This window comes from Actinomadura roseirufa (assembly GCF_900659635.1).
GTDB classification, from domain to species: Bacteria; Actinomycetota; Actinomycetes; order Streptosporangiales; family Streptosporangiaceae; genus Spirillospora; species Spirillospora roseirufa.
Genome location: NZ_CAACVB010000043.1, coordinates 1 through 42040, shown reverse-complemented (window position 1 = coordinate 42040; position 42040 = coordinate 1). Strand labels below are relative to the sequence as shown.

36 protein-coding genes and 3 tRNA genes are annotated in these 42040 nt (G+C 72.6%); 14 read left to right on the top strand and 25 right to left on the bottom strand.

Annotated features, from left to right (window positions below; genetic code table 11):
• The 7 genes from E1291_RS12535 to E1291_RS12505 all read right to left on the bottom strand — a co-directional run.
• A partial coding sequence (locus E1291_RS12535) for an acylphosphatase (protein ID WP_306434459.1) occupies window positions 1-813 on the bottom strand: 813 nt, incomplete at its 3' end.
• 54 nt (window positions 814-867) lie between these two features.
• Window positions 868-2874 carry a hypothetical protein gene (locus E1291_RS12530; protein WP_131737940.1) on the bottom strand — a complete coding sequence of 669 codons (2007 nt, stop codon included), beginning with the start codon at window positions 2872-2874 and terminating at the stop codon, window positions 868-870.
• Window positions 2875-2884: 10 nt separating this feature from the next.
• Complete coding sequence (locus tag E1291_RS12525; RefSeq protein WP_131737939.1) at window positions 2885-3517, bottom strand: SRPBCC family protein; 633 nt, start codon at window positions 3515-3517, stop codon at window positions 2885-2887.
• Entirely contained in the window at window positions 3514-3870 is a 357-nt protein-coding gene (locus tag E1291_RS12520; RefSeq protein ID WP_131737938.1) for an ArsR/SmtB family transcription factor, read from the bottom strand. The genes E1291_RS12525 and E1291_RS12520 overlap by 4 nt, the downstream gene beginning before the upstream one ends.
• Window positions 3871-3919: 49 nt before the next feature.
• The gene (locus E1291_RS12515) at window positions 3920-4525 is read right to left on the bottom strand and encodes a CE1759 family FMN reductase (protein WP_131737937.1); all 606 of its coding nucleotides are present in this window, start codon (window positions 4523-4525) and stop codon (window positions 3920-3922) included.
• On the bottom strand, window positions 4522-5628 hold the full coding sequence (locus E1291_RS12510) for an LLM class flavin-dependent oxidoreductase (RefSeq protein WP_131737936.1): 1107 nt from the start codon (window positions 5626-5628) through the stop codon (window positions 4522-4524). Before E1291_RS12510 ends, E1291_RS12515 begins: the two co-directional genes overlap by 4 nt.
• 102 nt (window positions 5629-5730) lie before the next feature.
• Window positions 5731-6654: a MerR family transcriptional regulator gene (locus E1291_RS12505; protein ID WP_207400701.1), complete on the bottom strand. Its 924-nt coding sequence runs from the start codon at window positions 6652-6654 to the stop codon at window positions 5731-5733.
• A 62-nt stretch (window positions 6655-6716) separates the two neighbouring features.
• Here E1291_RS12505 and E1291_RS12500 point away from each other — a divergent pair, with 62 nt between their 5' ends.
• The 3 genes from E1291_RS12500 (at window position 6717) to E1291_RS12490 (ending at window position 8890) form a co-directional block, all read left to right on the top strand.
• Window positions 6717-7556 carry a maleylpyruvate isomerase family mycothiol-dependent enzyme gene (locus E1291_RS12500; RefSeq protein ID WP_131737934.1) on the top strand — a complete coding sequence of 280 codons (840 nt, stop codon included), beginning with the start codon at window positions 6717-6719 and terminating at the stop codon, window positions 7554-7556.
• A 90-nt stretch (window positions 7557-7646) separates the two neighbouring features.
• A complete protein-coding gene (locus E1291_RS12495) occupies window positions 7647-8372 on the top strand; it encodes a Tat pathway signal sequence domain protein (RefSeq protein ID WP_131737933.1) in 726 nt (241 codons plus the stop codon).
• A complete protein-coding gene (locus E1291_RS12490; protein ID WP_131737932.1) occupies window positions 8366-8890 on the top strand; it encodes a DinB family protein in 525 nt (174 codons plus the stop codon). Before E1291_RS12495 ends, E1291_RS12490 begins: the two co-directional genes overlap by 7 nt.
• Window positions 8891-8939: 49 nt before the next feature.
• On the opposite strand, the gene E1291_RS12485 is transcribed toward E1291_RS12490, so the two are convergent.
• Window positions 8940-10721, bottom strand: coding sequence for an SMI1/KNR4 family protein (locus tag E1291_RS12485; protein ID WP_131737931.1), 1782 nt, complete (start codon window positions 10719-10721; stop codon window positions 8940-8942).
• A gap of 179 nt (window positions 10722-10900) precedes the next feature.
• Between E1291_RS12485 and E1291_RS12480 the strand changes: the two genes are divergently transcribed.
• Window positions 10901-11809 (top strand): DMT family protein, encoded by a 909-nt coding sequence (locus tag E1291_RS12480; RefSeq protein WP_131737930.1) that lies wholly within the window; start codon window positions 10901-10903, stop codon window positions 11807-11809.
• Here E1291_RS12480 and E1291_RS12475 read toward each other — a convergent pair.
• The gene (locus E1291_RS12475) at window positions 11806-13011 is read right to left on the bottom strand and encodes a TDT family transporter (protein WP_131737929.1); all 1206 of its coding nucleotides are present in this window, start codon (window positions 13009-13011) and stop codon (window positions 11806-11808) included. The genes E1291_RS12480 and E1291_RS12475 overlap by 4 nt on opposite strands.
• 94 nt (window positions 13012-13105) lie before the next feature.
• Here E1291_RS12475 and E1291_RS12470 point away from each other — a divergent pair, with 94 nt between their 5' ends.
• The 6 genes from E1291_RS12470 to E1291_RS12445 all read left to right on the top strand — a co-directional run bounded on the left by E1291_RS12470 (window position 13106) and on the right by E1291_RS12445 (window position 16397).
• On the top strand, window positions 13106-14020 hold the full coding sequence (locus E1291_RS12470; protein WP_131737928.1) for a LysR family transcriptional regulator: 915 nt from the start codon (window positions 13106-13108) through the stop codon (window positions 14018-14020).
• Between the two features lie 56 nt (window positions 14021-14076).
• Window positions 14077-14883, top strand: coding sequence for a universal stress protein (locus E1291_RS12465; RefSeq protein ID WP_131737927.1), 807 nt, complete (start codon window positions 14077-14079; stop codon window positions 14881-14883).
• Between the two features lie 143 nt (window positions 14884-15026).
• Window positions 15027-16088: a CHAP domain-containing protein gene (locus E1291_RS12460; protein WP_131737926.1), complete on the top strand. Its 1062-nt coding sequence runs from the start codon at window positions 15027-15029 to the stop codon at window positions 16086-16088.
• Between the two features lie 40 nt (window positions 16089-16128).
• Window positions 16129-16201: transfer RNA gene (locus E1291_RS12455), tRNA-Gly, on the top strand.
• A 24-nt stretch (window positions 16202-16225) separates the two neighbouring features.
• Window positions 16226-16296: transfer RNA gene (locus E1291_RS12450), tRNA-Cys, on the top strand.
• A 26-nt stretch (window positions 16297-16322) separates the two neighbouring features.
• A tRNA-Val gene (locus tag E1291_RS12445) sits at window positions 16323-16397 on the top strand.
• Between the two features lie 193 nt (window positions 16398-16590).
• On the opposite strand, the gene E1291_RS12440 is transcribed toward E1291_RS12445, so the two are convergent.
• From E1291_RS12440 to E1291_RS12375, 13 genes are all read right to left on the bottom strand, one after another.
• Window positions 16591-17754: a methyltransferase domain-containing protein gene (locus E1291_RS12440; protein ID WP_165495090.1), complete on the bottom strand. Its 1164-nt coding sequence runs from the start codon at window positions 17752-17754 to the stop codon at window positions 16591-16593.
• The gene (locus E1291_RS12435; RefSeq protein WP_131737924.1) at window positions 17751-18635 is read right to left on the bottom strand and encodes an alpha/beta hydrolase family protein; all 885 of its coding nucleotides are present in this window, start codon (window positions 18633-18635) and stop codon (window positions 17751-17753) included. Before E1291_RS12435 ends, E1291_RS12440 begins: the two co-directional genes overlap by 4 nt.
• A gap of 6 nt (window positions 18636-18641) precedes the next feature.
• Window positions 18642-20360, bottom strand: coding sequence for an acyl-CoA dehydrogenase family protein (locus E1291_RS12430; protein ID WP_165495089.1), 1719 nt, complete (start codon window positions 20358-20360; stop codon window positions 18642-18644).
• Window positions 20354-22012: an acyl-CoA dehydrogenase family protein gene (locus E1291_RS12425; protein WP_131737922.1), complete on the bottom strand. Its 1659-nt coding sequence runs from the start codon at window positions 22010-22012 to the stop codon at window positions 20354-20356. Before E1291_RS12425 ends, E1291_RS12430 begins: the two co-directional genes overlap by 7 nt.
• Window positions 22013-22023: 11 nt before the next feature.
• Window positions 22024-23742 (bottom strand): AMP-binding protein, encoded by a 1719-nt coding sequence (locus E1291_RS12420; protein ID WP_131737921.1) that lies wholly within the window; start codon window positions 23740-23742, stop codon window positions 22024-22026.
• The gene (locus E1291_RS12415) at window positions 23739-24008 is read right to left on the bottom strand and encodes an acyl carrier protein (RefSeq protein WP_131737920.1); all 270 of its coding nucleotides are present in this window, start codon (window positions 24006-24008) and stop codon (window positions 23739-23741) included. The genes E1291_RS12420 and E1291_RS12415 overlap by 4 nt, the downstream gene beginning before the upstream one ends.
• Window positions 24009-24153: 145 nt before the next feature.
• Entirely contained in the window at window positions 24154-25683 is a 1530-nt protein-coding gene (locus tag E1291_RS12410; protein ID WP_165495088.1) for an MFS transporter, read from the bottom strand.
• Between the two features lie 1390 nt (window positions 25684-27073).
• The gene (locus E1291_RS12405; RefSeq protein WP_131737918.1) at window positions 27074-28447 is read right to left on the bottom strand and encodes an ATP-grasp domain-containing protein; all 1374 of its coding nucleotides are present in this window, start codon (window positions 28445-28447) and stop codon (window positions 27074-27076) included.
• Window positions 28444-29625: a N(5)-(carboxyethyl)ornithine synthase gene (locus E1291_RS12400; protein WP_131737917.1), complete on the bottom strand. Its 1182-nt coding sequence runs from the start codon at window positions 29623-29625 to the stop codon at window positions 28444-28446. Before E1291_RS12400 ends, E1291_RS12405 begins: the two co-directional genes overlap by 4 nt.
• Window positions 29601-31067 (bottom strand): condensation domain-containing protein, encoded by a 1467-nt coding sequence (locus E1291_RS12395; RefSeq protein WP_165495087.1) that lies wholly within the window; start codon window positions 31065-31067, stop codon window positions 29601-29603. Before E1291_RS12395 ends, E1291_RS12400 begins: the two co-directional genes overlap by 25 nt.
• 8 nt (window positions 31068-31075) lie before the next feature.
• The gene (locus tag E1291_RS12390) at window positions 31076-32950 is read right to left on the bottom strand and encodes a non-ribosomal peptide synthetase (protein WP_165495086.1); all 1875 of its coding nucleotides are present in this window, start codon (window positions 32948-32950) and stop codon (window positions 31076-31078) included.
• 5 nt (window positions 32951-32955) lie between these two features.
• On the bottom strand, window positions 32956-34290 hold the full coding sequence (locus E1291_RS12385) for a condensation domain-containing protein (protein ID WP_165495085.1): 1335 nt from the start codon (window positions 34288-34290) through the stop codon (window positions 32956-32958).
• A gap of 160 nt (window positions 34291-34450) precedes the next feature.
• Window positions 34451-35374: an RNA polymerase sigma-70 factor gene (locus E1291_RS12375; RefSeq protein ID WP_131737912.1), complete on the bottom strand. Its 924-nt coding sequence runs from the start codon at window positions 35372-35374 to the stop codon at window positions 34451-34453.
• A 160-nt stretch (window positions 35375-35534) separates the two neighbouring features.
• Here E1291_RS12375 and E1291_RS12370 point away from each other — a divergent pair, with 160 nt between their 5' ends.
• The 3 genes from E1291_RS12370 to E1291_RS12360 all read left to right on the top strand — a co-directional run bounded on the left by E1291_RS12370 (window position 35535) and on the right by E1291_RS12360 (window position 38223).
• A complete protein-coding gene (locus E1291_RS12370; protein WP_242614111.1) occupies window positions 35535-36842 on the top strand; it encodes a magnesium transporter MgtE N-terminal domain-containing protein in 1308 nt (435 codons plus the stop codon).
• On the top strand, window positions 36839-37327 hold the full coding sequence (locus E1291_RS12365; RefSeq protein ID WP_131737911.1) for a DUF1003 domain-containing protein: 489 nt from the start codon (window positions 36839-36841) through the stop codon (window positions 37325-37327). The genes E1291_RS12370 and E1291_RS12365 overlap by 4 nt, the downstream gene beginning before the upstream one ends.
• Before the next feature lie 242 nt (window positions 37328-37569).
• A complete protein-coding gene (locus E1291_RS12360) occupies window positions 37570-38223 on the top strand; it encodes a beta/gamma crystallin domain-containing protein (RefSeq protein WP_131737910.1) in 654 nt (217 codons plus the stop codon).
• Window positions 38224-38315: 92 nt separating this feature from the next.
• Here the strand turns inward: E1291_RS12360 and E1291_RS12355 are convergent, their stop codons facing one another.
• Window positions 38316-38912, bottom strand: coding sequence for a MarR family winged helix-turn-helix transcriptional regulator (locus tag E1291_RS12355; RefSeq protein WP_242614110.1), 597 nt, complete (start codon window positions 38910-38912; stop codon window positions 38316-38318).
• Between the two features lie 87 nt (window positions 38913-38999).
• Between E1291_RS12355 and E1291_RS12350 the strand changes: the two genes are divergently transcribed.
• The gene (locus E1291_RS12350; RefSeq protein WP_131737909.1) at window positions 39000-40139 is read left to right on the top strand and encodes an Mrp/NBP35 family ATP-binding protein; all 1140 of its coding nucleotides are present in this window, start codon (window positions 39000-39002) and stop codon (window positions 40137-40139) included.
• A 236-nt stretch (window positions 40140-40375) separates the two neighbouring features.
• On the opposite strand, the gene E1291_RS12345 is transcribed toward E1291_RS12350, so the two are convergent.
• Window positions 40376-40723 carry a sec-independent translocase gene (locus E1291_RS12345; RefSeq protein WP_131737908.1) on the bottom strand — a complete coding sequence of 116 codons (348 nt, stop codon included), beginning with the start codon at window positions 40721-40723 and terminating at the stop codon, window positions 40376-40378.
• Window positions 40724-40834: 111 nt separating this feature from the next.
• Window positions 40835-42040: S1C family serine protease (locus E1291_RS12340; protein WP_131737907.1), on the bottom strand; the 1206-nt coding region annotated here is incomplete at its 5' end.

Below are 42040 nucleotides of genomic sequence, written 5' to 3'. Positions count from 1 at the left end.
GTCCGCGGCGCGCGCGGCGAGGTGGTAGCCGCCGAGGCCCTTGACCGCGACGATCGCGCCGTCGGCGAGCATCGCCCGCGCCGCCGGCAGGGGGTCGCCGGCGGCCGGGCGCAGCGCGAGCGACGGCCCGCAGGCGGGGCAGCACACGGGCTGGGCGTGGAACCTGCGGTCGGAGGGGTCGGCGTACTCGGCGGCGCATCGCTCGCACATCGCGAACCCCGCCATCGTGGTGTTGGGCCGGTCGTAGGGGACGCCGGTGACGATGGTGAAGCGCGGCCCGCAGGCGGTGCAGTTGATGAAGGCGTACCCGTAACGCCGGTCGGACGGGTCCCGCAGCTCGCGCAGGCAGTCGTCGCAGGTCGCCGAGTCCGCGGACACGAGTGCGCGCCGAGGTCCCGCCACGGCGCCCTCGCCGCTCGCGCCGCCGCCGTTCGAGCCGTCCCCGTTCGGGCCTCCACCGTTCCGGTGGCCTCCGGCCCCGCCGCCGCCTGCGAGAGCGTCCGCGACGCTGCTCACGATGGCGAATCCGCCGCGTCCTCCGGCGGGACCCTCGGCGGCCAGCTCGCGGGTGGTGACCCGCTCGACGACGGCGAGCCGGGGCGGGTGCGCGCGCAGCCCGTCCAGGAACCGCCCGACCCTGTCGGGGGCGCCCTCGACCTCGATGAACACGCCGCCCGCGTCGTTGCCGACCAGCCCGGACAGCCCGAGGCCGGTCGCGAGGCCGTGCACGAACGGCCGGAAACCGACCCCCTGCACGACGCCCTCGACCCGGACGCCGACCCGGACGTCCATGATCCCATTCTCCCCGGTCACGGCGCCGAGGCCAGGACCGCCGCCCGGGGCGTGTCCCGGCCATGGCAGCGGCTCCTACGCGCCGCCGAGCAGTCGTTCCGCCAGATCGCGAAGCTCCTGGTCGTCGGTGAACGCCCGCCATCCGTTGCCGGTGCGGTGCCGGACGTCGGAATCGAGGAGCTCCCGCAGCACCCAGGGGCGGTTGGACGACGCGGACCCGATCCGGGTCAGGTGGCGCAGTGCCGCCCAGCCGACCGGGCGGCAGGTTCCTCGGGCCAGTTCGTGGACCTCCGGCCAGAGCTGTTGGGATGCGACGTCGCCGTCCCCACTGAGGCGGTAGTAGGCGTAAGCGGCCTTGACCCGCGTCCAGGGGGATTGGGAATCCATCAGCGTTCGCATGCGCGGGGCATGGTGGGCGGCGAGCGGCCCGAGGTCGGCGACGAGTTCGAGCGGTCCGGAGGTGTCGCCGCGCTCGAAGGCCCCGTCCAGGGCGGCGAGGAGCGCAGCGTGGTCGCCGGTGACCTTCCAGACGGCCCACCGCCGGACGAGGTTCGGTCGCCGCGACGTCCCCTCGGCCAAGGGTCCGGCGGGTCGTAGCAACGCGGGCACCGCGTCCCCGGCGGCGGGGCCGATCGCGGCGATCGCCCGCGCGGCGTGTCCGGCGAGCGCGGTGCCGAGCAGGTGAACGAGTTCGGGGACGGCGGGCGCCGCGGCGGGCCCCCACTCCTCCAGCGCCTCCACCAGGCCCCGGGAGTCGTCCGGGTCGGCGAGCCGTGCGCGGACGGCCGGGAGCAGCACGTCCGCGTGCGCGGCGAGAGGGGCGAGCACGTGGCGCAACGGCGGCGGCGCCGGCGTGAACGGAGCGGATCTGCCGGACGAGATGTCGATCAGGTCGATCCTGCCTCCGAGCCGCTCGACGAGGCGGGGCAGGCAGCGGGGGTCACCCCGCCGGGCGAGCCCCCAGGCGGCGATGTCGGAGATCCGCGCGTCGTCCTCGTGGAAGAGTCTCGCGCGATCGTCCAGCCGGGCCGCCAGCAGGTCGGCCCGCGAACGCCCGGACACGGGATCGTCGAGAGGCCCCTCTTCCAGGGCGGCGAGCAGATGGGTCGCGCGGGCGCGGGCCGCGGGAGACGGGTCGTCCGACAGTTCGGCCAGGCCGGGCAGCAGCCGCTCCGCCGGTGAGCGCCATCGGCTGAGCAGGTCCGCGGCGATCCGCGCCGCTCCGACCCTCCGGTCGGGGTCGCGGTCGCCCAGGAACGCGGCGGCCAGCCCGGTGCGCGCCACCACGTCCTCCCGGAGGCGGCCGGCGATCCAGCCGAGCAGGTGGGACGCACCGGCGCCGTGGAACTCGACGAGATCGGCGCTCACGCCGCCCACCCAGGGGGCGTCCTCCCACGCCGCGATGTCGCCGCGCACCGCGTCGACGAGCATTCCGAGGTCGGGCCGCTGGGCGCCGACGGCCTGCGCCAGCGCCAGGTCGGCGGCCATCCTGATCTGCGCGTGCTCGTCCTCGCGCAGGTCGCGCAGCCAGGCGAGCGCCTCCGGCAGCACCGCCGCCGTGCAGCCTCGCGCGAGATCACCGGCGGCGAGGACGATCCCGAGCCGCACGGCGCGGTCGTCCTCGCCGGCCCAGCGCCCGCGCAGCGCGGTGACGACGGCGTCCCCGTCCGCCACAGCCGCCGCCAGCGTGATCGTCAACTCCCGGCGGACGTGGACGGCGGGGTCGCGCAGCAGGCCGGTGAGGCGCGGCAGGGCGGCGGCCCAGGCGTCCGGCCAGCCCGCGTCGATCCGCGGCAGCCGGTTCGCCTCGCCCGCGAGCAGCATGATGATCTCCAGAACGCCCGGACGGTCGGCGACGTCCGGCGCCTCCGCCAGCCCGACCAGGTAAGGCAGGGCGGCCGTCGCGGCGGAGCACACGACTCCGCCCTGGTGGTAGAGCACGTTCTGCAGCGGCACCACGGCCCCGGCGGGCTCGTCCTCGGCGGCGACGGCCCGCAGCAGCCCGGGGACGTCCTCGGCGGAACCGTAGAGGTGCCGGAGGGCGGACCAGTCGATCTCGTCCAGACCGGGGAAGGAGATCACGGAACGGAGATCATTCCACGGTTCCGGTGTAGGCGGCGATCGTCCGGGCGGCGCAGGAGGCCGCCACGTCCTCCGCGACGCCGGCGGCAGCGTGGGCGGCGCGCCAGCGCTCGCCGCTGAGCGCGATGAACGCCCGGCCCTCGTCCGACGCGGGCCATTCCGGCCCGATCCGCGGCCTGCCGAGCCGTCCCGCCGGAAGGTACTGGGACAAGGCGAGCATGCCCAGTTCCCAGCCGATGCCGACCGCGCCGGGACCGAACTCGTCCCAGTGATCATCGGCGTGCGCGACGTGCTCCAGCGCGAAGCGGGTCCGGCCGCCGGGCTCGGCGGTCAGGCGCAGCTCGATCCAGCTCACCTGGCCGGCGAACTCCCAGGTCGCGTCCAGCGCGCGGGGCGGGTCGCAGCGCTGGATCGTGCCGCCCGCGTTGCCCTCGAGCTGGTAGCGGCCCCCGGGCCGCAGGTCCCCGGAGATCGGCAGGAACCAGCGCGGGATCCGCTCGGGGTCGGTACAGGCGTCCCACACGTCCTCAACGGGGGCGTCATACGTCCTGGCGATGGTGACCGTCCGGGCGGCGCCCGCCTCGAGGACCCGCTCGCCGACCCGGCGGCGCACGGCGTTGATCTCCCCGGTCACTTCGGTCATGGTCCGCTCCCTGGTTCGCGCTGATCACGGCGTCGTGCGCGCCGCCCCCGGGCCAGTTCGGTGGCGAGAGCGTCCAGGCGCGGCTCCCAGAACCGGCGGAACGGGGCGAGCCAGGCGTCGACCTCGCGCAGCGGCGCGAGGTCGACCGAGTACAGCCGGCGCGTCCCCTCGGCCCGGACCGCCGCGAACCCGGCGTCCCGGAGAACCCGCAGGTGCTGCGACACGGCCGGCTGCGAGATCCCGAACTCCTCCTGGACGACGGCCGACAGGGCTCCGGAGGACCGCTCGCCGTCGGCGAGCAGTTCCAGGATCCGGCGCCGGACGGGGTCGCCCAGGACATCGAAGGCGTGCACGGCGGTAAGCTACAGGCTCGGCTTATATAAGTCGAGTCTGAAATAGTGGTCAGCGCCCGGCGGCCAGGAGGTTCTCGAAGGGAACCGGGTTCTCGAACCCGTCCTCGCGCGCGGCGGCCGGGCGGCCCTCGACCATCGCCGCCAGCTCCCCGCCCGCGCGGGCGATCCGGTCGGCGAGGTCGCCGTCGGCGCTCCCCCAGTCCTCCGACGCCGCGTAGACGGCGGTCGGGACGGCGGCGGCGCGCAGGTAGGCCATCAGCGGCCGCATCGCGTAGTCGACCGCGAGCGAGTGCCGGGCGGTGCCCCCGGTCGCGCCGAGCAGCACCGGCGCGCCCTCCAGCGCGCCGCGCTCCAGGACGTCGAAGAAGGTCTTGAACAGGCCGCTGTAGGAGGCGTTGAAGACGGGGGTCACGGCGATGATCCCGTCCGCGCCGGTGACGGTCTCCACGGCGGCGCGGAACGCGCCGGAGGGGAAGCCGGTCAGCGCCGCGTCGACCATCGCGTGCGCGTGGTCGCGCAGTTCGACCGTCTCGACGGTGACGGCGGAGCCCCGCGCGCGCAGGGCGTCCGCCGCGGCCGCCGCGAGCCGGTCGGCGAGCAGGCGGGTGGACGAGGGCCGCCCGAGCCCCGCCGACACCACGGCGATCGCGCTCATCGGGCCACCTCCTCACCGGCCGCCGCGGCCGCCTTGGCGGCGACGAGGGCGGCGTGGTCGGGCGCGCTGTCGGGGACGTGGGCCGGGCGGAGCGCGGCGAACTCGCGGCGCAGCACCGGGACGACCTCCTCGCCCAGCATGTCGATCTGCTCCAGGACGGTCTTCAGCGGCAGTCCCGCGTGGTCGACCAGGAACAGCTGGCGCTGGTAGTCGCCGAAGCTGTCGCGGAAGGTCAGCGTCTTCTCGATCACCTGCTCGGGGCTGCCGACGGTCAGGGGCGTCTCGGCGGTGAACTCCTCCAGCGACGGGCCGTGCCCGTACACGGGCGCGTTGTCGAAGTAGGGGCGGAACTCGCGGACGGCGTCCTGCGAGTTCTTCCGCATGAACACCTGCCCGCCGAGGCCGACGATCGCCTGGTCGGCGGATCCGTGGCCGTAGTGCTCGTAGCGGCGCCGGTACAGGCCGATGAGCCGCTGGAAGTGCTCAGCCGGCCAGAAGATGTTGTTGGCGAAGAACCCGTCGCCGTAGTAGGCGGCCTGCTCGGCGATCTCGGGGCTGCGGATGGAGCCGTGCCAGACGAACGGGGGCACGCCGTCCAGCGGCCGCGGGGTCGAGGTGAACGACTGGAGCGGCGTGCGGTACTTGCCCTCCCATTCGACGATGTCCTCGCGCCAGAGCCGGTGCAGCAGGTGGTAGTTCTCGATCGCGAGCGGGATGCCGTCGCGGATGTCCTTGCCGAACCAGGGGTAGACCGGCCCGGTGTTGCCGCGGCCCATCATGAGGTCGACGCGCCCGCCGGCCAGGTGCTGGAGCATCGCGAAGTCCTCGGCGATCTTCACCGGGTCGTTGGTGGTGATCAGCGTGGTCGCGGTGGACAGCACGAGCCGCTCGGTGCGCGCCGCGACGTACCCGAGCATGGTCGTCGGGGAGGACGGCACGAACGGCGGGTTGTGGTGCTCACCGGTCGCGAAGACGTCCAGCCCGGCCTGCTCGGCGTGCTCCGCGATCGTGACCATGGCCCGGATCCGCTCCGCCTCGGACGGGGTGCGGCCGTCGGTCGGGTCCGTGGTGACGTCGCCGACCGAGAAGATCCCGAACTGCATGCCGGCCTCCCAAATAGTAGAAGTTTCAATTACCTTACCCGCAACCACGGGGGACGGGGGTCTATTCCGTCCTCCCCGGCCGCGGCGCCGGCATGCCCCGGGTCAGCCGGCCGAGCGTCCCAGCGCGTCGACCAGCCAGATGTGCGCGGCGCCGCCCGTGACCCGTTCGCCGGTGACCACGCCGAACAGGTCCCAGTAGCGGCGCAGGCGCGGGTCGCCGTCGGCGACGACGCGGGGCAGCAGCGCGCGCCGGAAGCCCGGGGTGTCGCGCCTGCCCCGGACCACGGCGTGGGCCTCGACGAAACGGTCGAGAGGTTCCCCGGGGCCCGGCTCCTCCCCCGCGAGCACCCGAGGCAGGGCCATCACGATGGCCTCGCCGAGCCCGGTCAGCAGGGTCTTCTCCTCGCGGACCTCCTCGACGTTCGCGCGCCCGCGCGCCAGCAGGCGCCGGGTCAGCGTCCGGTCGCCCACCAGGGCGACCATCTCGGCGTAGGCGAGGACCTGCTCGGGGGTCGGGTCGGCGGGCGGCTCCGGGACGCCCATGCTCACGAACGTCAGCGCGAGGTCGGCCGGTGCCGGGACGAGGACGAGCCGCCGCCAGAACGCCGCGAGCGCGTCCCGCGCCGCGGCGCCGTCCTCGGCCACGGCGAGCAGCTCCAGCCGCGCGGCCCGCTCCGCCGGGCCCGCGTCCTCGACCGCCCGCAGCGAGGCGCGCCGCCAGGAGAGCGCGGCCAGCTCGACGTCGAGCGCCGCCCGCTGGGCGGCGACCGCCTCCCCGAGCGACCGGTCGCCGGTGAGGACGGCGGCGATCGCGGGCAGCCCGAGGCCGAGGCCGCGCAGCCGCCGGACGAGCCGGAGCCGGTCGACGGCCGACCGGTCGAACCGCCGGTGGCCGCCCGCGCTGCGCCCCGGCTCGAGGATCCCCTCGTCGCAGTAGAAGCGGATCGTCCGCACCGGGACGCCGGTCAGGCCCGCGAGATCACCGATCCCGAGCGCCGCGTCCGGTGTGCCGTCGGTCACGTCCACTTGAACCTCCACCCGGCTGGAGCTCCTACGGTACGGGCACATCGGACGAGAGGACGAGCGAGATGAGCACTCCGGAACCGGCGCGCCTCGCCGAGGGGCTGCGCGAGCACACCGCCGGGATGGCCGCCGCCGTGGCCGGCCGCGACCCGGCCGGCCCGGTCCCGACCTGCCCGCAGTGGCGGCTGCGGGACCTGGTCGTGCACGTCGGGGAGGCGCACCGCTGGGCGGCGGACATGGTGCGGACCGGCACCGCGCGGGAGACGCCCGACGCCGCAGCCGCTGAGCCGGGCGCGCCGGACGAGTGGCCCGCCTGGCTGGAGGCGGGCGCGCGTGAGCTGACCGACGCGGTCGGCGCCGAGGGCCCGGAGAAGCTCGTGAACATGGTGTTCCTGGGCCCGCGGCCCGCGGCGTTCTGGCTGCGGCGGATGCTGCACGACACGTCCGTCCACCACGCGGACGCGGCGCTCGCGGCGGGGCTCCCCTTCGAGATCGCGGCGGACCTCGCGGCGGACGGGATCGGCGAATGGCTGGAGCTGATGACGGCGCCGGCCGCGCTGAAGATCAAGCCCGAGCTGGCCGAGCTGCGCGGCGGCGGCGAGACGCTGGCGCTGCGGCCCGAGGAGCGGACGGTGCCGGGCTGGCTGATCACGATGACCCCCGAGGGGCCGAGGGCGAGCCGCGCGACGGACTCGACAACGGATGACAGCGCCACGGGCGGCACTGACAGAGGCAGCGCTGACACGGGCGGCACTGACACGGGCGGGGCGTCCGCGGTCGTGCGCGCTCCGGTCCGCGAACTGCTGCTGGTGCTCTCCCGGCGCCTCTCTCCCGAGAAGGCGGGCGCGAAGGTCACCGGCGAGCGGGCCGTCCTGGACCACTGGCTCACCCACACCGCCTTCTGACGCACCGCCTTCTGACGTCCCGGCCGCGGGATCCGCCGCCGGAGCGGGGGCCCGGCGGGGTTTGGCGGCGGGTCGCGGAAGAATGGCCGGATGGCGGTGCGGGGGGCGGGTGAGGCGGGAGTCGTGTGGAGCGCCGATCCCCGGCGGGACGGGCTGGACGCGTTCGCCGGTGTCGAGGACGACCGCGCGGGCTCGCACCCGGGGGTACGGCACATCCGCGCGCTCGGGTCGGTGTACCGCTTCGACGTCCATTATCCCGGAGACGTCGACACCTACCCGGACCGGCAGCGCCAGGAGGTGCGCGGGATGCGGGCGGGCGGCCGGGAGCTGCGCGCGGCCGAGGGCGAGACGTGGCGTTTCGGCTGGTCCTGGTACCTGACGCGGGCACTGCGGGCGACGACGAGCTTCACCCACGTCCACCAGTTCTTCGCGCCGGGGCCGGGCGGCGGGCCGGTGCTGACGACGTCCCTGCGGCGGCGCGGCGGGCGGGACGCGCTGGAGCTGAACGCGCTGCACGCGGGGGTCGTCGTCGGCGCCACCGACCTCGCGCCGCTGCGGAGCCGGTGGATCGGCGTGGAGCTGGAGGTCCGCTTCGCCGCCGCGCCGCTCGGCCGGGTCCGCTGGCGGGTGGCGGCCGAGGACGGCACGGCGGCGGTGGAGGTCGCGCGGGACGGTCTCGGACTGTGGTGCGGGACCGCCGGAATCCTTCCAAAATGGGGGATCTATCGGTCTCTACGGGACTCGACCCGGCTCTGTGACGCCCATCTGCTCGTCAGGGACCTGCGCGCGACCGGGATAGGGTCGCGATCATGGTGACACCCGTGAAGCCCCCGCCCGAACCACCGATCTCGCTCACCGACCCGCGCGCGCTGCTGACCGGCTACCTGGACTTCTACCGCGAGGCGCTGCTGCGCAAGCTGGACGGGCTGCCCGACGAGCGGCTGCGCGAAAGCGTCCTGCCGTCCGGATGGACGCCGCTGGAGCTGTTCAAGCACCTGACCCATGTCGAGATCCGCTGGCTGCGCTGGGGCTTCGCGGCGGAGCCGGTGGACGAGCCGTGGGGCGACCGCGGGCCGCTGGACCGCTGGTACGTCGCCCCGGACGAGACGTTCGCGGAACTGAAGGCCGCCTTCCTGGACGTCTGCGCGCGGTCCCGGCGGATCGTCGCGGAGGCCGGCCTGGACGACCGGGCCGCCACCGGCGGCCGGTTCGGCGACCAGGACGAGGCGCCGACGCTGGTCTGGATCCTGTTCCACCTCCTTCAGGAGTACGCACGGCACCTCGGCCACCTGGACGTCGTGCGCGAGCTGGCGGACGGCGCCACCGGCGAATAGTCGGCGAGCAGTTTCCGACCAGTCGCCGAGCCGTCGGTGGGGCGCACCTCTATCCGCCGGACAGGCGCTCGATGATCTTGTTGAGGCGGTAGCGGACCGTCTCGTCGTCCTCGGCCGCGAGGAGGGCCTCAAGGTCGGCACGGCACGCGCCGGAGCACACGTCCCGCAGGCTCCGCGCCGCCGCCCCCCGCAGGCCCAGGTCGGCGTGGCGCAGGGTGTCGTGGAGGATCGCGTGCACGGGGCCGCCGGGGTCAGGCTCGATGTCGCGGGTGAGCGCCAGCGCGCGGCGGCGCGTCGTCCGGGCCGGGGACGTCAGCAGCGTCGCCCACGCCTCCTCGGCGGGCGGCCGCCCGGCGAGGACGAGCGCCTCCAGCGCCGCCCTCGCCGTCTCCGGATCGGGATCGCGGACGGCGGGCCGCACGGCGAAGTCCCAGTAGCGCGCGGGGATCCTGTTGTCGCGGTACGAGCCGCGGCCGAGCCGCACCAAGGTCTGGTGCCTGATCAGGAAGTCCGGGTCGTCCAGCAGCGCCGGGACTAGCGAGATCAGCGCGGACCGCCCGCCGTAACGCAGCAGCCGCCGCGCGGCCTCCCGCCGCACGGTCACGGCGGGATCGGTGAGCGCGGCGGCGGCGAGCATCGCCCGGCCCCAGGGGATCTCGGCGGCGTCCAGGGCGACCACGGCGCGGGCGCGGACGTCCTCCCCGGGGTCGCGCAGCAGCGCCCGAGCGGCCGTCGTCAGCGGGCCCCGCCGGTGTTCCGGCGCCCGGTACATCACGGACGGGAACCCGCCGAGCCCCGCGAGGCGGGCGCGCGGGTCGGGATCGAGGAGCAGCGCGCGCAGCACCGCCTCGGCATGCCCGTCCCGGCCGGTCAGGACGGGCGCCACCGCAGCGCGGATCACGGGGTCGGGATCGTCCAGGAGGGGCCGGAGCGCCGCGCGCACGGCCTCCTCCCCCACGGCCCCCGACCACCGGACGGCCATGATCGCCTCGCGTCTGACCTCCGGGTCGGGGGCCTCCAGCAGCGGCAGCGCGAACGGGCCGGCGTCGCGGCGGACGTGGTGCAGGGCCCAGGCCGCGGCGGCGCGGGCACGGGGCGAGGAGGCGCCCGTCGCGGCCTCCACCAGCGTTTCGCACATCTCCGGCGTCGCCTCGGGCCAGTCCCAGCGGCCGACGCGCGCGGCGAGCATGCGGGCCGCCCAGACGGCCTCCTCGGGGTCGGGGTGGTCCCGGACGGTCGCCGCCGACCAGCCGGGTCTGCCGAAGTCGGACGCGCGGCTGGACGCGCCCACGGCCCGGTCGTCCAGCCACTCCTCGTACCAGGCGAGGAAGTCGCGCGCCGGATGGAAGACGGGCGGGAAGTACTCGCGGCGGTCATCGACCATGACCACACGACCGCGCGCCGGGCCGGACACCACCAGCAGCGACACCGGTTCGGCGGTCTCGTGGTAGGCCCACTCGACACTTTTGTGGCGGGCGAGCGGGATCGTCCCCCGGTAGTAGTTCCAGTACGACCAGCCAGACATTTCTATGGTGAACGCACCCGTGAGATCGTCCGGGCCATAGGGGAAGGCACCTGTGAGCTGCCGGTCGCGCAGGTACGGGTCTAGGGCCTCCAACCCCTTGTAGGGCCCCGGTCCGCCGTTCCCGACCGTCGTCAGGAAGAGGCGGTACCCCTCCGGCAGCCGGATCCCGTTGTCCTCCTCGAAGGCCGCGACCAGCGCTTCGGGCAGGACCGGGCCGGTGGCCTCCACCAGGGACTTCTCCCGCAGCGCGGCCAGCTTCGCCGCCATCCGCGTCAGCCGTGCCGCGTCCGTCCCGCACTCGCTCATACACGTCGGACGCGACGGCGCCGGTACCGGTTTCGGGCCAACCGGAAAGCGCCGCCCGGGGTAGGAAGGCTCCGCGGCGGCAACTATCCGGACATGTCGAGCGTCTGACCCGGTATCGGACTTTGCCGGATCTTGACTCACCGGCGGGCGGCGAAACGGCGGCAGGGGACGGGGGCGCGGTGTTCATCGGGCTGGTGACGGCGGTGGCGGCCTCCGCCTGCTACGGGACGGGGTCGGTGCTGCAGGCGCTCGGGGCGCGGCGCTCCGCCGAGCGGGAGGCGGCCCGGTCCACGACCACCGGATACGGCGGCCCCAGCCTGTCGTCCACGGCCAAGGCCGTCGTGACGTGGGAGTTCATCGTCGGCACGGTCCTCGACGCGGTGGGCTTCGCGCTCGGCGCGCTGGCGGCCAGGCTGCTGCCGCTCTTCCTGTCCCAGACGGTCATCAGCGCGAACCTGGTGGTCACGGCCGTGCTCGGCATCTGGGTGCTCGGGGTGCGGCTCGTGCGGCCCGAGTGGGTGTCGGTGGGCGTGGTGTGCGTGGCGCTGGTCATGCTCGCGGGCGCCGCGGGGCACGAGGGCGACGGCCGCGTCGCGATGGCCGCGCACTGGGGCCTGCTCGCGGTGTCGGTGGTGCTGGTCGGGGCGGGGCTGCTGGCCGTCCGGATGCTCGGGCCGCGCGCGGCGATCCCGGCGGGGCTGCTGTCGGGGCTCGGGTTCGGCGCGGTCGGCGTCGGCGTCCGCATGCTGAACGGCGTCACCCCGTTCGGCCTCGGCGACCTGCTCGGCGACCCCGCCCTCTACGCGATCGCCCTCGCGGGCATCGGCGGCATGTACTTCCACACGGTCGCGCTGCAGATCGGCTCGATCAACGGCGCGACGGCGGCGCTGGTCGTCGGCGAGACGGTCGTCCCCGGCGCCCTCGGGGTGCTGTGGCTCGGCGACGCCTCCCGGCCCGGCTACGCGTGGCTGGCGGCCGGCGGGTTCGTCCTGGCCGTGGCGGGGGCCGTGGCGGTCGCCTGGTACGGCAACCTGACACCCCCCGAGGCCGAGCGGACCGGCGAGGAACTCGCGGCGTCCCGCAGCTAGGCGCCGCGGCGGGACGCGGATCCGCGAACACGCCGGGACGGCGCGGTGGCGGGGACGGGAGCCGGAGCGGGCACCCCGGGCGGCGCCGGCGGCAGGAACAGCCTGCCGCTCACCGCCCCGCGCAGGGTGTGGAACCCCGCGACCGCCCAGGCCGTGACCAGCAGCAGGTAGAGCAGCACCGCCACGCCGGTCAGCGCGTAGAGCCCGGTGACCCGCTCGAGGCCGGACGCGCCGGTCACGCACGTGCCGACCGGGAAGGTGAACCCCCACCACGTCATCGCGAAGCCCATCCCGCCGCGCAGCGCCCGCATGTTCGCCGTCGCCGCGACCGCCAGCCACAGCAGCGCGAACCCCATGATCGGCGCGCCGTACAGCACCGCGAACGCCCGCATCGCGGTGGCGTACTCCGGCGCCGCCTCCCGCGCCACCGCGGCGAGCCGCACGACCGCGGTCGTCGACTGGCCGAGCGGTCCGAGGACGAGGAACAGCGTCGGGGTGAGCGCGGCCGGCGACGGCGCGCCGCCGGCCAGCCTGCTCCAGATCCCCGGCAGCAGCACCAGCGTGGCGAGCAGGCTCACGCCGAACATGGCGTAGCAGCCGTACAGCAGTGTCTCCCTCGGCTGTCCGGGCGGCAGGTGCGGGACGAGGGCCGGGCCGAACGCCGCGGCGACCATCGGCGCGACGACCGGCAGCAGCCAGGTCGGGTCCGCAGCGTGCGGCTCCAGCCGGTACCGGGTGATCATGAGGCAGGGGACGCCGAACGCGACGAGCAGCGCGTAGAGCGTTCCAGCGGACCAGAGGACGGCGTCGAGCGTGACCGCCGCCCGCGTGCCGAGCACCTCCGGGCCCAGCTCGAGCGTCCCGTACCCGACCGAGAGCATCGCCATCGGCGGGCAGCCGTAGAAGACGGCCGTGGCGGGATTCTCCAGGAGTTGCGCGCTCCACACGTCCCGGTGCCGGGAGACGTGGACGGCGCGGGCCGCCATCAGCGCGCTCAGCATCCCGAGCGAGAGCGCCCACACGGCGAGCGCGAACGAGTGCAGCCCCGGGACGCTCAGCGGGAGCGCGTCGGCGCCGTTCGCCACGATCGCGGTGCCCATGACGGCCGCGTACCACTGGGGCCCGAGGTGGCGGAACAGGTCCGCCGGACGTTCGAGGGCGCCCAGGACGGTGCCTCGGCCGGGGACGGAGAGGAGACCCATGCCGCCCAGTGTCCGTCCCGCCCGGAGCCTCCGGAAGCGCCCATCTGGCTATGGACCCATAAGACGGCCTTATGACCGACATAGGATGGGCGACATGTCCGTCTCCAGACGCGTGCCCGAGCTCGGCGCCCTTGAACTGCTGCTCGCGATCGTCCGGCTGGGCAGCGTCGGGCGCGCCGCCGCCGAGCTCGGGGTCACCCAGCCGGCCGCGAGCGCGCGCGTCCGCTCCATGGAGCGGCTGGCCGGGGTCGCGCTGCTCGAACGGTCCCCGCGCGGCTCCCGGCCCACCGAGGCCGGGGCGCTGGTCGCCGAGTGGGCCCGCCAGGTGCTCGACGCCGCCGAGGCCCTCGACGCGGGCCTGGCCGCGCTGCGCGAGCGGCGCGACGGGCGGCTGCGCGTCGTGGCGAGCCTGACCGTCGCCGAGTACCTGATGCCGGGCTGGCTGGTCGCCCTGAAGGGCGTCCACCCGGACGTGGCGGTGACGCTTCGCACCGCCAACTCCACGGCCGTCGCCGAGCAGGTCCGCGACGGGGAGGCCGACCTCGGGTTCGTGGAGGGCGTCCGGACCCCGGCGGGCCTCCACGGGACGGTCGTCGCCGCCGACCGGCTGGTCGTCGTCGTGTCGCCCGCGCACCCGTGGGCGCGGCGGCGCTCGGGGGTGACCGCCGGCGAGCTGGCCGGGACCCCGCTCGTCCTCCGCGAGGAGGGATCGGGCACCCGCGAGGTCCTCGACCGCGCGCTGGCCGCCCACGGCGGGACGGCGGCGCCGCTCCTGCAACTGGCCTCCACCACCGCCCTCAAGGCCGCCGCCGTGTCCGGCGCCGGCCCCGTCGTCGTCAGCGACCTCGCCGTCACCGACGAGCTGGCCGGCGGGCGGCTCATCGCCGTCCCCGTCCCGGAGCTGGACCTGTCCCGCCCGCTGCGCGCCGTGTGGCCCGCCGGCCACCGTCCCGCCGGCCCCGCCCGCGAGCTGCTCGGGCTCACCCGCCAGGGCCGCCCCCTCGACTGACCCCGCGCCCCCCGCCGGACGCGTCCGGCCGCCGGTTCCGGGGAATGCTCCGGGGCATGATCGGAGAACACGTCCTGGCCGGATACGCCCCCGGCGCGGGCGGCCGGGAGGCCCTGGAGCTGGCCCGCGCCATCGCCGGGCTCACCGGGGGACGGCTGAGCGTGGCCACCGTGCACCCGCCGGACATGCCGGCCGCCGAGGGCGAGGCGCGCACGCTGCTCGAGCAGGCCGCCGCGTTCCTGGACGGCCGGCCCGCCGACCTGATCGTCCAGGAGGGGCGCAGCGTCGGCCGCGGGCTCACCCTGCTGGCCAGCCGGATCGGCGCCGACCTCATCGTCGTCGGCTCGCCCGACGGCGGCGCCCGCGGCCGTATCTCCGTCGGCGCCGCCGGCGACCACCTGCTGCACTCGGCGACCGAGGCCGTGATGCTCGCCCCCGCCGGGTACGTCCCGCCGGGCGACCTCGACCGGATCACCGTCATGTACGTCCGCCGCCCGCAGTGCGACGAGGCGGTGATCCGCGCCGCGCAGGCGGCCGAGCGGCTCGACGTGCCGCTGCGGCTGGTCACCCTCGCCGTCGGGGACGTCGCCGCCGAACGGCTCCGCGACGACCTCGCGCTGGCCCTCCGGCTGGCCCAGGACTCCGCCGACCTCGTCCCCGAGGAGGTCACCGCCGAGCTCGCCGAGGGCGACGACGTCGCCGGCGCGCTCACCGACGTGGACTGGGCCGACGGCGAGCTCCTCGTCTGCGCGTCCAGCGAGGACGCCGCCGCGCACCGGGTGTTCCTCGGCGAGGTCGCGCTGAAGGTCCTGCGGGCCGTGCCGTGCCCGGTCGCCGTCCTCCCCCGGGGCTACTTCTCATAGCCAGTTTTGACCGCTTTTCCGGTCCGGCTTGCCGCCTCCTCTTTACCTCGGCTAAATTCCGTCGAGATTGGAACGTGACCTAGTGGTTCCGGTCGACCGGTCGGGCGCCCCCTGCCCGAACGAGCCAGGCGGCAGGGAGTTTGATGGACCCCATCGGCAAGAAGCTGCTCGACGTGGCCAAGGCCCAGCTCGGCTACACCGAGAAGGGCGATGGCTACACCAAGTTCGGCGACTGGTACGCCACGAACATCGACGGCGACCACGACGACTACTTCAAGACGGCCCCCTGGTGCGACATGTTCCTGGCCTGGGCCGCCCAGAAGGCGGGCGTCACCGAGCAGGCCGGGCAGTTCGCCTCCACGATCGAGCACGCGAAGTGGTTCCGCGAGCACGACGCCTGGGGGACCACCCCCGAGCCGGGGGCCCTCGTCTTCTACGACTGGAGCGGCTCCGGCGACCCCGACCAGATCGACCACGTCGGCCTCGTCGAGTCGGTCGACGGCAAGACCCTGCACACCATCGAGGGCAACGCCGACGGCGACAAGCTGACCCGCAAGACCCGCGACCTGGACGCCGTGGTCGGCTTCGGCTACCCCGGCAAGATCAAGACGGCCGAGGTGAAGTACGCCCCCCGGCACGCCTCCCCCGCCCCCACCGTCGACAAGGTCGGCGCGCCCGCCACGACCGCGGCCGCGCCCGCCACCGGGCACGCCCGCGAGCAGGAGCACGCCGCCCCCGAGCACGTGCCCGCCCAGGAGGCCGTCCTCGGCGGCATCCTCGCGTTCGTCCTGTGCGGCACCGTCGCCCTCGCCGCCGGCCGCGCCGCGGCCGCCAAGGCCCCCACCGCGCCGCCCATCCGCGTCCGCAAGCGCGGCAAGCACCACCGTCCCGCCACCCCGGCGGCCCTGCCCGCGGACGTCACCCCCGCCGACCTCGACGCCGCCGACGCCGGGACCACGATCATGCCCGCGGTCTCCCTCGCCGCCGCCCACGCCGCCGAGGACCGCGAGTTCTGGGGACGCATCGCGCACCTGGAGGAGGACAGCGAGCTCGCCTTCTGGAACTCCCTGCACGCCGAGTCCACCGACGGCGAGCCCACCGGCTCCAAGGCGGCGGACTCCGAGCCGGCGGGCTCCGAACTGGAGGGCTCCGAGACCACCGGCTCCGATGCCGCGACCTACGCGAGCACTCAGGGTTTCCGCTAGAGTTATTGATGTGCCCCCGGGGCGGACCCCGGGAGGACACGCGGACGTGGCTCAGTTGGTAGAGCATCACCTTGCCAAGGTGAGGGTCGCGGGTTCGAATCCCGTCGTCCGCTCTGAGAGGCTCAGTGCCTCGCTCTGGTGGAGTGGCCGAGAGGCGAGGCAACGGCCTGCAAAGCCGTGAACACGGGTTCGAATCCCGTCTCCACCTCACGGTTCACGCGCCGGAACGCGCAAGGGCGATTAGCTCAGTGGGAGAGCGCTACCTTGACACGGTAGAGGCCACTGGTTCAATCCCAGTATCGCCCACCACCAGCACCCAAGTCAGGCTAGCGATGCCGACTCCCACTGCCGTCCATGGGCATGGCCACCCGGAAGCACGCTGCTTTCGCCCTCCAGGGCACCCACCACGATGGGGCCCTCCTCCGGTCAGAGGCACCGCTCCTGCTCGAACGCGCGACACAGCCCGATGCCGCCGAAAGGCCGCATCGGGCTGTCGATCACATCACTCCGGGCGGCTCGCCACGATGCCCCCGTAAGGCCACTTCTCCCGGTGCTGCGCATCGGGGAAGACCCGGAGACTCGGGAACCCGGCGTCGTGCAGGGACGCGGTCCACTCCTCCAGAGACAAATAGCCGACGTTGGTCCTCCGCGGCGGGTCGAGCTCGGCCCGGTGGTAGCTGTGCAAGGTGGTCTGTAGCAACTCGCAGGGGAAGAACAGCCCCGGCCGGTGCCTGCTCCCTACGGTGAACACGAGCCAGCCTCCCGGCTTGAGTATCCGGTGGCAGCTGGTGAGCACCTGGTGGAGATTCTCAACGTCGTGCAGCACGCTCTCAAAGATCACAAGGTCCGCCGCCGCGTCCTGCAGGTACGGAACGTCGTCGTAGTCGTCCAGCTGGTCGAGGTCGATCCGGTCGAAGCACGTCGAGCCCAGCATCTCGGGGGCCTTCTCTTGCAGCATCTCCCTGGCCCGTTGCATCAGCGGCCGGCTGATGTCGGTGAAGCCGTAGAGCTCGATGTTGCGGGTGCGTTCCCGGAAGCCGTCGATCTGAACGGCCTCGCGGAGAGTGGCGCCCAGTCCGGCCCCGCCTTCGAACACCACGGTCGGCACACCGGCGCGCAGCCGCTGGTCCAGAGTGCGCGCGACGAGGCTGTTGCACGCCTTCTTCGGCGGGGCGTCGACCATCAGGTACTGCCAGATGCGCCAGGTCTCTTCGGCTCCCAGCCTTTCCTCCAGCAGGACCAGGCCGTCCTTGCCTTCCAGGATGCCGCCCGCGATGCTCTCGATGCTCTTGAGCGCACGCAGCGTCGGGCTCTGGGCGGCGGTACCGAAGTAGTCCTCTTCCCGTGCCGACGCACGCTGGACCAGCTCGTCCGTCGGGCGGTAGAGATTCCCCTCACGGTGCAGCTCGCCGCGGTCGTCAAGGTATTCGATCAGGCGCTTGCGAAAGAAGAACGGCTGACGCGCCGTGACCCCCTCAGGCGCCGCCAACTGCGGGTCATGAACGGCTTCGCCGTCCGCGAAGACGTGCTTCATCGCGATGCGCGCCAGGACAAGAGCGGCCTCGTGCCGGATCTGCTCGATATGAGCGGTGTACTCCGGCGAGTACACATCTGACATGTCGATCGCGTCCAGGCCGAAATTCTGCAGAACGTTGCTCTCAGTCACGCTTCTCGACTTCCTTCTTGGTATTCCTTGGCCAGCCATTGGGTCAGGGAGTCCACCACGGCCTGCGGCCGGACGACCCAACGGAAATGGTGCGTCTCCTTGAATCCGAAGCGCTCCGGGGGGATCTCCACGCGCTCGACGGCGGCCGATCCGAGTTTGGCGATCAGATGCTGGGCGCAGCCCTCCGGAACGTAGGAGTCCCGCGGGAACGTGACGAAGAGGGCCGGTGTCGTGGACTGGGCGAGGGCCGCCTCGTAGTCCGTCGAGCCGCGCGCGACACGGTAACGACCCGTCATGGCCTCGTATCCCCAGTCGATCACGATTCCGCGGGCCTCCGTCCCGGCGAACGGGAACCACTTCGGCAGATGACCCCAGAGCGCGGTCGTCGCGAAGATGAGCTGCAGCCCGAGGAACCGGCTGATGGAGCGCGCTCCCGGCATCGGGCGATACCAGGCCGAACCGCTGGCCACGGCAATGGTGTGGCTGACCCGGTCGGAGGTCGCGGCGAAGAGCAGCCCCATCTGCCCGCCCAGGCTGTGCCCGAGCACGATGACCTTTTCCCGGTCGAACATCGCGCAGATCGAGTCCACGATGTGCGGAAGCTCCAGCTCCAGGATTTCGGCGTAGCCGAACGAGACGCGCCGGGAGGCTCTGACCGAGCTCTCGCCTCCACCGCGCAGGTCGGCCAGGACCGCGTGGAAGCCGGACTCCGCCAGCACGTCGGCGAGCACCTCGTAGTAGCTGGACCGGACGCCCATGGCCGGCAGGCACAGCACCACCGGGGCCGACGGGTCGTCCGCCCGTACGATCGTCAGCTCAGTCGCGCTTCCGTCGGCGAAGGACAGTGCCAGCTGGTCCGCCGGAGCGGCGTCATCATTCACTACGGCTCACCTCCGGGTGATGTCTGCGAAGAACTGGTGCTCGTCGTGGACCTGCTCAAGGTGCCTGAGCGCCGCGTGGTGGGAAGCGTCGAGATCGTCCCGTGGCCTCCCCAGCCGTTCGGTGATCCGCACCAGGCACAGCCGGAGCCAGGTTCCGCCGGTGAGGAACTCGCCGGCGGAGGGGTGACCGCGCCAGGCGAGCCATTTCCACGCGCAGGCGCCGGCGGCATGCAGAAGGCTGTAGCGGGCCGCCAGGTCGTAAGCCGCGCCACTGCGGGGCCAGCCGGGACGTCCCCTCTCTTCGGCGACCTCCGCGTCCAGCCGCGCCGTCTCGGCCTCGCACCATCGCAGCAGCTCGCCGAGCGCCTCGTCGCACTCCGTCCCGCCTTCGGCGCCGACGACCCGGCGCGCCGCCGAGACGCCGCGCAGGATGCCATCGGCGTCGGTGGCCAGCTCGAACTCGATCTCCGTCAGCCAGGCGGCGGGCGGGGGCTCCGGGGTGAAGATCTCCAGGAGTTCGGCGTCCCGGTCGGCGCCGTCGCGCGCGGACGCCAGCCCCGGCAGCTGCTCGGCGATGATGTTGAGGTTCACGGGCGCGGAACCATCGAACAGCCCCGTGACCGCGCAGTCCCGGCGCATCTTCTCGAAGATGCCGTGCCAGTGTTCCTCCGCCAGGTACGAGCGGGCGCCGAGCACGACCGCGAGGGAGTCCATGCTCTCGGCGGCCAGCTGCGGCACCAGGTACTTGGCGCAGGCGGACGTCAGGGGGAGCTGGTCGGGTGCGGCCTGCACCGCGCGGCAGGCGCCCAGGCCGAGGGCCTCCCCGATGAGCAGATCCGCGTAGGCGTCGGCCAGGCGGACCGCGACCGCGTCCAGCGCCAGGATCGGCCGGCCGTAGAGCGTGCGCTCCCGGGCGAAGGCCAGCACCGCGTGCAGGCAGGTGTCGAGCGCGCCCAGCGCGAAACCGCCGACCAGCACCCTTGTGATCTGCAACGTCTCCATCAGGATGGCGAGCCCTTGGCCTGGCCGGCCGATGATGTCGGCGTCGGCGGCCGGGAGTCCGGTGAAGGTGATGCCGCCGAACGCGGAGCCCCGCAGCCCGTGGGTGCGGATCTTCGGCAACGGCGTCCACCGTCCGTCGTCGGCGGAGGGCCGGCTCAGGGAGAACAGGGTGAGAGCGCGGATGCCGTCGCCGGTCCGGGCCGCGACGGTCGCGCCGTGGGCGTGCCCGGCATTGTTGATCAGCCATTTGGTGCCGTCGACCAGCCAGCCGTCCGGGGTCTCACGGGCGGTGACCTCGCCGGCGGTGATGTCGGCTCCATGCTCGCGCTCGCTCAACGCGAAGGCGAGGAACCCGTGCTCCCGTATCCGCGCGGCGGCCGCCCGCCGTTGCCGGGCGCTGCCGCGCAGCCAGACCGGCAGGCTCGCCAGCACGGTCGCGCCGATGGCCACGGCCGCGGTCAGATCCCGGCGAGAAAGGACGCGGGCGAGTTCGAAACAGTCCTCGATCGCGCGGAACTCTCCCCCTTCCTGTTCGGGGAGAAGGTATTCCGCGAGGCCCCATTCGAAGACGGCGTCGCACAGTTCCCGCGGGAACCGTTCCGCGCGGTCGGCCTCCACACTGTGCCGAAAACCGGCGATGTTGTCCTTGTCCAGCGGATCGCCTAGCGCCCGCTCAAGGGAAGCGGACACGGCGGCGGCCGCCGGCCGGGCCGAAGCTACCATGCGGGAGTTTCCTTTGCTGCGACGCGTGGTGACGGGAACGACGGCTGGTGAGAGAACTGCCTCGTCAACTCGCCGAAAAGGGCCGCGGACACGGGCTGTGGCATGCGGACGTGGGGTCGCAGCAGAGCGAGGAGTCCGGCGGCGGCCCATTCCGGCGGGACGCGTGCCGAGTCGGCGAGCCAGGACTTCGCCCAGCAGACCGCCGCGAAGACCCGCGCGTACCGTTCTCCCAGCCGCTGTCCCGCCTGCGAGCGCGGATCGACCGACCGCTGCGCCCCCTCGAACAGATCCGCACCCGCCTCCCGCAATGCGCCGGCCGCGTCCCGCAAGGCATCGCCACGGCGTGATCTCTCGTCCAGCGCGTCACAGACCGCCAAGAGATCCGTGGTGACGGGGTCGTCGTCCGCCACCGCGTCGAAGACGCCGGGAGCGATGGCATTGCCGACGGTGGCGTGGCCTGGGCGGAACACGTCGTCCGCCCGGCGGGGATCGACGTCTCGCTCGGCCAGACAGGAGACCTGGGCCGCGAGTGCGCTGAGGACCACGGGTTCACTGCCGTCGAAAAGGCCGAACAGACGGACGTCCCGGAGCAGCTTTTCGAAAATGCCGGACCAGTGGCCCTCCCTGAGGAAGTAGCGGGCGCCGAGCACCCGGGCCAGCCGCCCCATCGCCTTCTCCGCCATATGAGGGACGAGGTACTTGGCGACCGCGGACGAGACCGGTGACAACTCCGGGAGGAAGTGCAGAATCCTGACGCAGGACCGTGACACCGCCTCGGCCACCATCGCATCGAGGAACACGGCGGCCAGTTCGTCCTGCACGTACGGGATCTCTTCGACGGCCTTCCCGTAGAGGTGACGCCGGCGGACGAAGTCGGCGGTGCAGCGCAGCCCGGTGTCCAAGGCACCCAGGCTCAGCCCTGGGATCAGAGTCCGGGTGACCAGGAGGGACTGGGCTGTGATCTCCAGCCCGCGCCCGGGACGGCCGATGCGCGCCGAAGCCGGAACAAGGGCGTTCCTGAAGGTGATGCCGGCGATGTCGGCCCCGCGCACCCCGTGCGTGTGAATCCTTGGAAGCAGCTCGTACGTCGCCGGGTCAAGGGTGTCGAGGTCGACCAGGAGCAGCGAGAGCGAGCGAAGCCCCTCCCGCTCCGGTTCGCGGAGCAGGAGGCACAGGTACTGGGCAGGCCGGACATTGTTGATGAGCCATTTCGTGCCGTTGAGCCGGTAGCCCTCGGATTCGAGGGAGCCGGTCACCTCACTGGCGAGCAGGTCCGCCCCATGGTCCGGTTCGGTGAGGCCCAGGGCCACGCGCCGCCCGCCGAGCACCGAGTCGGCGACCGCCTTCCGCTGCTCCGCGTCACCGGCGAGCCAGACGGGCATGGCCGCCGCCAGCGCCGAATTCGCGATGACGGCGACCGCCGGATCGCGCCGGGCCACGACCCGGCCAAGGGACATCAGTTCTTCCAGGGATGACAGCCGCCCGCCCACGGACTCGGGGACTTGGTAACGCTGGTAGCCCCAGTCCCGCAAAGCGCGCAGAGACAGCTCGGGAACCTGCTCGTCCTGGTCGTCGGCAACGGCCTGGGCGAAGGTGAGCGGGCCCGAAGGCCGTAGCGGGTCCCCCAGCGCCAAGTCCAACTCGGCGGCCACGGTGGACACGGTCAGAGCAGAGATGGCTCGCTCCTTTGCGTCACCGTTTCATGCGCCCCCACATGAACGAGGACCCGATTCAGGGTTCCCTCAAGCAGCCGCTGACGCATCAGCAGCCGCTTGTACTTGCCACTGGTGGTCCGGAGCAGGGCGTTACGGCGCAGCAGCACCACATCGGCAAGGGCGCCACCGAGCGTCTCCGCCGCGGCGGCGCGCAGCGCCGACACCAGTTCGTCGTGGGGTGCGGCGGCGGACTCGGCCTCCGCGAGGACCCCGATCCGCTCCGCTCGGCCGGTCTCCGGGTCGGCGGGCAGCACGACGGCGACGGCATTGCCCTTGTGAACGCCCGGCACATCGCGAACGGCGTCCTCGACGTCCTGCGGATAGTAGTTCTGCCCGCCGAGGATCATCATCTCCTTCTTGCGGCCCGTCACATAGAGTTCGGAGTCGGCCAGGTACCCGAGGTCACCGGTGGCGCACCAGCCGTCGTGGTTCGCCGCCGGCTCCGACCGCCGGTAGTAACCGCGCATCACGGTCTCGCCCCGGATCTCGATCTCCCCGACGGCGCGCTCGGGAAGCAGCCGACCGTCCTCCGAGCTGATCCTGATCTCCATACCCGGCACCGGGACACCGCAGCTGACCACTCCACGAGCCTGTTGTGCGGCGGGATCGACGGTCTTGGCGAGCCAGGAGTTGTTCAGGACGTCGCGGTCCACCCAGTCGACACGCGCCGGGCTTCCCAGTGCCGTGAAGCTGACGGCGAGAGTCGCCTCCGCCAAGCCATAGCTCGGAGTCATCACGCCGACTCCGAGACCGCTCACCGAGAAATGTTCCTCGAACCTGAGCACCAACTCCGGGGCTATGGGTTCGGCTCCATTAATCATCACCCGCACAGCTGACAGGTCGAATTCCTCGGCCTCGTCCCGGGGAACGGCCTCCATCAGGTACTCGTAGAAGAAACTTGGCCCGGCCATGACCGTGACACCGGCCGCACAAATGCTCTGCAACCACTCCTCGGGATGTTTGACGAAATCCTGAGGACGCGAGAGGCGCGCATCCACTCCTGATGCGATCGCACTCAGAGTCGAGAACAGCCCCATGTCGTGAGACAGCGGCAACCAATGGCCGAGGACATCGCCTGGTCGGACATCGACGCCGCGCTGGATGTTCCGGATTCCTTCCAGAATATTGCGGTGGTCGAGTGCCACGCCGCGGGGCTCCGACGTGCTGCCTGACGTGTACTGGATGAGCGCCAGGTCCGACACGCTCACCGGCGGTCTTGGAATCCGCTTCCCCTTCTCCAGCAGAGTGGCCAGGTCCAGAGGAGTGATGTCCGGCAGACGGTCCCCGAACTGCTCCGCGAAGTCGCCATCGGTGAGGGCGAAGCGAACACCACAGTCCGCGATCACGTGCTCGAGCCGCTCCAGGTAGGAGCGGCTGACGCTCAGCGGCACCGAGAGGGGTACCACCACCGCGCCCGCCGCGGCCAGCCCGCAGATGGCCCGCACCATGTCCAGGTTGGAGCCGATCAGGACGGCGACCGGCTCCCCGGGGGCGACTCCCGAATCGATCAGGCCGCCGGCGATCCGCCGCCCGTCCTCGGCGAGTTGCGCATAGGTAAGGACATCTTCGGCGAAAACTGATCGTATCGCCCCGGCAGGATGGTGTTCGGCGACGAACTCGAACATGTCGCCGAGCGTGTGGACCTCGCTCGCCAGAACGATGCTCAAGACGCCTTCTCCTCGCCCTGCAGCATGAACACCTCGTTGACGAGGTCGCCGACCCTGCCCTTGCGGAAGAGCTGCTCGTTGTTGAGTTCGATGTCGAACCGGCGCTCCAGCTTCCCGGCAATGCGTAGCAGTTTGATGGACTCGACATGAGCCAGGTCCGTCAGCGCGGAGTCCACGGTGATCTTCTCCGCCGGGACCTTGAGGATGGCTGAAATGATCTCCTGAACGGCGTTGAAAATCTCATCATGCGAATGCGACTCGGACATGACTGGTCCTCCCCTGAGGTTTCGAGCGATGACGATAAAGAATACGTTCGACAACAGAATATGAGTTCTAGGTCAGGGCAGCGACGTCAGACCCACTCAGTTGAAAGATCCGATGGGTGCCCCGAAACGACCTGGTGTGCAGGCTTCAGGAATTGGGAGCGATATCGGCGGTTTCCGTAGCGCTCCCCCCTTCTGTTTCCCGCACCGCCGCGACGGCGACGACCGGCTTCCGAAGAAGGACGAGGGTGAGCACACCGCCGAGCAGAGCTCCGGCGGCGGCGACCGTCATGGCGAGGTGCATGCCTTCCGCATAGACGGATCCGACGGCGTTCAGCACGGCCTGCCGCAGCGAGGGCGGTAACTGGGACACCTTCGAGAGTTCGCCCTTCTCAACCGCGTCCGCCACCTCGGCGCGCAGCGTCGATGGCATGGGGACCGCAGAAAGGGCGTCGGGCACCCCGCTACGGAGCCGTTGCAGGAGCAGGGCACCGGACAAGGCCACCCCGAAGACAGCGCCGACCTGCCGGAAGGTGTTCAGGATCCCCGCCGCCATGCCGCTCTGCTCGGTGGAGACGACTCCGAGCATGGCGACGGTCGCCGGGGCGCCGGTCAACGCGACCCCGACGCCGAGCAATGCCAGTCCCCACCAGTACGCCCCGAACCCCGTACCGACCTCCAGTCGCGTCAGGCTGAGCAGACCGCCCGCACAGAACACGGAGCCGACGACGATCGGCCAACGAGGACCGACCCGGGCGGCCAGCACGCTGGCCACGAAGGAGGCGATCATGATCGGGATGGTGAGCGCGAGGAAACGGAGACCTGTCTGGACGGTGCTCAGCCCATTGACATTCTGCAGATAAAGGGTCAACAGAAAGATCGCGGCGAACAGACCGAACAGGCCCAAGAAGTTCACCGTCCCGGCCACCATCACGACCGGGTTCCGGAACAGGCTGGGTGGAAGCAGCGGCGCCGTCGTGAACCGCTCCCAGGCCACGAAACCCGCCAGGAGGAGCACAGAACACGCGAACGCACCAATGATGAGAGCGGAAGTCCAGCCCGCGGCGCTGCCCTGAATCAGGCCGAAGGCCAGCGCCGCGATGCCGGCGATGAAGAGAGACTGCCCGACCGGGTCGAGCCGCCCGGCATCGGGCGCTCGAGACTCAGTGAGAATCAGGAAAAGCGCCACCGTGGCGACGACACCGATCGGAATATTGACCCAGAAGATACTGCGCCAGCCCGACCAGTCCACCAACAGGCCGCCCAGCACCGGCCCCACCGAAAGAGCCAGTCCGCCCATACCCGACCAGATGCCGATCGCCTTGGCTCGGGCAGCGGGATCCTTGTAGGTGACCGAGATGAGCGAGAGCGACACCGGAATCATGACCGCACCCGCCGTGCCCTGCAGCGCACGCGCGATCAGCAGCATCTCCACAGAGGTCGAGAGTGCGCAGAGCATCGAGGTCAGCGTAAAGGTGATCAGCCCGCACAAGAAGAGTTTCTTACGCCCCAGGCGATCCCCGACCGTGCCCGAGGTCAGCAGCAGACAAGCAAAGGTCAACGTGTAGGTATCAATGATCCATTGCAGCTCGGACACCGAGGTGGACAAGTCCTCCTGCATATCCGGCAGCGCCACGTTCACAATCGTGGCGTCCAGATACACCATGAACAGACCCAAGCAAAGAAAGGTCAGCGATATCCGTTCGGAGCCACCCGTCCGAGGACGCACAGCCATCGATCCCCCAAATACCTAAAGACCAGCAAAGCGGTATGCGAAAGGAAAAAACCATCGCATCAACGGAATGACGAGCACCGAACTCGCGGACGAGTCCCACGAGAATACCGACGATCAATCTCCCCCATGATCATCGGAAATGAACAGTGGATGAGCGCCACCCGACACTGGCGTGCGCCTGATCAATCAGGCACCAAGTCCCGCACATAACAACATTAACTCTTTCCCTTGACACATCGTTCCCGACCACAGTGTGACGTAAATCACTCTGACGTTCCGGACATGTCTTAGTGATCAACACTACATGGACAGAATTCGAATCGACCCACAGTTATTGACCGTATTCGTTGACCGAGCGTCACTGACCGAATCCATTCGCGCCTGTGCACGACCGGCTACGCTCTCCCCTTTTTCGACATGCGGAACCATCGCCGCGACCCTCACGTCCGAGCCAGGGGTTTCTGGACGCCGGTCTGCCGTTCCGCTCTACCGTGCCGCCGATGATTCGCCGCGTTCGACCCCGGACGACGTTGCCGGGGGCATCCGGCGGCACCGCGGGCGATCGGGTCGTCCGGCGGCTCCGCTCCCCCCGTAAGCGGGCTCTGCCGGCCGCGCGCTCACCGCAGCTGACCGAGTACGTCCATTGAAACGAGCATCGGAATCCGCGTCCTCAGCGAGTTCCAGCAGATCAGCACGGCCTAGGGTGTCCCAGCCAGGAGCACGCTCCACACGGAGGTTGCTCCAGCCGTCCTTCTGGGGGCCATGTGTCGATCGCCGCCCACCGTGTCCCGCGACCCCCGCCGCACGTGCGCGTCCGGCAGCGCCCCGATGGGATGCCCCCGAGAGAGACCGACGCACACTTGTGGCACCCCTAACGCATCCCGTACCAGATCTCACGGAAGAGCGCCAGCATGGGCATCCGCCCCCGTCCAGCCGGACGCCTCCCATGGGAGACGCCCACCATGGCCCGCACCCGCCGCCAAGCCGGCCACACCCAGGAGAGCCTCGCCGCTCATCTCGGTGTCGAGCGCTCCACGATGGCCCGCTGGGGCGAGCCCAAGCCGCTCTCGTCTTCACCAGATTCGCGAACTGGATGGCACTATGGCCTCGATACAAAGAGGCATGCCAACACACCATAGAATCCTGCACGGATCCAGGGTCGCGGGACCGGCTGACAACGGAACTGAACTCCTTCGCCGAACTCAGACAGATCGGAAATGAATAGACCGGCACTCGAATACACGAGCGCGTGACGGGTGCATGAGATGCCTCGCGGCGGAAGGCGAGGTGTGGTGAGCGGGACGGGATTGTTCGTTGACGCCTTCTGATTCGGTCAGTCGCGGTCGGACCAGTAGACGGGGGACGGGATCGCGCCGGACGGGCCGTTGATCATCAGTTTGCGTTCTCCGTGCAGGCCGTGCCTGCGCAGGGCGCCCGCGAACTCGCCGTCGAGCACGAACGCGCCGTAGACGGCGGGGGCGTCCATCACGGTGTACCTCCCCTCGGCGTCGAGGTAGGCGACCCGCTCGTGGTCGGGCCGCACCAGCTCCTGGAGCAGCCAGGGGACGCCGTCGTCCGCCAGTGCCTCGTCGATCTCGGCCGCCCACTCCGCGGGCCCGGTCTCCCGGCCGATCAGAACGCCCTTCCCGCGCCCGCCGAGCGCCGGTTTCAGCACGAGGTCCTCCCGCTTCTCCAGCGCCCAGCGGGGCAGGTCCACGCTGTCGCCGCGCCACACCGTTCGACGCTCCTCCAGGACGCGCGTCCAGGGGATCGCCCGGCCGAGCCGCGCGGCGAGACCCGGCGGCAGCCCGTCGGTGAAGCGCTCGTCGGACAGGGCGGCCAGGGTCGCCTTCGTGCCGAGGTACTCCCCCCACGGGCTGGTCAGGAACGTCACGCCCCGCCGCCGGGTCGCCGCGACGATCCTGAAGTACTCGGCGACCTCGTCCGGCCGGCCGACGTCGGGCAGGAAGATCCGCAGGACGAGGCCCACCCTGCGGCCGTGGGCGACGATGCCGTCCGCCGTCTCCTCCAGGTCCTCGGCGTGGACCAGGTCGGCGGTGAGCCCCAGCCGGCCGAGTTCGCGCGCGAGGGCCGTGTAGTACCAGAGGCCGGAGTCGGGATGGTCCGGCTGCTCGCTCTCCCACGCGTAGAACGAGATCGCGATCAGGTCGTCCTCGCGGGTCAGGTAGCGGCGCAGGAGGTCGGCGTAGCGGCCCATGACGAACCTGGGGCGCTCGGCCGCCGCGAAGCACGGCAGCAGCCGCGGGTCCCGGTGCGTCCGCAGGAGCAGGTCGTTCACGGCGAACAGGCCCGCGGTGGACCCGGCGTTGACGTCGACGATCTTCGGTGCGCCCCGGTCGACGATGACGTCGGGCCTGGCGATCAGCGCCCACTGCTGTTCGGGCGCCGCCTCCCACAGCGGGACGAGGTGCTCGGGGAGCCGGAGCGCCTCGGCCATCCGGGGGACCGAGCGGCCCAGCCCGGCGACGAACGCGTCCACGCCCTCGGCGAAGGCCCGCCAGGTCCCGGCCATCGCCCGGCGGGCCGCCCCGGTCATGCGCGCCTGCGACAGCGCGAAGGCGTACGGGAGCGGGAATCGGTCGAGCTCCGCCGTCGCCAGCGCGAGTTCGCCGGCGCCGATCGGCTGTTCTGGAAGGGCGGTCGTCATCGGGCGCTCGTCTCCCTCGATCATGGGCCTGCCGGTCATGGGCGCGCCGCTCCGGCTCCGGTGAGCGGGGCGGCGGATCCGCGCGGGTGCGGGTAGTGCGGCGAGCGGTCCTGGAAGGCCAGGATGGCCGGGTTCTGGACGACGCCGTCGCGGACGTCGACGGCGGGGCCGATGACCGGGTCGGCGTCCCATGCCGACGGCCCGGCGAGGACCGTGCCGAGGTGCGGCAGCAGCGCCCGGCTGATCTCCCGGGTGGCGGAGTCCCACAGGTAGGACGCGCTGTGGTCGACGCCGTAGTAGCGGACGCCGTCGCCGACCGTGAACATCGGCTCGGTGAACGTGGTCGGCGCCGCCCAGTCGAACCCCATCCCGGTGTCGAGCGAGACGTCGACGACGAGCGTGCCGGGCGCGAAGGCGGGCAGGTCGCGCGCGGTGGCGAACATCAGCGGCGCGCCGGTGTCCTGCAGGACGCAGTTGACGACGATGTCGTGCCGCGCGAGGAAGGCCGCCATCGGCTCCGGGTCTCCGCCGGCGAACACCCGGGCCCGGTCCGGCCGGTCCGGGTCGCGGTCGAAGTGGACGATGCGCGCCGAGTGGATCGGCGCGGCGACCGCGGTGACCTCTCGGCGGGTCAGGACGTCGATGTCGTGGACGCCGTGCGCGTTGAGCGCCGTGATCGCGCCGCGCGCGGTGGCGCCGAAGCTGATCACGGCGGCTCGCAGCCGGCGGCCGTAGACGCCGGTGACGCCGGTGAGCGACAGGGCGTGCAGCACCGAGCAGAAGCCCGCCAGCTCGTTGTTCTTGTGGAAGACGTGCGTGCCGGGGCCGCCCCCGGCGGGCCGGTGGTGCATCGCCTCGAAGGCGATCAGCGTGAGCCGGCGGTCCACGGCGTGCTGGACGATCTCGGGGTTCTGGACGCTGTGCGGCCACCCCCACAGGATCTGCCCCTTCCGCAGCTCCGCCAGGTCCGGCGCCGTCGGCTTGGGGTTGAGGACGACGTCGCATTCGGCGATGAGCCGCTCGCGGGGCAGCACCCCGGCGACGTGCGGCGCCAGCCGCTCGTCCGGGACGCCGAAGTGCTCCCCGTACCCGCGTTCGAGGAAGATCCGCGATCGCGTCGCGGCCTCGATCCGGTCCAGGTGCAGCGGGTGGATCGGCAGCCGCCGCTCGTTCTCCTTGCGCGAGCGCGCGATCACGCCGACCGTGAGGCGTTCCATGGGTTCTCCTCCCGTCGGGCTCGGTTGAGGTCGGTGAGTCCCGCGGCGGCCACCACGGGTTCGGTCTCGGCGAGGAGCGGGCCGGCGGGACGGTCCGGGGCCCGGGTCAGCTCGCGCAGGGACGCGATGTAGCCGGCCAGGAGCCCGCGGGCCGTTTCCGGCGGCAGGACGCCCGCCTGGCAGGTCATCCACCCGCTGAAAGGCCCTTCGTCCGGTTCGACGATGTCCAGGCAGAACTGGAAGCGCGTGCGGGCGGTCGGGAAGCCGGTGAGCCGGAACGACACGTCGCCGGGCTCGGTGGCCGGCGCGTCGCACAGCGAGCGCGGGATGATCTGCACGGCGGTCTGCGTCGTGCTGGCCGCGTCGCCGGGGAAGACCTCGTCCTCGATCAGCTGGAACGGCGTTTCCGCGTGCTCCAGCGCGTCGAGGAGCGCCTCGTGCGCCCGGTCGGCGAGATCCTCCAGCGTCGCCGCGGGGCCGGCCGGCACGCGGAGCAGGAGGCGGTTGTTGAACAGCCCGACGAGGGGCTCGTGCGCGGGCTTGTGGCGTCCCGCGTAGGGGACGGTGACGAGCAGTTCGGGCACGCCGGTCAGCCGCGCGAGGAAGGCCGCCGCCGCCGCGAGCGCGACGCAGGTGGTCCCGGTTCCGAGCGCGGCGGCCGTCCGCCGCAGGTCATCGCTCACCGAGGCGGGGAGGGTGAACGGGATGGTCAGGCCCGTCGTGTCCGGTGACGGCGGGCCGAGCTCCAGCCGGCAGGACGCGCCGCCGAGCCGGGCCCGCCACCAGCCGAGGCCGCCGCCGGGATCGGGGTTCTCGTGACAGTCGTCGACGTGCGCGGCCCACACGGCGTCCCACTGGTCGCGCGGCGGGGTGACGCCGCGCGAGAGCATCCGGTAGCGGTCCCGCAGCTCGGTGACGAGCACGCCCAGGCTCCACCCGTCGGCGACGACATGGCTCAGGGTGAGGTACAGGTCGTGGCCCTCCGGTCCCAGGGCCACGAGGACGGCGCGCAGCGGCCAGTCGGTCGCGAGGTCGACCGGGGCGGCCAGTTCCCGCGCGGCGATGAGGGCGCGCCGGTCCGCCCGCTCTCCGGCGGGCAGGCCGGTCAGGTCGACGACCTCCAGCGGGTAGGGGTCGGGCACCGTCCGGAGGGTCGCCAGCGGGGCGCCGTCCGGGCCGGGCGTGATGCGGGTGCGCAGCGGAGCGTGCCGGTGGACCGCGCCGGACAGGGCGCGGGCGAGCAGGCCCGGGTCGGTTCCGGCGGGCACCCGGTAGATCGGTGACATGAAGCCGCTGCGCCAGCCGTCCGCGCGGGCGGCGGCCCAGCGGCGCTCCTGGCCGGGCGTCAGCCGGAGCGCCGGCTCGCCGCCGGGCGGGCGGGCGGCGGGCGCGGGCGCCGCGGGCACGGTGGGCACTTCGGCCGGGATGGGCACCGTGGGCATGGGACGGTTCATGAGGCCGCCTCCCGCCCCGCGTCGTCGATGACCGCCGGCCGGCAGCGTTCGACGATGCCGGCGAAGGTCGGCGAGCCGAGGATCTGGCGCAGTGTCAGGCGCCGGCCGAGGGCGTGCTCCAGCCGGTTGACGAGCCGGACGGCGAGGAGCGAGTGCCCGGCGGACTCGAAGAAGTTGTCGGCCCGGTCCGCCGGTGCCGCGCCGAGGAGGTCCGCCCACACGCGGGCGACCGTGGCCTCGACGGGGTCGGCGGGGGTGAAGCCCCGCCGGGTCTCCTGCCGGACGCTCGCCAGCCGGGCACCGAGCGAGGTGCGGTCCAGCTTGCCGTTGGGGCCGAGCGGAAGGTCCGGGAGGACGGTCACCCTGGCGGGGACCATGTAGTCGGGCAGCCGGTCCCGGGCGAAGGCGCGCAGGGCCGCCGGGTCGATCTCGCCGTCCGCCGTCACGCCCGCCGTCAGACGGGGGTCGTCCGGTCCTCCGGTGAGACAGGCCCCGGCGCCGGTGACGCCGGGGGCGGCCCGCAGGGTGGCCTCGATCTCCTCCAGCTCGACCCGGTAGCCGCGGACCTTCACCTGGTTGTCCATCCGGCCGACGATCTCCAGGTCGCCGGTCGGCAGGACCCGCCCACGGTCGCCGGTGCGGTACGCGGGCGTCCCGTCGGCGGCGGCCGTGAAGCCGCCCGCTTCCCCGGCGCCGACGTAGCCCAGCGCCAGCGGCGGTCCCGAGATCCACACCTCACCGGCCGCGCCGGGCGGGAGCCTGCGGCCGAACCGGTCGAGCACGGTGATCGACGCGCCGGCCACCGGCGTCCCGACCGGGACCCGCCGGGCGCCCGGATCCAGCGCGGCGGTGTCGTAGGCCGCGACGTTCGACGACGTCTCGGTCATGCCGTACAGGTTCAGGAGCGTGGTCGCGGGGAAGGCGCGCCGGAACCGCAGCACGGTCTCCACCTGGAGCGCGTCGGCTCCGTTGGTGACGAGGACGGGCTGATGGGCCAGGCGCCCGCGCCGTTCCACCTCGTCGAGGAGCCCGCCGATGATGTGCGGGGTGAGGAACAGGTGGGTGATGCGTTGGCGTTCGATCGCGTCGGCGAACAGGGCGGGGTCCAAGACCTCGTCCCGGTCCAGGACGACCGTCGGGACCCCCTTGAGGAGGCCGCCCAGCATCTCCCAGGGCGCGGCGACCAGGGAGACGGACTTGTGCGAGGCCATCACCGCGCCCTGCGGGAAGGGGTGGTCGCGCCACATCCATTCCAGCCGGTTCAGGACGGACGCGTAACCGACCCGCACCCCTTTGGGGGCACCCGTCGTACCCGAGGTGTAGACGACCTGGAAGACCCGGGACGCGTCCGCCGCGTCCACCTCGTCCGCCGGACCGTCGATGGCGGGAGCGTCCGCCACCGGCCCGTCCGGGACGGGACCGAGCCGTACCCGAGGCGCGTCCAGTGTCGGGAACCGGTCGAGGCCGGGCTCGGCCAGGACGCAGTCCGGCGCGGTCTCCTGGATCATCCGGCGCTGGCGGCGGGACGGGACGGCCGGGTCGAGGCCGAGGAACCCGGCGCCCGCCTTCAGCACGGCCAGCACACCCGCGATCGCGGCCGGGCCCCGGTCGGCGGCCAGCGCGACGAGGCCCCCTGGGCGGACGCCCCGGTCCATGAGGAGGGCGGCGAGGCGTCCGCTCCACAGGTCCAGTTCCTTGTAGGTCGTGACCTGGTCGCCGTGGATCAGGGCCGGGGCCCCGGGCCCCGCGGCCACCCGCGCGGCGAACAGGGTGAGGAAGGGCGACTCCGGGCGGGTCGTGCCCTCGGTCGAAGTTCCGGTGGTCGCTTTACTGGTGCTCGCTGTACTGGTGGTGGTGGTGATGGGCGGCATCGGTCTCATGCTCCGATCGTTGTCTCGGCCTGGGCCCGCGACTCGGACGACGGTCCGGGCAGCAGGTCCAGGGCGCGGATGTGGGTCTCGGGCGAGTCGACCAGGGCGCGCAGGGCCAGCAGGGTGCTGTCCAGGACGTTGCGCGCGGTGGCGGTGTCCAGGAGTTCCCGCTGGTGGCTGAACTGGACGAGCAGGGCGTCCGGGCCGTGAGGCTGGACGTAGAGGGCGCAGTCGTACTTGGTGAAGCCGGTGTCGAGCTCGACGAAGCGGAAGGAGACACCGTCCGCGGCCGCGTCCCGCGCCGGGTAGGCGAGCATGTTGATCATGGTTTGGAAGACCGGGGTCACGGCCTCGCTGCGCGAGGCGGCCGTGAGGTGGCGCAGCGTCCATCCGAAGGGGTGGTCGGCCGCGGCGCAGGCGTCCAGGACGAGGTCGCGGACCGTCCCGGTGAAGGACGCGAGCGTCGCGCCGTCGTCGATCCGCACCCGCAGCGGCAGCATCGCGAGCATGAAGGCCGGCACGCCGGCCTGCTCGGGCCGCTCCCGGTTGGCCATCGGCGCGCCGATCACGACCTCGTCGGCGTCGGCGTAGTAGGTCAGGGCCAGCGCGTACGCGGCGAGCAGCAGCACGAACGGGGTGCATCCGGCGCGCGCGGCGGCGGCGCGGAGCCGCCCGGACGCGTCGGCGCCGACGACGGCCTCGACGATCCCGCCCCGGTACGTCGGCCGTGCTGGGCGCGGGTTCCCGGCGATGTCGAGGACCGGGAGCTCTCCGGCCAGGCGCCGCCGCCAGTAGGCGCCGGCCTCGGCGACCTCGGGCGTCCGCAGCAGGTCCGCGTGCCAGTCGAGGTACCGGTCGTAGCGCCCGGCCCGTTCGGGGTCGGGGGCGGCGCCGGGACGGGCGGTCCGCTCGTACAGGTCGGCGAGGCGCTGGAAGAGCACGGTCGCGCCCCAGCCGTCCAGCAGGATCTCGTGCATGGTCACCAGCAGCCGGTGCTCTCCCCCGCCGAAGGCGAACAGCCGGGCCCGTAGCGACGGTCCCCCGGTGAGGTCGAACGGCCGCGCCGCCTCGGCGGTGGCATGGTCGCGGTGGACGCGGGCGCGCTCGCCGGGCGGGAGGCCGCTCAGGTCTTCGGCCGCCGGGAACGGGACGTCCCAGTGCGGGTACTGGTGGGCCGGCTCGCCGTCCTCCTCCGTGAAGCGGGCGAGCAGCAGCGGGTTCTCCTGGAGCAGCAGGTCCCAGGCCCGCGCCAGCCTGCCGAGGTCCAGCGGCCCGTCCATGACGAGGCTTCCCTGGTAGCTGTAGTACGGGCTGTCCGGGTCGAGGCGCCCGGCGGGCACTCGGGCGACTACGCCGCCGTCCGGCCGGTGCCCACGCCCGCGACGACCGCGGGCCCGCCGCCCCGGCTGCTCGGCCGCAAACGCCGTCAGGTCGACCGCTGATCTCCGCCTGACCGATCGCCAGGGCCACGCGACCAGCTCACAGGGGCACCAGACCGGCTCACATCGGGAGCAATCGGCCCGCCGCCACGGCCTGGAGCTTGTCGGGGTTGGCGACCAGGTGGATCTCGCCGATCCGGCCGTCCTCGTCCACGGACACGGTGACCGTGCTGATCGGGCCGTTCGGACCGTCCACGATCAGGGCGGGCTCGCCGTTGAGGTGGACGGCGCGCAGGCGCATGTCCTGGGGTTCGACGCCCGCGTAGGGGGTGTTCGCGACCGCGGCGAACCAGCGGCCGACCTTGTCGGCGCCGAGGATCCCGCGCCGGGCGGCGCGGACCTTGCCGCCGCCGTCCGTCCACAGGGTCACGTCCGGGGCCAGGACCTCCATGAGCCGGTTGATGTCGCCGCCGAGCACCGCGTCCAGGAACCGCTCGGTGACGGCCCGGCGCTCGGCGCCGCCCGCCGCGAACCGGGACCGCCGCGACCGCACGTGCCGGCGGGCGCGGGTACCGAGCTGGCGGACCGACGCCTCGGTGCGGTCGAGGGCCCGGCCGATCTCCGCGTACGGGTAGCCGAAGACGTCCTTGAGGACGAACACGACGCGTTCCAGCGGGCTCAGGGTCTCCAGCACGACGAGCATCGCCATCGACACCGACTCCGACAGCTCGGCGTCCTCGGCCACGTCCGGTGAGGTGAGCATGGGCTCGGGCAGCCACGGGCCGACGTAGGTCTCGCGCTGCGCCCGCGCCGAGCGGAGCCGGTCCAGCGCGACGTTGGTGGTGATCCGGACGAGGTAGGCCTTGGGGTCGGCGACGTCCGAGCGGTCCGCGGCGGACCAGCGCAGCCAGGTGTCCTGGACGGCGTCCTCGGCGTCGGCGGCGGTGCCGAGCATGCGGTACGCCACGGCGAACAGCAGGCCGCGATGCTCCTCGTAGGGCCCGGCGAGGGCGGCGCCGGAGGTGCGCCCGGACGGCTCGCTCATGTCCGTCAGCCTTTCACGGCGGTTCGCGGAAGCCCGCCCCACCCTCGTGGACGCGGCGTCCCGGGGCGGCGGGACACCCGCCCGTCACGTCCGGTATGTGACGTTCGCCGCACCCGCCGCGGCCCGGATGAGCTGCATGATCACGGGTAGTGTCCCCTGCATGAGCGGACCTCCGACGCGGGTGTTCATCGCCCGCCTGGCCGGGATCGCGGTGTTCGACCCCGCCGGTGACCAGGTCGGCAGGGTCCGCGACGTCGTGGTCGCGCTGCGCCTGGCCGGCCGCCCCCCGCGCGTGCTCGGCCTGGTGGTGGAGGTCGCGCCGCGCCGGCCGGTGTTCCTGCCGATCACCCGGGTGACCGTGATCGAGGCGGACGCGATCATCTTCGACGGGCGGCTGAACGTGCGCCGGTTCAGCAAGCGCGAGTCGGAGACGCTCGTGATCGCCGAGATGCTCGACCGGACCGTCCGGCTCCGCGACGGCGGCGACGCGGTGTCGGTGGTGGACGTGGCGATGGAGCGGACCCGCACGCGCGACTGGCTGGTCGGCAAGGTCGCCGTCCGCCGCGGCACCGGGCGCGGGCTGCGCCGCCGCGGCGAGAGCCTCGTCGTCGACTGGGACGCGGTGGAGGGGTTCTCCGCCGTCGAGCACGGGCAGGGCGCCGCCGGGCTGATCGCCGCGTTCGAGCGGATGAAGCCCGCCGACCTCGCCAACATCGTCCACGAGCTGCCGGAGAAGCGGCGCACCGAGGTCGCGGTGGCGCTGGACGACGAGCGCCTCGCCGACGTCCTGGAGGAGCTCCCCGAGGACGACCAGATCGAGATCCTCGGCAACCTGGAGGTGGACCGCGCCGCCGACGTGCTGGAGGCCATGGGCCCCGACGACGCCGCCGACCTGCTCGGCGAGCTGCCCCCCGAGCAGCGCGAGCGGCTGCTGACGCTGATGGAGCCGCAGGACGCGGCGCCGGTGCGGCGGCTGCTGAGCTACGCCGACCGGACGGCGGGCGGGCTGATGACCACCGATCCCGTCATCGTCCCGCCGGACGCGACCGTCGCCGAGACGCTCGCCCAGATCCGCAACCCCGACCTGAACCCGGCGCTGGCCGCGCAGGTGTACGTGTGCCGCCCGCCGACCGCGACCCCGACCGGCCGCTACCTCGGCACGGTGCACTTCCAGCGGCTGCTGCGCGAGCCGCCGCCGGCGCTGGTCAGCGGCATCGTGGACGCCGAGCTGGACCCGCTGCGCCCGACGATGTCGCTGGAGGCCGTCGCGATGTTCCTGGCGACCTACAACCTGGTCGCCGGCGCCGTCGTGGACGACGACGGCCACCTGCTGGGATCGGTGACCATCGACGACGTCCTCGACCACCTGCTGCCCGAGGACTGGCGGGAGAGCGTGATGGAGGCCGCCGCCGAGGTGTCCTCCGATCCCGAGGAAGAGGCCCTGCGGGGCTCCGAGGGGACGACATGACCACACGCCTGGACCAGCCGCGCGAGATCCGCCGCACGTTCGTGCCGCGGCCGTCCTACGACCCGGAGTCGTTCGGGCGCCTGTCGGAGCGCATCGCCCGGTTCCTGGGCACCGCCCGGTTCCTCGTCTACATGACGGTGTTCGTGGCCGTGTGGATCCTGTGGAACCTGCTGGCCCCCGCCTCGCTCAAGTTCGACCCGTACCCGTTCATCTTCCTGACCCTGATGCTGTCCCTGCAGGCGTCCTACGCCGCGCCGCTGATCCTGCTCGCCCAGAACCGGCAGGACGACCGCGACCGCGTCCAGTACGAGCAGGACCGCGCCCGCAACGAGCGCAGCATCGCCGACACCGAGTACCTGACCCGGGAGATCGCCGGGCTGCGGCTGGCGTTGAGCGAGGTCGCCACCCGGGACTTCCTGCGCTCGGAGCTCCAGCAGATGCTCCGGGACCTGGACGAGCGGGACCACCACTCCGCGATCTCCTGACGTCGTCCTTCCCTTTCCCGGTTCATTCTCCGGCCCGGCCATTGTCACCAACGGTCACACTGGCCTTTCATTGCGTGCGGACCGCTCACCGGAACATCGGTTTCCAGGGCGCCCGGAGCCCTGCTCTACTCGAAACCGGAAAGGCCGCCTCAGAATGGCGCGGCCTGAAATTCGCGGCAATTACAGCGGCCCGCCGGGACCAGGCGGCCCGCCGATGCCGCGCGACGGATCGAGGAGCGAACATGCCATTCGTCAATCGCCGGGGAACCGGCCGCCGCGGGATCCGCGCGGCCGTCCTGACCGCCGCCGCGGTCGCCGGCCTGGCCACCTGGACGAGCACCGGAGCGACGGCCGCGACGGCGGCGCCCTCTCCGGCTCCCGCCGCGGCCCCGGCCCGGCCGAACTGCGTGGTGCACCTGTCGCGGGGCGGCGCCGAGGACTGCTACGCGACCGCGGACGAGGCGATCGCGGACGCCACCAACGGCCGGGTCACCGCCGGGCCGCGGAACGGGTCGGCGAGCGAGCAGCGGGCGTTCGGACGCCGGCTGGAGGCCGCGGCGGGCCGGCGGAACGCCGTCCGCGCCGGGGCCGGCGGCACGCTGATCGGAATCGAGTACGAACACGACTTCTGGCAGGCCGACAACGGCCGGAAATGGTACGTCGAGGTCGACTACGGCTGCGACGGCGACGTCGGCACCACCGAATGGGAGGTCCGCACCCTGGGCGGCAACTGGTGGAACGACGAGATCTCGTCGGCCAGGACCTACGCCAACTGCCAGGTCCGGCATTTCGAGCACTCGGACTTCAACGGCCGGTACAGCGAGTTCACGACGTGGAACCCGAACCTGGACCTGGTGGGGCTCAACGACATGACCTCGTCCCTGCGCTGGAACTGACGCGCACGGCGCCCTGAACGCGCCGTCCCGAGGCTGAGTTCCGCACACTGAGGGAGGCCGGTACCGGAACCCGTTCCGGCGCCGGCCTCGGCTCACGCCGGGGCGGGGGCGGGCGGCGGGTCGTCGGCCAGCTTGGCGAGGATGTGCCCGAACACGCGCAGGTCGGCCTCGTCCAGCCTGCTCAGCACGTAGTCGCGGACGCCCTGGCGGTAGGTGGGGGTGGCGGCGTCCAGGCGGTCCCGGCCCGCCGCCGTGAGGACGGCGTAGAGCCCGCGCGCGTCGCTGGAGCAGGACTCCCGGGCCACCAGGCCCTCCCGCTGCAGCCGGTCGACCAGCCGGGTCAGGCCGCTGCGCGACAGCAGCACCCGGTCGGCCAGGTCGTTCATCCGGAGCCGCCCCTCCGGGGCGTCGCCGAGGTGGGTGAGCACGTCGTAGGAGCCCAGCGCGAGATCATGGTCGGCGAGCAGGTCGCCCTGCAGCCGCCGCGAGATCCGCGCCTGGGCGCGCAGCATCGCGCGCCAGGCGGTCAGCTCGGCGGCGGAGACGGCACCGGACGGCCTGGAGGCCGGAGAAGCGGCCGGAGAGGCGGCCGGAACGGCCGGCGGGAGACCGGCGGGCGGGAGGGCGCCGGGCGGGGAGGGGACGGCCGCGAGGGCGCCGGACGCGAGGGTGCTGGGCGGCGTGGTCACGTGCCGATCGTACGGGCGGGCGGCGCGCGCGGTGGGGACGGACACCCTGATTGGCCGGGCGGGCCACGAAGTTCATACCATGGGTCCATGGCCTCCCAGTTGACGACCGAGCAGGTGACCGCGGCGCTCGCCACGGTGAACGATCCTGAGATCCGCAAGCCCATCACCGAGCTCGACATGGTCAAGAGCGTCGACATCGGAGCCGACGGCGCCGTCCGGGTCGGCATCTACCTGACTGTGGCGGGCTGCCCGATGAAGGACACCCTGACCCGCTCCGTCACCGAGGCCGTGTCCCGGCTCGCCGGTGTCGCCTCCGTCGAGGTCGAGCTCGACGTGATGAGCGAGGAGCAGCGCAAGGCGCTGCAGACCAGGCTGCGCGGCGGCGAGCCCGCCAAGGAGATCCCGTTCGCCAAGCCGAACTCGCTGACCAAGGTGTACGCGGTCGCGAGCGGCAAGGGCGGGGTCGGCAAGTCCTCGGTGACGGTGAACCTGGCCGCGGCCCTCGCCGCGCAGGGCCGCAAGGTCGGTGTCGTGGACGCCGACATCTACGGCCACTCCGTGCCGCGCATGCTGGGCGTGGAGCACTCGCCCACCAAGGTCGAGGACATGATCATGCCGCCGTCGGCGCATGACGTGAAGGTCATCTCGGTGGGGATGTTCACCGCCGGGAACCAGCCCGTCGTGTGGCGCGGGCCCATGCTGCACCGGGCGCTGCAGCAGTTCCTCGCCGACGTCTACTGGGGCGACCTGGACATCCTGCTGATGGACCTGCCGCCGGGCACCGGCGACATCGCGATCTCCGTCGCGCAGCTGCTGCCGTCGGCGGAGATCCTGGTGGTCACCACCCCGCAGCAGGCCGCCGCCGAGGTCGCCGAGCGGGCCGGCGCCATCGCCGCGCAGACCCACCAGCAGGTCGTCGGCGTGATCGAGAACATGTCGTATCTGACCTGCGCGCACTGCGGGGAGCGGCAGGACATCTTCGGCTCCGGCGGCGGCCAGGCCGTCGCGGACGCGCTCACCCGCACGCTCGGGACCCGGGTGCCGCTGCTCGGCCAGGTCGAGATCGACCCGCGGCTGCGCGAGGGCGGCGACGCCGGCACGCCGCTCGTGCTCACCGACCCCGACGCCGGTGCCGCCAAGGAGCTGCGCATGATCGCCGACAAGCTCGCCGGCCGCAGCCGCGGCCTGGCCGGCATGTCGCTGGGCATCTCCCCCAAGGGCCGCTGACCGCCGGCGCCGCTCGGGAGCCCCCGGGCGGCGCACCGGCCGTCCACCCGGATCCGTGGCCGCATGCGGCCACGGATCGGCTCGGCCGGCGTGGTCCCGGACGAACAGGGTCGTTGACGGCCTGGCTTCAGCTCAGACGGCCCGATCTCCGCTGAGACGGCCTCGATGACGGCCTGGTCCCGGCCCGAACCGCGTCGTCGGCGGCTTGGACCCTGCTCAGGCGGCCCGGCTCCGGCTCAGGTGGCCTCGTTGTCGAACGGGGGGCGCTCGCCGTGGGCGAGCCCTCCGATGGGCGCGAAGGACGGCTCGTCGTCGAACAGGCCGCCGCTGGTGGGGAAGCCGTCGTCCGCGTCGTCGAACAGGTGCTTGCGGACGAACGTCTTCGGGTTGAGGTCGGCGATGTCGAAGTCCTTGAACTCCGGGCCGAGCCCTTCCTGAAGGTCCGCCTTGGCGTTGTTGGCCATCTCGCGGAACTGCCGCAGCATCCGGCCCGCCTGCCCGGCGACCTGCGGCAGCTTGTCGCCGAAGATGACCAAGGCGAGGACGACCAGCACCGCCATCTCGCCGAGTCCGACGTCGAACAACCCGTCCTCCACAAGCAGCAGGGGACCGGTCCTGCGCGGACCGGCCCCCTTAGCGTATCCCCAGCCCGGATGAACCGGACCTGAACATCCTTGCCCGTTCGTCCCCTATGTCTAGTCCGCGCTGAGCGTGACCTCGACCGTCGCGGGCTTCCCGCCGCGCTCGTAGGTGACCTTGACCCGGTCGCCGGGCGCCCGGCTGCGGATCTGCGCGATCAGATCGGTCGCGTCCTCGATCGGCTTGCCGTCCAGCTGCGTGATCACGTCGCCGGGCTTGAGGCCCGCCTTGTCGGCCGGGCCGTTCTTGGTCACCGGGTCCTGCCCGCCGACGCCCTGCTGCATGATCCGCGCGCCGCCCTGCTGGTAGCGGGGGTCGGGGAGCACGCCGAGCTTGGCCTGCTTGACGGTGCCGGTCCGGATGATCTCCTCGGCGACCCGGCGGCCCTGGTTGATCGGGATCGCGAAGCCGAGGCCGATGCTGCCGCCCTGGCTCTCGCCGCCCATCGACTGGCCGCTCAGCGTGGCGATCGCGGTGTTGATCCCGATCACCCGGCCGCTCGCGTCCACCAGCGGGCCGCCCGAGTTGCCGGGGTTGATCGCCGCGTCGGTCTGGATGGCGTTGAGGTAGGACGCGTCCGCGCCGCCCTCGCCGCGGGTCGGGACCGCGCGGTTGAGGGAGCTGACGATGCCGGTGGTGACCGAGCCCTGCAGGCCGAGCGGCGAGCCGATGGCGATCACCGGGTCGCCCACCGCGATCTTGGTGGAGTCGCCGACCTGCAACGCGGGCAGCGAGTGCTGTCCCTCGGGCTTGAGGACCGCGACGTCCGAGCTGGGGTCGGCGCCCTTGACGGTGGCGGGCAGCATCTTCTTGTCGTTGAACACGATCTGGATCTGCGAGCCGCCGCTCGCGGCCACCACGTGGTTGTTGGTGACCACGTAGCCGCCGTTGACGATGAAGCCGGTGCCGCCGACCTCGCCCTGCGAGGACTGCACGCGGATCATCACGACGCTCGGCAGCACCCGCCTGGCCACCCCCGCGATCGAGTCCGGCGGCCGGTTCGGGATCTTGGTGTCGCCGCCGTTCGAGCCGCCGCCGAGGCTCACCGCGCCGTTGTCGTCGTCACCGCCGGTGGCCATGACCGCGATCCCGGCGCCGACGGCCCCGGCCACCAGCGCGACGACCAGCGCCACCACTGCCAGCAGGCCGAGCCCCGGGCCGCCGCCCGAGGAGGACGGGATCGCGGGCACCGGCGCCCAGTTCGGGCCGCCGCCGGGCGGCGGCGGTGCACCGAACGCGCCCATGGGACGCGGGCCGCCGGG

Bases quoted from the DNA above. Each gene is read 5' to 3' on its own strand.
- E1291_RS12525 (WP_131737939.1), bottom strand. From the start codon at position 3,517: ATGACCGAAGTGACCGGGGAGATCAACGCCGTGCGCCGCCGGGTCGGC.
- E1291_RS12515 (WP_131737937.1), bottom strand. From the start codon at position 4,525: ATGAGCGCGATCGCCGTGGTGTCGGCGGGGCTCGGGCGGCCCTCGTCC.
- E1291_RS12510 (WP_131737936.1), bottom strand. From the start codon at position 5,628: ATGCAGTTCGGGATCTTCTCGGTCGGCGACGTCACCACGGACCCGACC.
- E1291_RS12500 (WP_131737934.1), top strand. From the start codon at position 6,717: ATGAGCACTCCGGAACCGGCGCGCCTCGCCGAGGGGCTGCGCGAGCAC.
- E1291_RS12495 (WP_131737933.1), top strand. From the start codon at position 7,647: ATGGCGGTGCGGGGGGCGGGTGAGGCGGGAGTCGTGTGGAGCGCCGAT.
- E1291_RS12490 (WP_131737932.1), top strand. From the start codon at position 8,366: ATGGTGACACCCGTGAAGCCCCCGCCCGAACCACCGATCTCGCTCACC.
- E1291_RS12485 (WP_131737931.1), bottom strand. From the start codon at position 10,721: ATGAGCGAGTGCGGGACGGACGCGGCACGGCTGACGCGGATGGCGGCG.
- E1291_RS12475 (WP_131737929.1), bottom strand. From the start codon at position 13,011: ATGGGTCTCCTCTCCGTCCCCGGCCGAGGCACCGTCCTGGGCGCCCTC.
- E1291_RS12470 (WP_131737928.1), top strand. From the start codon at position 13,106: ATGTCCGTCTCCAGACGCGTGCCCGAGCTCGGCGCCCTTGAACTGCTG.
- E1291_RS12465 (WP_131737927.1), top strand. From the start codon at position 14,077: ATGATCGGAGAACACGTCCTGGCCGGATACGCCCCCGGCGCGGGCGGC.
- E1291_RS12460 (WP_131737926.1), top strand. From the start codon at position 15,027: ATGGACCCCATCGGCAAGAAGCTGCTCGACGTGGCCAAGGCCCAGCTC.
- E1291_RS12430 (WP_165495089.1), bottom strand. From the start codon at position 20,360: ATGGTAGCTTCGGCCCGGCCGGCGGCCGCCGCCGTGTCCGCTTCCCTT.
- E1291_RS12415 (WP_131737920.1), bottom strand. From the start codon at position 24,008: ATGTCCGAGTCGCATTCGCATGATGAGATTTTCAACGCCGTTCAGGAG.
- E1291_RS12405 (WP_131737918.1), bottom strand. From the start codon at position 28,447: ATGACCGGCAGGCCCATGATCGAGGGAGACGAGCGCCCGATGACGACC.
- E1291_RS12400 (WP_131737917.1), bottom strand. From the start codon at position 29,625: ATGGAACGCCTCACGGTCGGCGTGATCGCGCGCTCGCGCAAGGAGAAC.
- E1291_RS12395 (WP_165495087.1), bottom strand. From the start codon at position 31,067: ATGCCCACGGTGCCCATCCCGGCCGAAGTGCCCACCGTGCCCGCGGCG.
- E1291_RS12390 (WP_165495086.1), bottom strand. From the start codon at position 32,950: ATGCCGCCCATCACCACCACCACCAGTACAGCGAGCACCAGTAAAGCG.
- E1291_RS12375 (WP_131737912.1), bottom strand. From the start codon at position 35,374: ATGAGCGAGCCGTCCGGGCGCACCTCCGGCGCCGCCCTCGCCGGGCCC.
- E1291_RS12370 (WP_242614111.1), top strand. From the start codon at position 35,535: ATGAGCGGACCTCCGACGCGGGTGTTCATCGCCCGCCTGGCCGGGATC.
- E1291_RS12365 (WP_131737911.1), top strand. From the start codon at position 36,839: ATGACCACACGCCTGGACCAGCCGCGCGAGATCCGCCGCACGTTCGTG.
- E1291_RS12360 (WP_131737910.1), top strand. From the start codon at position 37,570: ATGCCATTCGTCAATCGCCGGGGAACCGGCCGCCGCGGGATCCGCGCG.
- E1291_RS12350 (WP_131737909.1), top strand. From the start codon at position 39,000: ATGGCCTCCCAGTTGACGACCGAGCAGGTGACCGCGGCGCTCGCCACG.